The following is a 57,671-nucleotide window of genomic DNA, read 5'->3' as shown; positions in this document are numbered from 1 at the left end:
AATATTGGGTCCGAGTCTTGCCTGTAGTCAGGTTATTGTGATAAAGTTTGTCATTGAGATCAACACCGAGAAGCAAGCTAGTCATGACATTGCAGGCAATAAAGAGCATGCCGATGTTGTAGGTGACGGCATATATGGCAAAAAAGATACCGTTGTCGGAACTGACGGCTGTGGAAGTGAAAATGGCGAGGAGAATTCCAAAGATGCAGAAAGCCTGCACTCCCCAGAATCCTACGGAGCGGAAGATACGGTAGTAATCCGCCTTGATACTATTAAACATGAGTGTTTCCTCCTTCTTGGTTGATTAAGTCTGTAAAGTATTTTTCTAAGTCTTTGTGGGCGTAGTAGATTTCCCCGATTGGGATGTCGGCTAGGACTAATTCCTTGGCAATCTTGCGAATTTCTTGTACTTGGCCGGAAATATGCAGCTCATCTTCCTTCTTGGTCGGCTTGATTTGGTAGCCGAGCTTGTCTTGCACTAAATGAGCAGCTTGCTGGATATTATCCGTTTTGAGGATGATATAGTCGCCGCTTTCTCGGTCAAATTCTTCCTTAGACAGCTCCTTGATGAAATGCCCTTGATTGATAAAGCCAAAACGAGTTGCGACTAGATAAAGCTCGGACAGGATATGGCTGGAAATGATGATGGTGATGCCCAGTTCTTGATTGAGGCGTTTGACCATTTCTCTAAATTCCTGAATCCCAACTGGGTCTAAGCCATTGATGGGCTCGTCCAGAATGAGCAAATCGGGGCGCCCCAAAATAGCAATGGCAATGCCTAACCGCTGTCTCATCCCCAGAGAGAAATTGCGGAATTTCTTCTTTCCAGTATAGGTCAGGCCGACATATTGTAGGGTTTTTTTGATGACTTTGTCAGCATTTGGAATGCCCCGGTCGGTACAGTAGTAGCGCAGATTTTCATAGGCCGACATGTGGGCATGTGCTACAGGGGTTTCGATGACAGATCCAGTATGGCTGAGGGCTTTGGTCCATTCTTGTTGGCTCTGAGAGCCCAGGACAGACACGGTTCCTCCGCTAGGATAGATGACTTGAGTGATAATTTTGATCAGCGTGGTCTTACCAGCGCCGTTTTTACCAATGAGACCGTAGATCTCTCCTTTCTTGATGGAAAGACTGACATCTTTCAGAGCATATTGATCCCCGTATTTTTTAGTAAGTCCTTTCACTTCTAAAACATTTTGCATGCTGTTTCTCCTTTAATTCCTTTGTTTATAGTTTTAGTATACAAACTAATTATCAAATATTTCTCAAGTCTTTTTAAAGTATTTCTAAAGAAATACGAAATGAAAAAATTAAAAGGAACCAGTTAAGAACCAGCTCCTTTTTTTACTATAAATCTTTTTTGTGGAAAGTATAGAGACTTGCTACGGTGAAGACGGTTCCAAAGACCAAGGCGATGAGAATAATTCTCAAGGTTACACCGTTGCTTTGAAGCGTATCAAAGTCAAAGCTCATGGTGAAATACTGCAGCCATAAAGATTTGGGGTATAATTGCGCAAGAGCTCCAGTTAAAGATGCGCAGAAAAGGTAACCTCCCAGAGCAGCAATCATAGATTTACTCAGATAAAGAATAAAGGAAATAATGGCTGTCCAAGCCATGACAGTCAGGCACTGCACAAAGAATAGAAGAATAAACTGAAGCAGGAAGATAGTGGATAAATCGCCAATACCGTTTAGAATGGCCGCTAGGATAAAGTTGATGCTATAAAAGAGAGCTAGCTGCAAGAAGGTTACGCAGACCATGACTAGGGCTTTAGAGACGAAGAAACTGGTACGGGAAACGCCACTGGTTAAAGTATTCTTGTAAAGCTGCTTGTTCAGATCTGTCCCGATGACGATCATAGAGAGGATAATGATGATAAATGTATTATTGCCGATTGCGCTGGAGCCAGCTTGTATCAGCTGGACGGCATTGAATTTGCTAAAGACTGCGCTCAAGGTCGTCAGTAAAAAGATGAATTCGGTAATCCAAACAGCCTTGGAACGAAAGAAACGGTAAAAATCTGCTTGAAAAGTATGTAACATGTTTTTTTCTCCTTACTGGACTAAATCTGTAAAGTATTTTTCTAAATCTTTGTGAGCTGCATAGATAGCATTGACATGAATGTTGGATAAGACCAACTCCCTGTTGATGTCATTTAGTTCCTGCTCTTGGGCGACAATGTGCAACTCGTCAGATTTATCAGCTTCTTTGAGCTGATAGTGGAGCTTGCCTTGGATGAAATTGGCAGCCTGGTCTTTATCGCTAGTCTTGAGGACGATATAATCTTCGCTGGCTCGGTCAAAGTCATCTTTGGTGAATTCTGCGACGAGTCGTCCTTGGTCAATCACGCCAAACTTGGTGGCTACCAGATAAAGCTCAGACAAGATGTGGCTGGAAATGATAAAAGTGATTCCCAACTCTTGGTTGAGTCGCTGAATCATCAGGCGAAATTCCTTGATGCCAAGCGGATCTAAGCCGTTGATGGGCTCATCTAAAATCATGAGTTCAGGCTTGTTTATAAGGGCGATTGCGATCCCCAAGCGCTGCTTCATTCCTAGCGAAAAGTTGCGGAATTTCTTTTTACCAGTATTGCTCAATCCGACATAGGCCAAGGTTTCCTTGATGAGTTGGTCGGGCTGGGCAATCTGGTGGACCTTGCAGTAGTAGTTGAGATTTTGATAAGCAGTCATTTGATTGTAAGCGACCGGTGTTTCGATGACGGTTCCTATCTTGCGTAGGGCTTCATTCCATTCCTTAGAGTTCTGCGAACCAAAGACAGACACGGTTCCGCTGTTGGCATGAATGAGCCGGCTAATGGTCTTGAGAAGAGTGGTTTTGCCAGCTCCGTTCTTGCCAATCAGTCCATAGATGTCACCTTTCTGGATCGAAAGACTGACATGATCAAGCGCATATTGTTGGCCATATTGTTTGGTAACTTGCTTTACTTCTAAAACAGTTTGCATAGCATATTCTCGCTTTCTTAGGTTTAACTATAGTATACAAACCAAATTTCAAATATTTCTCAAGTCTTTTTAAAGTATTTCTAAAGAAATACGAAATGCAAAAACAAACAAAAAGAGCTAGTCAGGGACTAACTCTGTATATTTATAAGTCTCGATGTTGGAAGGCCTGATAGCCACCCCAAAGGGATCCGGCAAGGATCAAGAATGTGAAGAAATCAGAATTTAGTTGAGGGAAAAGAGCGTGGAGGCTAGCCTGAAGCATTATCAGGACGAAAAAAATTAGATAGCTGGCTAGAGTGGAGTAGGTCAGGTAGAGTAAGCAGGCAAAGGCAGAACTACAGGCCATGATAAAGACAAAGGCACGAAAGAAGGATAGTGAAAAATTCTCAAAGAAATCCTTTGGCATGATCCCAGGCCCATGAAAGATACTTCCCAAGATAAAAGCTGTGACAAATACGGTAGCTAATTGAATAAGACTAGTAGTTGTAAGGGTAGCAGTTTTAAATAGATAAAAATCTTTTCGCGAAAGGCCACTAGCCAATGTATTCTTGTAGAGTTTTTTGGTTAGGTCTCGCCCCAATAAAGAAGTAGTGAGGACAAGAACTGCAATCATGACAAAAGGGAGGAAATCGTGAGCGACTTGATTGAGAGCTTGAAATCCTGTCCATCCTTGACGGACTATTTCATCTTGTTCAGAAGGTGTAGAGACATATAAGCTAAAGCTAGCTTCTCCAAAAGAGCTAACGAAGATGAGGAGGAAGAGCAGACCCTCTGTTATCCAAAAAAGTTTGGAACGGATGAGCTGGAAGAGTTCCGCCTGAATGGTGTGTAACATGGAATTTCCTCCTATTGTTTAAAATACTACTAGCATCTTATAAATTTTTTGTTTTAAAAATCTTCAGTCCCCCAATGAGAAAGAGGAGGGAGACAGCTGATGTTGTAAGGATAGCCTTGATGATAGTTCCTCCATCAGCTGCCATAGCAGTGTTGAAACGTAGAGTGAGATAGGGGAGCCATTCATTATCAGGATAAAAGATAAGAGGGATAGATAGCAGGGCTCCACCAATAAAATAGGTTAAAAAGCTAGATACGATAGAGTGACTGGCATAGAGGACCAAAGAGATGATGCTAATCCAAGAGATAGTGCTGAGAAATTGAACGAAAAGAGCAGCGCCCAGATGAGGCAAAAAAGAGCTAGGGGCAGTTCCGATTCCGTTGGACAGACTAGCAGTCACAAAGGAGATAGCTTGAATAAAGAGAAGGTGTAGAAGTGCGATGCTAACGCAGACAAAGAATTTAGAAAGATAATAGCTGAGTTTTGAAATGCCGTAGCTGAGGCAGTTTTTGTAGAGCTTTCGTGATAGATCCACTCCAAGGACCATACTGATGATAATAATGGTGAAAAAGAGCAGACTGTCTGTATTGCCTGCAAAATAGTCCAAAGCCTGAAGGCCGGTTAGTTTTCCTAGAGATTGACTAGCAGCCGCATTTCTGGAGATATTTGCTCCAAAATGAATATTTGCTTGAAGGAAGGTTGCTGAGAAAATCACACAGAATAATAAAAACTCAGTAATCCAAAAGCCTTTTGAGCGCATGAGCCGGTAAAAATCGGCACGAATGAAGTCGATCATAATGAGCCTCCCTTTGTTATTCAACTAAATCCGTAAAGAAGTTTTCCAGATTTTGGCGAGCATAGTAGATTTCTTGCACAGGTAGACCTGCAGCTACAAGTTCTTCTACAATCTTGCTGATTTGGTGCGAATGAGTGAAAATATGAATCTCGTCAGAAGCATTGACCACCTTAATACGATAATTGAGCTGGTCATGAATAAGCCGGCTGGCTTCTTCTAATTTGGAAGTTTTAAGAACAATATAGTCTTCGCTTTGCTCTTCAAACTCAGACTTAGAAATTTCGCGAATCAATCGACCTTGTTCGATGATGCCGAACTTTGTTCCCACTAAATAGAGTTCAGATAAGATGTGGCTGGAGATGATAAAGGTCATCCTCAATTCTTCGTTGAGCCGTTGGACCATCTGACGGAATTCTTTAATACCGACTGGGTCTAAACCGTTGATCGGTTCGTCTAGAATCATCAAATCTGGCTTAGATAGCAAGGCGATAGCAATACCCAAACGTTGCTTCATACCGAGTGAAAAATCTCTGAATTTCTTCTTGCCAGTATCTGTTAAGTTCACGTATTCCAAGGTTTCTTGGATAACCTTGTCAGCATGGGGGATATGGCGGAGTTTGCAGTAGTAGTTGAGATTTTCGTAGGCTGTCAAGTGGTTGTGAGCAACTGGCGTTTCGATGACAGATCCGACCCGCTTGAGGCCTTGCGTCCATTCTTTTTGATTTTGAGAACTAAAAAGAGAAACACTGCCACTATCTGCCTCTAGTAACTGAGCGATAATCTTAATGAGGGTCGTTTTTCCGGCTCCATTTTTCCCGATAAGACCGTAAATGTCACCTTTTTTGATGGTCAGACTCACGTCGGTCAGGGCATATTGTTGGCCGAATTTCTTGCTTATTTGCTGTAAAACCAAAATATTTTCCATGATAAGTTCTCCTTGTATAGATAGGGAGAGGAAGCTCTCTTTTCACTATCCAGTATAGTACCAATCTTTCAAATAATTCTCAAGCATTTCTAAAATATTTCTAAAGTTTTTTAGCAAAAAAATTCCTGCAAATAGCAGAAATTTTTCAGGTATATCTAGCTTATGTAAGTCCTTGATTGATCATAGAAGACTTTTTGATACAAGGCTTTAATGCTTACTTTCACATTGGTGGCTTGCGGTCCAATTCCAGCTCATACAGTCCTCTAACTGCGTTGCAAGCATAGATTTTATCGGCTTTAGCTAGATCAGACAGAGTCAGAATCTTTTCAATAGCTTGCCCCTCGTCCAGTAGTTGCTGGCGGTAGATGCCCTTGAGAAGACCCAGTTCTGCAGGAGGCGTGTAGAGTTTGCCGTCTAGCTCCAGTAGTAGATTGCCAATAGAGGTTTCCAGCAACTGGCCTTGTGCATTGTAGTAAATCTGTTCTTGCTGTTCCAAGGTCAGATGTGGCCGATGGCTGGTTTTAAAATAGGTGAAAGGCTGAGCTAGATTGGCTGTCTGCTCGACCAGTTTTGCCTTTCTGAAAGTCTCTGTTAGTGGCAGTAGAGGGGCCGTTTCTAGCCCAATGCTACCGTCTTTTTTTAGAGCTATACGCAGCCTATAATCCTGCCCTTTATCCAGCTGAGCGCAGCTTTCTTCTAGCTCTTGCCCTAGCTTACTTTGGTCAAAAGGATAGGCGAAGTAGCTAGCTGCTTCTGCCAGTCTTTGCAGGTGCTGGTCTTGCAGGGTCAGCTTTCCATCTGTCACTTTTCCAGTAGAAATCAGGTAGAATCGCGGATTCTTTCGATAGAGAACGGCGGATTTTTGCTGGGTTTCGATGTATTCAGATTTCCAGGTGCTGTCCCAAGTGATGCCACCGCCAACGCCGTAGATAGCTTTTCTTCCCTCTAGCTGAATGGTGCGGATGGCAACGTTAAAAATCCGTCTCTGGTCTGGTAGGCAGATGCCGACTGTACCGCAGTAAACCCCGCGAGCAGCTTTTTCTGTCGCCTTGATGATAGCCATGGTCGAAATCTTAGGAGCGCCTGTAATGGATCCGCAAGGAAAGAGCGCCTTGAAAAGCTCTGCCAGCCCGACTCTCTCCTGCAGCTGACTTTTGATGGTAGAGGTCATCTGCCAGACCGTAGAGTATTGCTCGACGCTGCAGAGATGCTCAACCCGCTCGCTACCTGTCTGAGAAATGCGGTTCATGTCATTGCGCAGCAAATCGACAATCATCATATTTTCTGCTCGGTTTTTGGCATCTTGAGCTAACCATGCAGCCTGCTCTCTATCCTGCTCTAAGGTCAGTCCCCGATTGGTGGTCCCTTTCATAGGGCGAGTGGTCAGTTGACCTCGGTACTCCTCGAAAAAGAGCTCGGGACTGATGGACAAGATGGCGGTCTCATCATGCTCTACATAGGCATTGTAGGCCGCATTTTGCTCAACGACCAGTCTGTTATAAATAGCCAAGCTGTCCTCATGATTGAGCTCTGCACACAGCTGCACCGTGTAGTTGACCTGATAGGTATCGCCCTGGCGGATATGATGATGGATAGTCTCGATAGCTTTCCGGTATTCTTGCTCAGAAGTCAGCCCCTGCCAAGCCTCTGGCATTTCCACTTCCTCATAGGTCAAGGGAATGGAAGCCTGCTCGCCCTTATCGTGGATAGTAAAGTAGAGGAGGTATTCCTTCTGGAGTGGAGCGGAATGAACTTGGAACTTTTCCTCGAAGGCTGGAGCTGCTTCATAGCTGACATAACCTACAGCATAGTATCCTTTCTCCTGCCAGCCCTGAATCTCTGTCAAAATTTCCTCCACTTGGTCAAGGCGACGAGTCTTTAGCTCCCTGATAGGATTTGTGAAAATCAGGCGTTGTCCCAACTGCTTAAAATCAATAATCGTTTTCTTGTGCATAAAGTTATTTTATCACAAGATAATTTGAATGAAAACGGTTTTATCTGGTAGAGCATCAATTCTTTCAAGAAAGTTGACAGATTAGAAAGTGGTTAGGTATACTATTTTAAAAAAAGAAAAAATGAGATTATTATGAAATCGAATAAATTGTTATTGGTAAATGGAATTACCAGTATCTTAGGAGGTCTCTTAATCCTTTACGCTTCTTCTGAGAGATGGGACTGGAAAATAGTTGATTTAGTTCCCAAATTGGTCGAAAACTATGGCTGGGGTGGCTTGGTAGTATTAATCAGCCTGCTGTTTTTGGCGCTTTCTATTGTCGGAATGGCTCATTATAGCGAAGACTCAAGAGTCAATAAGACCAGCCATAAGCTTCTCTTTTGTGCCTCTATTGTTGGATTTATCCCTTTTTTGGGTAACTTCGCTGACCTTTTATCTATAGGAGGAGGAGCTCTATACCTTTTAGATTTGCCGAGGTTTAAGAGTGATGACAAGGCTGAGTAAGCTGTGTCGCGTCCACTTTTTCTCATTCAAATAGCTTAGAAAATGATGGTAAAAGGTAAAATAAGAAAAACCAGCGAGAAAATCGCTGGTTTTTCTATTTTGAATTATAGTTTTTACTTATATCAAACAATAATTTCAATCAATGTCAGTTGGAAAATAAGGTTTTATAGTGACATAAAAAATCAAGGTATAGTTTTAGACTATATCAAAATTAGGGAAATTCCAATTATACAGGGGGTGGATTTTCTGATAAGATAAAATCAAGAAAAATTTTGGAGGACACATATGTCAACAACTATCATTGGTTTCCCACGTTTGGGTGAATTCCGCGAATTGAAATTTACAACTGAAAAATACTTTAGAAAAGAAATCTCAGCAGACGAACTCTTGGCTGCAGCTAAAGAGCTCCGTGCTAAGCATTGGAATATTGTTAAGGAAAAAGGGATTTCTGAGATTCCATCAAATGATTTTTCTCATTATGATAATGTGTTGGATGCAGCTTTTCTCTTTAACGTGGTGCCGTCATCTGTGCAAGGCTTGGAATTGACTGACTTGGAGCGTTATTTTGCCTTGGCTCGTGGCTATCAGGGCGAAAAAGGGGATGTCCGTGCTCTTCCGATGAAGAAATGGTTCAACACCAACTACCACTATATCGTTCCTAAATTTGAAAAAGAAACTCAAGTAAAACTTGCAGGCCACAAGATTTTTGATGAATTTGCAGAAGCTAAAGAGTTGGGCTTAGTAACCCGTCCAGTAGTGGTGGGGCCATTCACCCTCCTGCAAGTATCTGACTTTGAAGATGGTGTGGCACCGGCTGACTTTGTAGATGCCTTGGTGGCAGCCTATCAAGAAGTCTTTACAAAATTAGCAGAGCAGGGCGCAAAGCGTATCCAGCTGGATGAGCCAAGTTTGGTCAAAGATTTGTCTGCAGAAGAAAAAGCTCTCTTCTTGGATCTTTATAAGAAGCTTTTGGCAGACAAGAAAGGCTTGGAAGTCTTGATACAAACCTACTTTGGTGACGTTCGTGACGTCTACGCTGACCTTGTCAACTTGCCAGTAGATGCGATTGGTTTGGACTTTGTCGAAGGTAAGAAAACTCTTGAACTTGTTAAAGGTGGCTTCCCAGCTGACAAGACTCTTTATGCAGGTATTGTTAATGGTAAGAACATCTGGCGCAACAACTACGAAAAGAGCTTGGCTGTTCTTGAGCAAATCCCAGCTGAAAACATTGTCTTGACTAGCTCATGCTCACTTCTTCATGTGCCATTTACAACAGCTAACGAAGACTTTGAGCCAGCTATCTTGAATCACTTTGCCTTTGCAGTTGAAAAATTGGAAGAACTTCGTGACTTGGATGCTATCCGCAATGGTCAAGGTGCAGAGGCTCTTGCTGCTAACAAAGAACTCTTTGCGACGGAGCGTGTGGGTGAAAATACAGAGCTTCGTGCGCGCATCGCTGGTTTGACAGATGCAGACTACACTCGTTTGCCAGCCTTTGCAGAACGTGAAGCTATCCAAGAAGAAGCCTTTAAACTTCCAGCCCTTCCAACAACAACCATCGGTTCATTCCCTCAAACTAAGGAAGTCCGTGCCAAACGTTTGGCTTACCGTAAAGGTGAATTGTCTCAAGAAGAGTACGATGCTTTCCTTGCTGAAACTATCGACGAATGGATCAAATGGCAAGAAGAAGTTGGATTTGACGTGCTTGTACACGGTGAGTTCGAGCGTAACGACATGGTTGAGTACTTCGGTCAAAACTTGTCAGGTTACCTCTTCTCTAAGAATGGTTGGGTACAATCTTACGGTATGCGTGGGGTGAAACCACCAATCATCTGGGGTGACGTCACTCGTCTCAACCCAATCACTGTTAAATGGTCTAGCTACGCACAAAGCCGTACTGATAAACCTGTTAAAGGTATGTTGACTGGACCTGTTACCATCCTTAACTGGTCATTCCCACGTGAAGACATCTCTATCAAGGATTCTACTCTTCAAATCGCTCTTGCTATCAAGGATGAAGTTCTTGACCTTGAAGCTGCAGGCGTGAAGATTATCCAAATCGACGAGGCTGCTCTTCGTGAGAAATTGCCACTCCGTCGTAGCGACTGGTATGAAGACTACCTTGACTGGGCAATCCCTGCCTTCCGCTTGGTACACTCTACAGTAGCGCCAGACACTCAAATCCACACTCACATGTGTTACTCAGAATTTACAGATATCATCCCAGCTATCGACAACATGGATGCGGACGTTATTTCCTTTGAAGCAAGCCGTTCAAACCTTGAAATCTTGGATGAACTCAAAGCGAAGAACTTCCAAACAGAAGTAGGACCTGGTGTTTACGATATCCACTCACCACGTGTGCCGAACGAAGGGGAAATTGACCACACCATCGAAGCGATCCTTGCTAAAGTACCAAGCAAGAAAGTTTGGATCAACCCTGACTGTGGTTTGAAAACACGTGGTATTCCAGAAACCAAAGCTAGCTTGGTTCGTTTAGTAGAAGCAGCCAAAGCAGCTAGACAACACTTGAAATAATCCTCCTCTGACAAAATCGTTTATTTTTATGGAGGGCAAACCGAAAATTTAAACCGGAGCTGACAATCCTGCAGAAATTGTTCCTGTAGGATTGTTCTCAGCTTAGCGGTATATCACTGAAAGGAACTTTTTATTTTATGGTTCGTCACCACACACCTAGTCTCTCATTTGAAGTATTTCCTCCCAATCCAGCAGTAGGCAATGAAAAAATAATCCAAGCTCTTCGGGAAATGCAGGATATTGCACCTCACTATATTAGTGTGACTGCTAGCAATAATAAATTTAATATAGAGGAGACAACGGTACGTTTGGCTGACTTCATCTATAATGATTTGAAGATTCCTACCATCGCTCACCTTCCAGCAGTCTATCTAACCAAGGAAATGGTCTCAGATACACTCCAGGCTTTGGACAAGGTTGGGGTGCATAAGATTTTAGCTCTAAGAGGGGATATTTTCCCTGATGTAGCACCCAAGGATGATTTTAAGTACGCGACTGACTTGATTGAATACATCAAAGAAGAAGCACCGCACTTTGATATTGTTGGTGCCTGCTACCCGGAGGGACACCCTGACTCGCCAAACCAAATCTCGGATATTCAAAATCTCAAGAAGAAAGTGGATGCAGGCTGTTCTAGCCTTGTAACTCAGCTTTTCTTTGATAATGAGCGTTTCTATGATTTCCAAGACAAGTGTACCTTGGCAGGGATTGATATTCCCATTCATGCAGGGATTATGCCAATTCTTAACCGTAATCAAGCGCTTCGTCTCTTGAAAACGTGTGAGAATATCCATCTTCCACGTAAATTTAAGGCCATCTTAGACAAGTATGAGCATGACCCTGAGTCACTCAGAGCAGCAGGACTTGCCTATGCAGTGGATCAGATTGTGGACTTGGTAACTCAGGATGTTGCTGGTGTTCATCTATATACAATGAACAATGCAACAACTGCCCATCATATTTACCAGGCTACACATACTTTTTTCTCTTAATATTACCCCCCTATCCCTTATTCTTCTCAGACTGATTGATATTTAGCATGGTCTGGAAGAGAGGGGATTTTTTGGTCTCTGTAAGTCTTTATTTGAATCTGTTCTTGATTGTATTTTGTATTGGGGTATGAAATTGTTTACATTTCTTACAAATCAGCTGAAACAGATTATTTTAGTTAAAGTTAATTTAATTGTTTCATATTCCAAAAAGTATGGTAGAATGGTAACATAGGAGTTTTAAATCTTATTGATTAACTTCTTTTATATCACACCTATACTTCTACTAGATACAACCTCCTGACCCAATAAAGTATGGAAGTGAAAGAGGGAAAATTAAACAGCTAAATGTTTTATTTTTTGCACTTTTCAGGGGTTATCTTGGGAGAGACCAGGTGTAGATTCATGTTTAGGGACTTAGCTATGGCTAATCAACCCAAATAGAAAGGCGAGGAAACATGACAACAGATTATAATTCTAAGGCTTATTTAGAAAAAGTTGATGCTTGGTGGCGTGCTGCTAACTATATTTCGGCAGCTCAAATGTACCTAAAAGACAATCCGCTTTTGAAACGCGATGTGGTAGCTAATGATCTAAAAGCTCACCCAATCGGACACTGGGGAACTGTTCCAGGGCAAAACTTCATCTACGCTCATTTGAACCGGACGATTAATAAATATGACCTAGATATGTTCTACATTGAAGGACCTGGTCACGGTGGTCAGGTAATGGTTTCAAACTCATACCTCGACGGCTCATATACAGAGTTAAATCCAAATATTCCTCAAAACGAAGAAGGCTTCAAACATTTGTGCAAGATCTTCTCATTCCCAGGGGGTATCGCTTCTCACGCGGCACCTGAAACACCAGGTTCTATCCATGAAGGTGGAGAACTCGGTTATGCCCTATCTCATGCAGCAGGAGCTATCTTGGATAATCCAGATGTGATTGCAGCAACTGTTATCGGTGATGGTGAAGGGGAAACTGGTCCATTGATGGCAGGTTGGTTGTCAAATACTTTTATCAACCCTGTTAATGACGGTGCTATTCTTCCAATTTTCTATCTTAACGGTGGTAAAATTCACAACCCAACTATCTTTGAACGTAAAACAGACGAAGAATTGACCTTGTTCTTTGAAGGTTTAGGTTGGAAACCTATTTTTGCTGACGTAACAGCTATTTCAGAAAATCATGAAGCTGCTCATGCTCTTTTTGCGGCTAAATTGGACGAAGCAATCGAAGAAATTAAGAAAGTCCAAGCTGAAGCTCGTAAAGGATCAGCTGAAGAAGCAACTCAAGCTATTTTCCCAGTATTGGTTGCCCGCATTCCAAAAGGATGGACTGGTCCTAAGTCATGGGAAGGTACTCCAATCGAAGGTGGTTTCCGTGCTCACCAAGTGCCAATTCCAGTAGATGCTCACCATATGGAGCATGTTGATGCCCTTCTTGATTGGTTGAAATCTTACCGTCCAGAAGAATTGTTTGATGAGTCTGGAAAAGTCTTGCCAGAAATCGCTGCGATTGCACCGAAAGGTGACCGTCGTATGGCTATGAACCCAATCACTAATGCCGGTGTAATCAAGCCAATGGACACTGCTGATTGGAAGAAACACGTCCTTAAGTTTGAAACTCCAGGCGAGATTGTAGCACAAGACATGATTGAGTTTGGTAAGTACGCTGCTGACTTGGTAGATGCTAACCCAGATAACTTCCGTATCTTTGGTCCAGACGAAACAAAATCAAACCGTCTGCAAGAAGTCTTTACTCGTACTAGCCGTCAATGGTTGGGCCGTATGAGACCTGAATACGATGAAGCTTTGAGCCCAGCGGGTCGTGTTATTGACTCACAATTGTCAGAGCATCAGGCTGAAGGTATGTTAGAAGGTTACGTCTTGACAGGTCGTCATGGCTTCTTCGCTTCTTACGAATCATTCCTTCGTGTAGTAGATTCAATGGTGACACAACACTTCAAATGGTTGCGTAAATGTAAGACTCATACTACATGGCGTAAGAACTACCCAGCCTTGAACTTGATTGCAACTTCAACAGTATTCCAACAAGACCATAATGGTTATACTCACCAAGATCCAGGTATCTTGACTCACTTGGCAGAGAAAACTCCAGAGTATATCCGCGAATACTTGCCTGCAGATACAAACAGCTTATTGGCTGTTATGGATAAAGCCTTCAAGGCAGAAGACAAGGTTAACTTGATTGTTACTTCAAAACACCCACGTCCGCAATTCTACTCAGCTGAAGAAGCAGAAGAATTGGTACGTGAAGGTTACAAGGTTATTGACTGGGCTTCAACTGTGTCTAACAATGAAGAGCCTGATGTTGTCTTTGCAGCAGCAGGAACTGAGCCAAACTTAGAAGCTCTTGCTGCGGTATCTATTCTCCACAAGGCCTTCCCAGAGCTTAAGATTCGCTTTGTTAACGTGGTTGATATCTTGAAATTACGCCATCCATCTGTAGATGCGCGTGGACTTTCAGACGAAGAATTCGACCAAGTCTTCACAACAGATAAGCCAGTTATCTTTGCATTCCATGGCTATGAAGGAATGATTCGTGACATCTTCTTTAACCGTCACAACCACAACCTTCGTGTTCACGGTTACCGTGAAAATGGAGATATCACTACTCCGTTTGATATGCGTGTTATGTCAGAATTGGATCGCTTCCACTTGGCTCAAGATGCAGCAAAAGCAGCACTTGGTGAAGATGCAGCTGTCTTCTCTGCTAAAATGGACGAGACTGTGGCTTACCACAATGCTTACATCCGTGAAAACGGTGATGATATCCCAGAGGTTCAAAACTGGAAATGGGAAAACATTAATAAATAATCTTTAAAAGGCTAGGAATTTTTTCCGGCCTTTTTTGTGTATTTGAGAAGCTAATTATTTAAATAAATCATAGAATAGTATCAGAATCTCTGATTATTTCATAGGAAAAGGCTTTCAAATAAGTATATAATAGAAGAAAACTAAATAACTTCACTAAAACAAGTTAATTTAGAGTGAGAAATATACAAATTTTATGTCAAAAATGAGAAGGAAGGGGCTTTATGACGAGAAAAATCATCTTTTTGGATGTGGATGGGACCCTCATCGACTATGATAATCATATACCGGAGTCTGCTGTACTTGCCATTCGCAAGGCACGGGAAAAGGGACATTTGGTTTATGTGTGTACAGGTCGCAGCAAGGCTGAGATGCCGCCGGAAATTTGGGATATTGGCTTTGATGGCATGATTGGGGGCAACGGTTCTTATGTAGAGCATAAGGGTCAGGTTATTCTGCACCAGCTGATTCCTCAAGAGGTTGCTAAGAGGCTAGTGGACTGGCTTCAGGAGCGGGGGCTAGAGTTTTACCTGGAGAGTAATAATGGCCTCTTTGCCAGCAGGGACTTCCGCGAAGCAGCACGACCAGTGCTTCAGACCTACGTCCTTGGAAAAGGTGCTAAGCCAGAAGAAGTCGTAAATATGGAGGCTGAAGAAGCCCTTCACGGCCTGGTCTATGGAGGAGAGCTCTACCGAGACGACCTGAATAAAGTCAGCTTTATCCTCAAGAGCTACCAAGACCATATGGACTCTAAGTCAGCTTTTCCTGAGCTCAAGGCGGGTACTTGGGGAGGCAAGGGGGAGCATGCACTCTTTGGTGACTTAGGAGTCAAAGATATTACCAAGGCGCATGCCATTGAGGTTCTATTACAACATCTTCATGCTGACAGGGCGGATACTCTGGCTTTTGGCGATGCCAAGGTTGATATTCCTATGCTGGACTATTGTCAGGTCGGCGTTGCTATGGGAAATGGCGGAGCAGAAATCAAGGCCATGGCCGATCTGGTGACAGACTCTGTCAGTCAAGACGGTCTCTACAAGGCCTTTGAAAAGTTAGAACTCATCTAAAGGAGATATGGATGATAGCAAAAACTCTTTATCTGATGCGGCACGGCCAGACGCTTTTTAATCTGCGCCACAAGGTGCAGGGCTGGTGTGATGCTCCTCTGACCGATTTTGGTATTTATCAGGCCAAGGTGGCAGGGAAATATTTTAAGGATGCGGGTATTACTTTTGACGATGCTTATAGCTCTACTCAAGAGCGAGCCTGTGATACCTTGGAATTGGTAACGGATGGTAAGATCCCTTATAAGCGTGTCAAGGGACTCAAGGAGTGGAACTTTGGCACCTTTGAAGGGGAAAGTGAAGACCTCAATCCGCCCCTGCCTTATGGAGATTTCTTTGTAACCTATGGCGGTGAATCACAGGATCAGGTGCAGGAGCGTATGGTAGCGACCATTCTTCAGCTCATGCAAGAGACGGATGGTCAGTCTGTGCTCATGGTCTCCCATGGCGGATCTATGGCTAATTTTGCCAGAGCTTGGCAGAAAAACTGGCGTCTGAATGATTTGGGTCACATGACCAACTGCGGTATCTTGAAGTTTACTTTTGAAGATGACCAATTTTACCTAGAAGAGGCCATTGGCCACGATTTTAGCGATTGGGAGGGAAAATGAAAGATTTATATTTGATGCGGCACGGCCAGACTTTTTTCAACCAAGAAGGCTTGGTGCAAGGAGTTTGCGATTCTCCTTTGACAGAACTAGGGCAAGATCAAGCTCGGCAGGTAGGAGCTTATTTGCAAGGGCGGGGCATTCGTTTTGGCCATCTCTATTCCTCCACCCAGGAGCGAACTTCTGATACCTTAGAACTTGTCTCCGACAGGACCGACTATACTCGCCTCAAGGGCATTATAGAATGGAACTTTGGTCTTTTTGAGGCTCAGCCCGAACGCCTGCAGCCGAAATTTCGACCAGGAGCTACCTCTTTTGAAGACCTCTTCGTCCCTTATGGCGGAGAAGGCGTGGACCAAGTTGGTGAGCGCATGCTGGTCACTCTGACTGAGGTTATGGAGCAGGCAGGAGCAGAGCCAGTCTTAGCTGTTAGCCACGGCGGTGCCATGTGGGCCTTTTATCTCAAGATTGCAGCCCAAGCTCTGGATCCCAAGGTGCGCTTTGGCAACTGCGCCATCTGCCATTACCATTATGAGCAGGGACACTTTAAGCTGGCAGAAGTTATTGACCCACTGACAGGTAGTGTGTATGAGTGTGAAACTTCTCTTTGACTATAAAAAGAGAGAATAAGTACGGAAAAAGATCAGACTCAAGTTCCTTTTCTAGATATGAAATACAGTTCTTAGAAATAATATTCTAAGGACTTTTTATTTATCTCTCATCGAAAAGTGTTAAATGAAAATGAGAGTTAGATTATTTTCATATTGTAAACAGTCTCTTTAGTCCCATTTTTGAAATTGGCTTGTAGTTGATCTAGATTTTATCTAATGGATTTGTAAAGTGAAATGAGAGGAAAATAGCGAGAAATTCCTTATTTATGAGGGTGTTAGGAGGATTTCTGAACTAATTTCTATAATTTTTCTAAGAGTAATTGTCAGAAATATTAATATTATATTACGCTTATATATTTCTACTAATTTTCATTGACTTTAAAACATAGAAAGACTACAATGAAGCCGGGCAAGCGCTTACAATATATATAGGAGGTCCAATTATGAGAAACGACAGACAGCAACGCTTCTCTTTTCGCAAATATTCAGTTGGCTTAGTATCCGTGGTAGTCGGATGCCTTTTTTATAGCCCAACTGTCTTGGCCCAAGAATCAGGAGTAAATCCGCAGCTGGAGCCACCAGCAATTGTCGAACAGAGTTCCGAACTTGTGCAGCGAGAAGATTCGAAGTCGGAACAGCCAGAGTTAGCACCTTCAGAGGCAGATACAAGGAGTCAGGAGTTGCCTCGCTCTGAAACGCAGAGTGAAACAACAAAGACAGATGATGAAGGAGAAAAGACTCAGGTTGTTGATTCTGTCGCAAATGAAAATGGACAAGAAAATAAAGCATCGGAGGAAAAGTCAGGTAAGGAATTATCACCTAATCAAAATAAGGTAGATTCAGAGACTCCAAAGAAGGAAGTGCCACTGGACCCTAAAAAGAATGATTCAGAAGTAAGAAAAAATAATGCAAATGTTGAATCAGATATTACGAATAAAGTAGATGAGGAGGCCCGTGTTCAAGCTGTAGTTCGTCTGGCAGGAGAAAAAAAGGAGACACCAGTAGGAGCTACACAAATTGAAGCTCGTATGCATGAAAATCAACCAATCAAAGCTGCGGTCTTAAAGGAATTGGACGAAAAAGGAATCCAATATAAGAAATTAGCAGATTTTGATCTGATTTTTAACGGTTTTGTTTTAGAAACAAGCTATAAGGAAGCTTTGAAGATTCGTCAGGTAGCCAGAGTTGAAAAAGTTGACATCACACCTCTTTCAACTGCCAACACTCCTCAAGATCTTCCTAAGAAACAAAATACCTTGTTGCCAACCAAGGTTAGTGATGAAAATGAACTAATCAATCTCCAACCATTATGGGATAAGGGGATAAAAGGACAAGGACGTATCGTCGCAGTTCTTGACACTGGTCTTGATTACGAGCATAACTTCTTTAGTTTGACAGACAAAAGCAAGGCCAAATACCAGAATAAAGAGCAAATGGAAGCTGCTATGAAAAAAGCAGGAATTACCTATGGTAAATGGTATAACGATAAGGTGGTTTATGCTTATAACTATTCTGATATGAATGATGAGATCAAAGAGGACGATCCTCGCTCACACGGAACTCACGTAGCCGGTTCAGCAGTTGGAAATGCGACTAAACCAGCTCCGACTGGAGAACTGCTTAAAGGGGTGGCTCCTGAAGCGCAACTGATGTTTATGCGGGTCTTTTCAGATAAGAAAGGAATGACTGAGCAGGGCTTTATCGTTGCAAAAGCTGTGGAAGATGCTGTTAAGCTTGGAGCAGATACAATCAATATGAGTTTCGGCGGTATTAGTGGCTCAGAAGCGGATACCAATCCTCTTACTCGACAAGCCTTTGAATTTGCTAGAAAGTCAGGTGTTGTCATAAATGCTGCAGCAGGAAATTATGCTGTGAATGGATATTGGCAAGCCAAACCAAAAGCAGATGCTCCTGATACTGGAACAATTGACGAACCAGCCATTGAGAATGGTGTTTTAGCAATCGGAGCCTTTAATAATAAGATTGACCATGTGACAAAGATTCGCTTAGAAATCCCTGCCTTAAAAGATAAGAAAGAATTCCAGAATGGTCTTGTTGATTTACCGGTCTATCGACTCATTTTCCCTGTTGAAGGTCCGCAGTCTTATGTCCATGTTGAAAAAGGTGGTGAAGAAGCTTACCGGACAGCTTCTGTCAAAGGAAAAATTGCTTTAGTTGAGAGTGGTGGCGATGTTACGGATGAAGATAAGGTAAACTCCCTTCGTCAAGCTGGTGCCAAAGGGGTTTTGGTTTATCAAAATGAGGAACAAGGAGACCAGCTACAAAATCTTCCAATGGGCTATTGGGGTTCCTTCTATCCTGTCAGCGTGCTAGGACATAGTTTAGGTAAAGAATTAGCTGCGCATGCTGGTGAGTATAAGCTGACTTTCCATCAAGAGGTCAAAAAGGTTCCTTATAGTGAAGCCGATAAGATGCTCTACTTTACAGGTTGGGGACTGTCAACAGAAGGAAAACTGAAGCCGGATGTAACCTTGCCAGGTGGTATGATTTATTCTGCTATTCCGAACGGTTCTTATGACATGGATGGCGGGACTAGTATGGCAACTCCTCATGCTGCTGGGGCAACAGCCTTGATTAAGCAAGCATTAGAAGAAAGATTCCCGCAATATAGTCCAGAGCAAATTCATACCTTGCTTCGTCAACTGGTTATGAGTACAGCTAAACCTCACAAGGACAAGGAAAGCAATACCTATTCTTCAGTCCGCCAACAAGGTTCTGGACTGATGGATGCTGCGGGAGCTGCTTTTGGCAATCTATATGTAACTGGAAAAGGGACGGATAGTAGTCTGACACTTGGAAATGTTAAAGATAGCTTTACCTTCGAGGTGACTGTTCATAACTTGTCTAATCAAGCCCAAGAACTCAGCTACCATACTGTTGTTAATACAGATCAGGTTGAAAATGGTCGGATTACGCTTCAAATGCGTCAGCTACTGGACCAAAAAGGTGATAAGACTGTCCTTGTACCTCCAATGGGTAGTGTGACCATTCCGATTAAGGTTAATACGAGCGCCTATACCAAAGAATTATCCCAACAAATGAAGAATGGTTATTTCCTAGAAGGTTTCGTCTTCTTCAAGGATGCTAAGACGCAAAAAGATTTAGTCAGTCTTCCATATATCGGTTTTAAAGGACATTACCAAGACCTACCTGGTATCGAAAAGCCAGTTTATGAATTTACTGGTAAGGAAAAACCTTTCTATTACTATCAAGATGAGAAAGCGGAAAATCCAATCAAGGATCCAGGAAATCATTTTACTGCTTTAGTCAGCTCTATTCGTAGAGATGGCAAGAAAGAGCAGGTTGTTCTTGGTGAAACAGACGGTAAATACGATGGTAACGCCTTGGTATTTTCTCCAAATGGAGATGGGCATTTTGATACGGTTAAACTAAATGCGGTCGTTTTGAGAAATGTTGATAATATCCATTTAGCAGTCTACAAGGCAGATGATACGAAACGTGAACATCCGATTTTTGAACAAGGAAACGAAAGTGAGAAAAAAACCGATTACGGCTGGAGAATTAACGACAGAAGTAGAATTCTTTATGCTAGTCGTTGGACGGGGAAAGACCAAAATAATCAGGTCGTTCCGGATGGGGAATACCAATACGTTCTTACCTACCGTCCAAGTACTCCTGGAGCAAAACCTCAAGAAATCGTTTTGAAGGTCAAGGTCGATAATCAAGTTCCTCAATTAGCATCAACCAAAGATCTCTATGATCCAAAAACGCGTATCTTTAGACCGGGAACCATTATCGAGGAAGGAAGTGGTCTGGCAGGTAAATACCTATCCTACGAAAAAGATGGGCAAACCATTGAAATCAGCCCGAATCAAGATGGTTCATATTTGATCCCAGAAGGGGTTGATCCAGCAACTGTTCGTTTTTATATTTGGGATAAGGCTTATAATACCAATACTTTAACCCTTGATGGTCAGAACGCTTATAAGTCGGCTGAGAAGGAATCAGGAAAATCAAGAGGAAAAAGAAGTTCTGAGGACGGTCAAGCAGAAGCAACAGATGGAAGGCTGGAAGTTCGTGTTGTTGATGAAGAGGGAAATCCAACCTCTCAATATCCTGAGATGATGCGCTACCAAGTATTCGACAGTAAGGGCAATCGAATTGATAAAGAGTTTAATACTTATTATGAAAGTGAGTTGCCAAGGTTGCCATTTGGTAGCTATACTGTCAAAGTAGTTGCACAAGATGAAAACTATTCATGGGTATCTCCTACAACTGTAACAGTTGAGTTGACGAAAGAACATCCTGAAGGCCTAGTCAACTTTGTTTACCATTACAAATCTAAGAATCGATTTAACGTAGTCTTTGATAAGGATTTACCATCTGGAACTAGAGTATTTGCTATTCGTAAGGATAACGGAGAACAGCATGAATTAGAACAAACTCTCTATGAACCAAAGACTTTTGAAAAGATTTTATTAAATGGAGATTATCAGATTCATATTGAACTGCCAAAAGGTTATCGTGCGGTAGAAAATGATGTTTTCTATTCAGTAGGAGAAAAAATCAATCGCTTCTTAACAACATTTGTAGAAGTTGCAGAAGACAATCCGGTTAATCCGAATCCAACACCGAATCCAATCCCAAATCCAGTACCAGATCCAAAACCAGATCCACTCATTCCGGATAAGACATCCGATCCTGGTAAAGGAAAAGAAGTGGATAAAGAAGATCAGCTAATTGTGAAAAAAGCAGACTTGCGTCCTATGTATGTCAAGCCAAGTGAAAAGAAGGAAGAGGACATACGAGAAGTCTCTGACTTGGATTCAAAAGAAAACTTGCCAAAGACCGGACAAGCTGGGGACAATATCAGTCTATTGGGAATATTCTTGTCACTTTGCACCTTCGTACTCATTCGTAAAAAGGGAAAAGAAGGTCAGGATTGATCACTTGAAGTTTCGTTAATAATTAAATAACAGCTGGAAGTAATCAGGTTTGTTACTTCCAGCTTAAAAATAAAGGAGTTTTGTATGGAGTTTCACCGAAAACAACGTTTTTCAATTCGAAAGTATGCTATAGGGGTAGCATCTGTATTGATTGGACTGGCTCTTGTTGGACCAATGGTTGCGGCAGATACAGTAACCTCTGAAGAGCAAGCTATTACAGCGTCTGCAGTGGATACTGCACAGACGACGGAAGAAAATCATCCTGTCAAAGAGGAAGAAGTAAGAAAACCGGAAGAACCGTCTCTTCCTTCTACTCATGACTCGGGTCAAACAGAAGGTATTCAGCCATCTGATAAGGGTAATGAGCCTGTAAAAGAAAGTGGCAATGAGCCCGATAAGGTAAGCACTGAAAAAGAGACAGGAAGTAATATCACTCCTGAACCTGAGAAGAAAAGTGAAAATGATCATAAGCAACCTATCCTTGAGACCACAAAGAAAGTCACTCAGGAAAATATAGAAGAAAAGTCTCATAAAGAAGTAGCTGAAGCTCCAAAAAATGAACTGGATGAAGCGACTCCTGTAGAAGCTCTTGTTCGCCTAAAGGAAGAAAAAACACCTGGTGAAAGTCCTCTTACATCTGCTGCAGAAAAGGCTAGACGGATTGAGAAGACAAATCGGGAACACGAGGAATTTTTAAAAGAATTAGAAAGACAGTCCATTCGCTTTAAGAAACTATATGATATTAATCTTTTGTTTAGTGGACTTGCTTTAGAAACGACTTACGGAGATGCGAAGAAAATTCGAGGTTTGGCGCGTGTCGATGCTGTGGACTATGCTCCTCTTCGGCGGACCAGAGTGGAAGAGTCGCAACCAGCTGTCGCTTCCCCAACTTCAAGTCCTGTCAAAGTTAGCGAAGAAAACAGTTTAATCAATTTACAACCTCTCTGGGATAAAGGGATTAAAGGTCAGGGTCAGGTTGTAGCAGTGATTGATTCAGGAGTTGATCCTGCCCACGACGCTTTTCGGCTGACGGACATCAGCAGGGCAAAATTCAAAAGTGAAGCTGATATCGAAGCAGCCAAGAAAAAGGCTGGTATTACCTATGGTAAGTGGTACAACAACAAAGTCGTCTATGTTCATAACTATAGTGATATGGATGACAATGTAAAAGAAGAAGATCCGATTTCACATGGTGCCCATGTAGCTGGAACTGCTGTAGGAAATGCTTCTAAACCATCTCCAAACGGAGAAATTTTCCGAGGGGTAGCTCCAGAAGCTCAGCTTATGTTTTTGCGCGTCTTTTCAGATACGAAAGGTGGACAAGTCCAAAACTTTATTTATACTAAGGCTGTGGAAGACGCTGTGAAGCTTGGGGCTGATACCATTAATATGAGTTTAGGAACTGCCTCAGGCTCCATCTATGATGTTGGAGAAATTACCCGCCAAGCTTTCGATGAAGCTCGCAAGGCAGGCGTGACCATTACTGTTGCTTCTACCAATATGGCGACCAATGGTTTTTGGCATAGTAAGCCACTTGCTACAACACCTGATTACGGGATGACAGGGACACCGTCAGTCAATCCAAATGTTATTTCTGTTGCCTCAATCAATAGCTTGACTAAACATGTTTCAACGGAAGCAAGCTTAACCGTTAAGGAGCTAGTCGGTTCTACGGAATTTCCTGATGGTAAAATTCCAATGCATTCTTTTGTTGAACGAGATGGTTTCCGGACGACCATTCCACAAAATTATATCCATGTTGAAAATGGTGGGCTGGAAAACTATCAAGGAGATCAGATTAATGGCCGATTGGTTTTGACTGAAAGAGGGGGTCAGATCTCAGATGTTGAAAAAGTCAAACAGCTGAAAGCAGCTGGAGCGACTGGAGTGGTCTTCTATCAGACGAAAGAGCAAGGAGAAAGGCCTACTCCATTTGATCTAGAAGGTTTAGGGGAGCGTTTTCCTGTTGGGGTAATCGGCCACCGTGCCGGAGAACTTTTGTCCCAGCACGCTAGTGATTACCAACTGAACATTGCCAACAAATTTAAGCGTGTACCGTATGAAGCAGCTAAACAGATGTCAGACTTTTCATCTTGGGGCTTATCAGTTGATGGTGACTTGAAGCCAGATGTGACATTGCCAGGTGGAATGATTTACTCATCTGTTAATAACGGTGAATACTATATGGACAGAGGGACAAGTATGGCATCTCCCCATGCTGCTGGAGCAACAGCTTTAGTCAAACAGTCTTTGAAAGAGCGCTTCCCTCATCTGACACCTGAACAACTTCAAATCCTCGTCAAGCAGATGACAATGAGTACAGCAGTTCCCCATGTGGATGAAGAAACAAAGGCTTATTCTTCTGTCCGTCAGCAGGGGGCTGGAGTCATGGATGTGACAGCCGCTGCCCTAGGTGATTTATATGTCACTGCAAAAGGTGAAAAGAGTAGCTTGACCTTGGGAAATGTGAAGGATACTTTCGAGTTTGATGTGACAGTTCATAATTTATCTGATCAGGAAAAGACGGTCACCTACGAAACAACTCTTCAAACAGATCAAGTTGAAGATGGGAAATTTACGCTCCACCCACGTCTTTTAGAGACCCTGACAGGTAAAGAAACTGTCACTGTTCCAGCTCATGGTCAACGGACCATTCGTGTCTCAGTTGATGCCAGCAAATATCAACCCGAGCTGAGCAAACAAATGCCAAATGGTTATTTTCTAGAAGGATTTTTCCTTGTTAAAGATGCTAAGAGTAACCAGCATTTAGTCAGCCTCCCTTATGTAGGTTTCCGAGGAGAATACCAAAATCTCCGGGGGATTGAAAAGCCGATTTATGAATATACTGGCTCTGACAAACCTTTCTATTACTATAAGGACAAAACAGACTATCCAGATGGCAAGATTCCGGATGTGGAAGAGCGACATCCAGATAATCATTTTACATCCTTGATCAGCTATGTGTACGAAAACGGCGAATCTGTAGCTAAAACACTGGGACAGGATGGCGAAAAGTTTGATGGGGATCAACTTTACTTTTCACCAAATAACGATTCTAGTTTTGATAGTGTAAAGGTAAAAGCTGTTATGCTCCGCAATGTCGAAAATGTGCATCTGACAGTCTACAAGAAAGAAGACACAGAGAGAAAACAACCCATTTATGAGATCGGAAATGAAGTTCATAGAAAAACGCACTGGAGCTACCGAAGCGGAAACAGAAGTGAAGAATTCTATGAAATTTCTTGGGAAGGTTTGGATAATGATGGGAATCGGCTTCCAGATGGAGAGTATCAATTTGTCATTTCCTACCGTCCATCAGCCTCTGGTGCTAAGAAGCAGGAGTTGAATTTCAAAGTTAAAATTGATAATACGGCTCCAAGTATAGAGACGGGTAGCGCCCACTATGATCCTAAGACCAGAGTTTTCCGTCCTGGAAAGATTATCGAAACAGGAAGTGGAGTCGCAGGTACTTATCTGTCATATACTAAAGATGGAGAAACGCATGCCTTGACTCCAGAAGAAGATGGAAGTTATGTCATTCCTGAGGGAGTGGATCTTTCAACGATTCGTTATTCAGTTTGGGATAAGGTATACAATACAGCTGAACTAGACTTGCAAGGAAATAAAGTAGAGACTAGCGAAGACCTAACAGCTCAGGCGTCGTCGGTCGCTGAAGAGCCAACGTCAAGTCCAGAAAACAAAGAGACTCCTGACAAGGGGACCTTGGAGCTTGTCTTTACGGACAGTAGCGGAGAGGTAATCAATTATTATCCGTCAATCGTGCGTTACCAAGTCTTTGATGATCAGGGGCGTGTTGTAACTGGTGAGTTTAATTCGTCCTATAATGGTGGCAGCTTCCCAGAGCTTCCATTTGGCACTTATACAGTCAAGATTACCCTTTCTGATTACCATTATGATTGGGGAGCTGAGCTAGTGAAAAAAGTGACAGTTTCTCCTAAAGATCCTCATCCAAAAGTCACCTTTGCTTCGCGCTACTTATCTGAGAATAAGTTGACAATAGGGTTTGACAAGCCAGTGCCAGAAGGAACTATTGTGAAGACCATTGATGAGAAAGGGGTTATCCGTACTCTTGCTCATAGTATTTATGATCTTCTTAGCTTTGAAAGCATGCTGATGAATGGAAACTATCGTATTCATGTTGAGCTTCCAGCAGGATATCGTGCAACTGAAAATGACTTTATCTATGAAGTCACAAATAAGATTAATCGTTATGTTTTATCCTATCTGAAGGAGATGGTGATTCCGACGCCTGATCCAGATCAAGATAGTGGAATAATTGTAAAACCAGATAGGAAACCAGGAGTCCCAGCTCCTACAAATCCGGATAGTCGTCCTACTTTTGAAACAAATAAAGCGAGTGAAAAAGTTGCAACAGCTATGCCACTAACGATTAACTATAAAACAGCTTCTAGTAAGCAAGAAGAATCTGGTGTCCTTCCTAAGACAGGACAAGAGGACCAAACCTCTCTAGCACTCAGTCTTTTTGGAATAACTTCACTCTCATTAGCAGGAATGCTCATTCACAAAAAGCGAGAAGAAAGCGAATAATCTATAGGAGAATTAAAAATATTTTAAGTTAGCTTACCTACATAAGAAACAACCGGAGTCATTTTAGACTCCGGTTGTTTTTGTTATATATTTAATCAATAAGATTATTTTCTTCTGTCCAGACGCTTCTAGTAAATAATATTGAGAGTACAGCTAATACAAGAAAGGCGATGCTAGTATAGATATAGGGCTGATCCAGCGTCGTGGAACGTCCAGATAGATTAACAATACCTCGGAAAAGGATGCCGGCAGTGAGGGTAGCGACTGCAGAGTTCCAGAGATTGAGGCTGAGTCTTGAGAGGTTGGGAATGATCTTGAGTAGGATTAATAAGAGGATGCCTCCAACTAAAGGAACTGCATAGAGATAGTGCATATAGGTAGAGGTTTCACCAAAGCTAAAAGACTCATATATATGGCTAAAGGCAAAGAAGAAGATACTTAAGAGAGTATAGACAAGAGCTGTCTTCTTGAAACGTTTTTTGCTTGGATTAGTAACCGATGTAGACAATGTCGCTCACCGTCCTTTCTGAAATATTTCCATTGGTCGTTGGTTTGTTGATCACCTGACCATTGAAGTAGAGTGTAGAAGATCCTCCACCGTCAAGGTTATAAGCAGTCTTGACGCCATAAGATTTCATAACTTCAGCTAACTCATAGAGGGATAGTCCCTGACTTTCTGAGGTTCGGCCATCTGATACAACAATGATATAGTGGTTTTCGTCGATAATACCGATGGCTGTACGTGGGTTGGAAGCCATGGATTGACCAACCTCAGAATTGGTATCAACGACAATCTCACCGTTTTCTACCAAGGATGGACCAAAGGCTAGGAGGTTAACAACTCCGTCTTTCACCAGTTGATCGGCAGATATTTCATCCTCATAAATGATCTTAAAGGAGCCGTCCTTGTAAATCGCCAAATCACCATTGTTGGAGTCTTCTCGGACGGTATCACGGTAGACAACCCCGTTGCGGATAACATAGCCAGTGGAATTAGCCCCGTAGTAGTCACCATTGACAGCTAAAATAGCATTGTTGTTGGCAGCAGTGACTGATGTTTTGGCTGTGACATTGGTTCCATAAGTATTTTGAGCCAAAGCAGTTTTTAGATATTCAGCAGAGCTGACAGTTATGTCAGCAATATAAACCTGGGTATTGCTCACTGTTTTTTCTGTCAGTGTAATGGAGATATTGTCGTCACTATAGCTAGTATCAGACGTGCTGACATTGGTTGCCGTTGTACTGGCGCTACTACTTGTAGTATTGGCTTTAACAGTTGTGATGGACTCTGATAAGACAAAGGTTTTGAGCATGGAGTAGCTGAAGGATGCAGTCAACAATAAGCCAAAAACACTAGCATAGACGTAAGATTTTTTAAATAATTTCATGATACGGTGTGGGTCCTTTCTTTAAAAATAAACTTCTTTTGGATAAGCCAAGAGAGAGAAAATAGCAGAATGCCGACCAAGATCTTAACGAGTAGAAGGTTGATCCCAAAGACAGCGTAGAAGAGTCTGATTAGAAGGGTGTCTAATATAAACAAAGCTAGAGCCAGGCCAAAGTAGCCACTTCCTGTTTTTGCAATGCTATCTTCATTTTTAAAGACGAGTTTTTTATTGGTTGAGTAATTAAAATGGAGCTGGTGACGCGAGCGATCCCATTGGCTAGGAGAATACGCAGAGTTGTCGGAACAGCTACCAGAAAGAGTAGGGCAACAGCGTAGACTAGATAGTCCACAATGAAGCTACTTAGTGAGGATAGAGCAAACTTAAACATATCCTTGTAAATCATTAAGCCATCTTGAATGGGTCTGAAATGGGAAGTTTTATTATCATTGATGTAGACGGTCTCGATCGGAACTTCCACGATTGGATAAGTTTTGCAGGCTTGCAGGAGCATATTCATTTCGTATTCATAGCGTTGACCTTCAATGGAGAGCATAAATGGAAGCATATTGCTGGTAAAGGCACGAAGGCCAGTCTGGGTATCCGAAACAGCAACGCCGGTTTGTTGTTTAAAGAGTAGACGGGTCAGACTATTTCCGAATCTACTTCGTAGAGGGACCTTTCCGGTAAATGATCGTGCCCCTAAGATTAATTTTTGAGGTTGCTCATGGGCAGCGTTGGCAACACGCAGGATGTCCCAGAGCTTATGCTGTCCATCTGCATCTGCTGTGACAATGACACCGTAGTGACCTTGAGAATGAATATAGCGAAAAGCTGTTTTCAGAGCTTGTCCCTTGCCTTGGTTGAGAGAATGATGCAGGACCGTAGCGTACGTTGCTGCTTGCTCAAAGACACGTTTGCATGAGGCAGAACTGCCATCATTGATTACGATCACTTCAAAGTCACTCTTTTCACGAACCTTTTTAATTAAGCGAATGAGATTGTAATCTGGCTCATAAGCTGGAATAACGAGATAATCCATAAGCTGTACCTCTTTCTTAGATGTTTAATAGATAAGATACAGAACAGTATAAAGACGGCTCCTTAAAGCTAACTGATATCAGTTTTCTTTAAGCTTGGCTTAATATTTGTTTAAGGAAAAATGGTCGACAGATAAGAAAAAAGAGGGAGGCCAGACTGCTTGTTTAAACAGTTAGTCTGGTCTCACCTCGTTAAGAGACAGAAGAAAATTTTGCACTTCTGATCAATTATTCTAAGATTAACATGCCTTCTTTAATGGCAAATGGGTCTGTCTCGTTGATCCGATCGTAGAACATGATACCGTTGATATGGTCAATTTCATGTTGGACAACGATAGCCTTGTAGCCCTTGAGTTTTACCCGATGCTTCTCACCATCTTTATCGAAGTAATCTACAGTGACCCGCGCATGTCGTACTACATAGCCAGGGACGTCGCGGTCGACTGATAGGCAACCCTCTCCATCAGCCAAAGCCGCATCTTGTACAGAATGGGCCACGATTTTAGGGTTGTACATGACTTCTTTTAAAGCATAAGCTTCTTGGGGTGGATTGCCGTTTTCATCCTCAGGGTTAGGTAAGAGAACCGCGATGATCCGTCGGGAAATATCAAGCTGCGGAGCAGCTAGTCCCACACCGCCACGCAATCCAAGTTTTTCAGCCATGACTGGATCTTGTGAGTTATGTAAGAACTGCATCATTTTTTCACCCAAAAGAATATCTTCGTCCGCTAAGGGAAAGGAAACTTCCTCAGCAACAGCGCGTAGGGTTGGATTTCCCTCGCGAATAATATCCTTCATATCAATCAAATGAGCTGGTTTAATAAGTTTTTCAATAACAGACATCTTCACTTTCCTCGTTCTTTCTATAAGATACTATATCACAAAACAGACTAGAAATAAAGAAGACGACTTGATGATGAATTTTTCTAAATAAACGGATTGCGTCTTTGTGCAAAAAACTGTATGATACTAATAGTGTGTTATTGAAGGGAAAGAAAATGAAAAGAACAATGGAAAAAATCAGTATCCTGAGTCTATCTTTGGTACTGACAACCTCTTTTTCAATCTCCAGTGCCTTGCCGGCCATGTTTGATTTTTATAAGGACTACCCAGCTGATAAGGTTGAGCTTTTGGTGTCCCTGCCCTCTATAGGGATTATGGTCATGCTCTTGTTGAATGGACTGATTGAGCGTTTCTTATCTGAGAGGATCATGATTGTGACTGGCTTGCTGATTATGTCTGCTTGCGCCTTTGTTCCCATTTTGAATCCATCCTATAATCTAGTCTTTCTTTCCCGTTTAATTTTTGGCTTGGGGACAGGCTTGATCAATGCCAAGGCTATTTCAATTATTAGCGAGCGTTACCAAGGTCATGAGCGCATACAGCTCTTAGGCTACAGAGGATCAGCAGAAGTAGTGGGGACAGCCCTTCTGACTCTAGCAGTCGGCCAACTTTTGCGCTTTGGCTGGACAGCAACCTTCCTTGTTTATACCTTCTGCTTTTTGGTTTTGGGACTTTTTCTCATCTTTGTTCCTTATGAAAAAGGGGAAGTTCATCAACATAAGCAGGCCAAGAAAGAAAAAATGACAGCTGGTCAGTTCCGCTTTACCTTATTATCAGCTTTGGTGGCTGGGGTAATTGTACTCAGTAATACAGCCATCAACTTGCGCGTACCTAGTCTAGTGTTGTACCATCAAATTGGGACAGCACAAACGGCCAGCTTGATTTTGAGTGGTATGCAGTTAATTGGAATTGTGGCTGGTGTTAGCTTTGCTCCGATGGTCGGGATTTTTAAGGACCGTTTACTGACGATTATTGGAATTTGTTTTGGCTTAAGCTTGATTTTGATTGGTCTTTCCAGCAATATATGGCTGTTAGCTTTTAGTGCCCTTTTTGCAGGCTTTACCTACAGTATAACTCTGACGACCGTTTTTCATACAGTGTCAGAAAAGATCCCCCCTCATCTAATCAATCAGGCTGTTTCAATTACTGTTTTAGGTTGCAGTGGTGGTGCCTCTGTGACGACATTTATCCTTTCCTTGATTGGTCATCTATCTCAAGCTCCGCTTTTCATTTTCTCCGTCCTAGGGGGTGTCATGATGATCATAGCAATGCTAAGTTACAATATCACAAAGGAATAATATGCGCCTAGATAAATTTTTGGTAGAAAATGGTCTTGGTTCACGAAGCCAAGTGAAGGAACTCTTGAAAAAAGGTTTAGTTTTGGTCAATGGCAGAGCGGAAAAATCTCCCAAGACTCAGATTAACGAGACGGCAGATGAGGTTGTTGTTTCTGGCCAAAAGTTGACCTATGAAAAGTTTGTTTACTATCTTCTTAACAAACCCAAGGGATATATCTCAGCAACAGAGGACGAACGACATAAAACAGTTCTGGATTTATTGGATGAGACTGCTCTCCAAAAAGAAGTCTTTCCTGTTGGTCGCTTGGATATTGACACTCATGGTCTACTCCTTCTGACCAATAACGGTAAGCTAGCTCATGCCATGCTATCACCCAAAAAACACGTAGAGAAAATCTATCGAGCTCAAGTAGTTGGCTTGATGAATCAATCAGATGTGGAGCAGTTTGCTAGAGGGATAGAGTTGAAAGACTTTACCTGTCAACCAGCTCAACTCAAGATTGTAGAGCTAGATGAAGAAAAAGAGACCTCTCTCGTAGAAATTACCCTAGCTGAAGGTAAGTTTCACCAAGTCAAGCGCATGGTGGCTGCCTGTGGAAAAGAAGTTACGGATCTTCAGCGCCTCTCGATGGGACCCCTGCAATTGGATCCTGAGCTTGCCCTCGGAGAATGACGTCGTTTAACGGAGGAAGAGCTAAAATCTTTGGAGAGATTTCAGCTAGAGTTATAATGAGTTTAATTTTATAATATTGTCGCACCTTCGAGGTTGGAATGAAAATCTGACTTCGAGGGTGCTTTTGATTTTTGCAAAATTTTTGCAAAATAGTGGGAAGTTTCCAATTATTTGAAGATAAGAATTTTCTGTAAGATTAAGTCTGGATTTGAAACGGGTGAATAGTATTCATTGATAACCTTTTGTGGTATAATAAGAGTGAATCTTTGAGCCCTTCTAATGTTTTTTTATGTTGCATTATGATCCTCGGAGATGTTTTTTTGTATATAGCGAATGTTTGATCTGATTCTTAAATTTATAAAGTCATTGTTCTTTCTGTATTTTATGTAAATTACGGGGTGATATACTTGATATTTTTGCCAAAAAATTATATGATTTTAAACTGAGTGTGAAATAATACGATATATGAAAGTATTTTCGACCTAATTTTGTTCTTAAGGCGAACAAAGGATATAAAAAAAGGAGAGAAATGTGAAGACTTTACTATTCGGAAACACAGGTTACATAACTAAAGAGTTCATTGAGGAGGCTTTCCCCAATAGCGATGTCTATATTTTTGGAAAGACCAACTTAACTGGCTTAAAGCGAGTAACAGTTTTTAAGAAGACAGAAGCAATCGGAATCGCTGAAATCTTAGAAAATTATCGCTTCGATCAGATTTTGTATCTTTCAAATTTCTTGACCTATAAAAATCAACAGATTGGGGAATTGGAAAGACTACAGGATTTCTTAAAGAACACTTCTAAATTGACCTGGTCTAAGATTATCTATCTGACCGGACCAGAAATTATCAATCTGCCTCAGGATTTAGAAAAAGCAGCAGAAAATCTTTGCTTGCATTGGGCTCATACCTACAGTGGTTCTCTCAAGATTATTAGAAGTCCTTATGTTTATTCTGCAACTCAGCCAGAGGACTATTTCTACGGTTTAATGTCTAATATCCGACGCAATCAGCCAATTCGTTTCGATGAGCAGCCCGATGAAGTGGCAAACTTTATTAATTCAGAAGACTTAGCAGAACTTGTTTATAAAGTATTTAATAGTTGGACAGATGAGATTGAAGTTCTAACAATTCCTAGTCCGTTTCAGGATACTTTCCAGCAGTTGGCGACCAAGTTACAAAATTTAGAGCTCTCGCACAGTACGATTGGTTTCCAATCATCCAATAAGCTATCGCCTCTCTACCAAACAATGGACAAGAATAATCTGCGTGGTCGGTATGGTTGGTTTATCCATTATTCTATTTTGGATGATTTATCAGATCTTTATTGCCAATTTGCTTCTGAAAGTAAGCCTTTAAGACGGCTTGAATTTCGCGGTTTGAAGAAAAATATCTATAGACTGCGGGGTCATAATGATTTTCAAAAAACAGCAGAGATTTTACTGGCCTTTCTCTTGTCAGAAGTCCTCAGCTTTATCGTTGCAAGATTTAATCAGCTAGGAATGATTGATGTGCGCCTCTTATTTGTAACCTTAATTAGTACTATTTTTGGAACAGTATATGGCGTCTTTGCTGGTGTTTTATCTGTTTTAGGCTTATTTGTAACAAGCATAGCAGCAGGTAATAAGTGGCAATCAATTGTATATAACACTGATAGATGGCTCCCGTTTGCCGCTTATATCTTCGTGGCTCTTATTTGTGGTATTATCCAGATGAAATACCAAGATGAGAAGGAATTGCTGGAAAAAGAAAATCAGTTATTGAACGAGCAAAATGACTTTTTGACTCTTTCATATGAAGATGCCGCTCATGATCGAGATGCACTAGTTCAAAAAGTAGTGAGCAGTAGCAATGGCAATAGTCAACTATATGCTGTTCACAAACGTTTAAATAAGAAAACAGTTGAAGAAGTGATTGCTGAAGCTGAAAAAATCATTGGAGAAGAATTTTCAACTGATGAAGTTCATTTTTATCCTTTATCTCCTTTTTCTAGCTTTAAGATAGAGCTCTATCCTCAGTTGAAAGAAGGTTTGGAAAAAGAAGCGGTTTGGATTAACAAAAAAATGCTTCCAGACTATCCTGTTTTTGCAGTAGAAATGAAAAGTGCTTCTGGGCTTCATTATCTGATATGGGTCGACGAAGTTTCTTATGATCAATTGACTTTCTCAAAACTTCATTTCCTACAGATGGTAAGTGAACTGACAGCGTCTATGGTAGACAAGGCCGGTTATTATCAAGTCTTCTCTAGCATGAATAAAGATTCTGGCCTGACCACGCATAGCAGTCCCGGCGAAATGAGGCAAGGAAACTAAAATGGAATGGATGATTACTAGTTTTTGTGTCTTTTTAGACCTAGCTTTATGCCTGCATTCGTTTATCTTATTAAAAACAAAACGGATGCAGTTGCCTCTCTTTTACATAGTCTTCCCTATTGCTCTACCCTTTTTAGGTTATATCTTGCTTTGGGGCTTGAATCGTTCTATTCAAAAGGATGAATCTGACCTTTCGCTGGTTCAAGGCGATTTCGAAGAATGGTTTGACGTAGATGACACACAGAAAATGAGTAGGGTTGAAAGTGCCTATGATCACGTTGAAGAGATTATTCCTCTAGAAGAAGCTCTTGTCTTGCAAGACAAAGAAGTTTCTCGGTGGATGTTGATGGAAATAGTCAGTCGGGCTCCAGCTAAGTTTATTGACTTATTGTTCCTGGCTCGTCAAGATGAGGATACGGAGGTTGTGCATTATGCAACGACCTTGATTGCGGAAATATCTCGACAATATGATATCCGTCTACAGACACTGGATAAAAAGCACCAGGAAAATCCATCGGATTACCGGACTCTAGCAGAATACTGTGCAGTTTTAGCAGCATACCTGCAAAAGAATCTGGTGACTAAGCGGATGGAAGAGGTCTTGCGGAAAGATTATTCCCATCTCTTAGAAAAGAAACTTCAACAAAAAGAGCAACTTTCTGATTATGTGAAATTGATAGAGAATGAACTCTTGTTGAAGCGATATGAAAGTGTTGAAAAATACTTGAATACTATTTCTCAAAAATGGCCTCAACAAGAAGAGATTTATATGCTCTATCTCAGATATTATTTTGAAACGAGACAGGGAGAAAGGTTAGAAGAATTGGTAGAAGCTATCAAAAATGGTTCTATTTATATTTCTAAAGCGAATCGAGAGCGCCTAGCTTTCTGGCAATCGTAGGTTTTTAAGATGACAAAGAAAAAAAGAAAAATCTTATATTCAAAAGAATCCATTATTGTAATTGTAATCTTTCTTTTGTTATCTGCAGTTTTGTGGATTCAAAAGAGTGGCGAACAATATACAGTTAATCCTGAAAAAAACATTTATCTTAAAAATGCCCCTTCGTCTAATGCTGTATTTGACAGCTTAGCTCAGGATAATCTGGTTCTTTATGATGAAAACAATGATACAAGTCGAAGGGCAAAAGAGCAATTTACTCAGATTCTCAAAGATATGAGAATGGGGTACCGCTTGGTTGATATTTCAAAAGAGACGATTCCTAGTTTTTCTGATTATAAAAAAGTCGTTGTGCTTCTGAGCGATTTGGAAGGCTTGGGAGACAAGGCGCTTGAGATGGTGGATTGGGTTGAGCAAGGAGGAAATGTTCTCTTTGCTGTAACCCTCTCCAAGGACAGCAAACTAACAGAAATCGAACAAAAATTAGGCGTTTCAAGTTCTAGTTTTGAAAATGCTTATGTTAAGAAAATTTATATTGATAAAGACTTTATGATTGGTGGTGGGAAAAGCTATGCCATCGACGGCGCTTTCCATTCTGCTTGGTCAGTTACACTATCATCTGATGCCAAAGTTCATGCCTGGACAGATGATGAGGCAAAAACTCCTTTGGTCTGGGAAAAAAAACATGGTCAAGGGAAGTTTGTAGTTGATAATTTTGGTATTTATGAAAGGGCAGTACGTGGCCTCTATGCAGCTTCCTATAGCTTGATGACGTCCGCGACAGCTTATCCAGTTATTAATGGGACAACTTTTTACCTAGATGACTTCCCATCTCCAGTCCCTGCAGGAGATGCGACTTATATTAAACGTGACTATAATATGAGCATCTCGGACTTTTATACCAATATCTGGTGGCCTGATTTGCTGAAGCTGGCTGAAACTTACGGAATTAAGTATACAGGTGGGGTTATCGAAAATTATGAGGATGACACATCAGGAAATGTTCATAGCCAAAAAGACGTAGACCGATTTAAATATTTTGGTAAGTCACTTTTGGCTAATGGAGGAGAGATCAGTTACCATGGTTATAATCACCAGCCTTTAACGCCTAAAGGAGTTGATTATGGTGATGAATTCCCAACCTATAAAACTTGGAAAGATAAGAAAGCTATGGCTTCTGCAATCAGTGAACTGCTCCGCTTTACGAAAGAACTCTTTCCAAAGGGGGAAAAGTCGATTTATATCCCGCCTTCAAACGTTCTATCTAAAGAAGGAAGGGAAGTTCTACGAGAAAAATTCCCAGAAATCAAGAGTATTGCTAGTAATTATTTCCCAGGCAAATTCACCTATTCACAGGAATTTGAAGTGGCAGATGATGGCATGATTGAACAACCCCGGATTGTTTCGGGTGCTTCATGGGATGCCTATTCAAAATTGACCGTATTTTCTGAGTTAAACATGCACTATGTCACTACTCATTTCCTTCATCCTGACGATGTCATGGATGAAGATCGAGGTGCGAAACTAGGCTGGTCCAAACTCTATAAAGATTTCCAAAATGAAATTGAGAGCCTATATAAAGTTGTTCCAAATATTCGACGCCTGACGGGTTCTGAAATGGCTGGAGCAGTCCAACGCTATGCCATCTTAACCATTAATCAGAATCGAACAGATACAGGCCTAGAGCTAGAACTTGGAAACTTCCATAATCAAGCTTACGTAATGATTCGATTAAACGAGGGCGAGCCTGGAAAAGTCAAGGGTGGCAAACTAGAACATTTAACAGGTAATCTCTACCTGCTGGAAGCAACATCAACCAAAGTATCTATTGAGGTCAAATAAACATAGAAGAGAAAAGAAAAATGAGAATTTGTTTGGTTTTAGAAGGTTCTTATCCCTATGTTCACGGAGGTGTATCTACTTGGATGCATCAGTATATCACCGAGATGAAAGAACACGAGTTTATCGTGTGGGTGATAGGGGCGAACGAGGAAAAGAAAGGCCAATTCGTCTACGAATTTCCTCCTAATGTAGTAGAAGTTCGAGAGGTTTTCCTAGATAGTCTAGCTGGATCAGAAGTAGGGAATAAGGAATCTGGAGATTTAACAGATGCAGAATACGAAGCCCTAAAACAATTAGTTTTTTGCGCAAAACCAGATTGGTCTTTGATTTTTAACTTGCTTCAAGATGGAAAAATCCAGCGGGATAGCTTCTTAGCTAGCGAAGAATTTTTCCAAATGATCCAGCAATTGTGTACGGAAAGATACGCCATGCAGCCAATGTCGGATGTGTTTCATACCATCCGCTCCATGCTTTTTCCGCTTTTGACCCTTTTATCTAGTGATATTCCGATTGCAGATGCATATCATGCAATTTCGACAGGATATGGTGGCATCTTGGCCACACTAGCGAGCGTTCGGACAAAGAAACCCCTTCTTTTGACTGAGCACGGGATTTATACACGGGAGCGTGAGGAAGAGATCATCCGAGCAGATTGGATTTTGCCGTCCATGCGAAAACAATGGATTGATTTTTTCTATACTCTTTCAGATGCTGTCTATTCAAAAGCAGACTGTATTACCAGCCTATTTTCAAAAGCTAGAGAAATTCAGATAGAAATGGGTTGTGATCCAGAAAAGTGTCGAGTCATTTCAAATGGAATTGATTACGAAGCTTTTTCAACAATTCCTCATGAGGGGGATGGCTTTATCAACATTGGTGCAGCGGTCCGAATGGCTCCAATAAAGGATATTAAAACCATGATTTATGCCTTTTATGAAGTGTCTGCCCAAATGCCTAATGTGCGTCTCTATGTTATGGGAGGTGTAGATGATAAAGCGTATGCTAATGAATGTTATGATCTAGTTCGAAAATTGAAGCTAGATAACCTGATTTTTACCGGCCGGGTTGACATCAAAGAATACCTCAAAAGAATGGATTTTATGATTTTAACCAGTATTTCTGAGGGACAACCTCTTTCTGTCCTAGAAGCAATGGCAGCTGGAAAAGCGTGTGTAACGACAGACGTTGGTTGCTGCAGAGAATTGCTGGAGGGAAGAGAAGACGATAATTTGGGACCAGCAGGGTATTGTGTCCCCCCTACTGATCTAAGTGGCCTAGCTGATGCTATGCTACGGATGGCTTCTGTGGAAGAAGAAAGGCTGGTGATGGGGAAAACTGCTAAAAAACGAGCCGAGCTATATTACCAATATGATCAAATGATTGACCAATATAGACAAATGTATAAGGAGTATGTGAAGTAATGGCAGGATTGGGATTTGAACTAAGAAAGGTATATAATAAGGGAAGCTTCCTGGCCAAGCAAAAAGCATATGGCTATGCAGGCATTATTTATGTTGGACCGATGATTCTTGGGATTTTACTGATTCTTGCAGTTGTTTATCTCAGTGTTTTTGGTCGTTTTGGCAACAGCGAACGCGACCATCTGTTGGGGTTGATTTCCTACTCAATCTTAGCTTCCTTAGCCATTACCAATATTTTTTCTATGGTTGTGACCCGCTATGTCTCCGATATGCTCTATGAAGAAAAGTTTGAAAGGGTTCTGCCCTCATACTTTTCTTCTGGTGCCATGATGTTGGGGCTTGGCTTTGTGTCTTACGGCTTGTTCTTATTCTTATCAGGCATTCCCTTGCTGGAGATTGTTTTAAATTTGCTACTGTTTAGTGAATTATGCTTGATTTGGCATGCTGTCAATTACCTAACAGCTGTTAAAGACTATCGCAGTATCTTAAAAACATTTGCAATGGCGATCCTGATTACGCTTGGAGCAGGATTCCTCGCTTTATCCTTGTCGATCCCTTATGGTTTGCTTCTGAGTACCTGTATCGCTTATGCATATATCCTAATTCAAATGATTCGCATAATGTATCGGTATTTTCCGAAAAGCTATGAGGCCAATTTCGAGTTTCTGATCTGGTTTGATGAATATTTCAATCTTTTTAAGGTTGGAATCTATCTTTTTATTGGGCTCTTTGCCCATATTGTGATTAACTGGTTCGGACCATTGAGCAAAGGGATTGGAGGGCTTTTTCGTACGGCTCCTGTCTATGATGTGTCAGCTATGTTAGCCTATCTCGTAACCTTGGTGTCAACAGTGAGCTTTGTGGTTTCGGTAGAAGTTGTATTTTATCCGAAATTTAGGAAATATTACCAGCTGTACGATGGGGTCGGAAGTGTTGATAAAATCAACCAGACGGAAGTGGATATGCTTCGGACTCTCCGAAATGAATTGAAATATTTATCTTGGAAGCAACTCTTAGCAACCTTGCTAGCGATGTTTGTGGGGATAGTTTTGTTGGGGGTTCTACCCCTAGGCTTTAATAGTCAGATGAAAGGCTATTTTCAGACCCTTTGTTTGGGCTACGGGCTTTATGCTGTAGGAAATGTTAACTTACTCTTACTTCTTTATTTTGTAGACTATGAGGGTGCTAAGGATTGTGCCAAGTGGTTTGCAGGAATTTCAGTTATCTTTAGTATTCTGACTCAGTTTATGGATACATCTTTTATCGGTTATGGCTTTTTATTAGCTTCATTAATACTTTACTTAACAACAAGTGCTCGTTTGACTGAATATACCAAAGATCTTCCTTATCGTGTTTTAGGAAGTCAGGATGTCGTTTCACGTGAAGAAGTAGGATTCTTTACTAAGCTGTATAATACGTTGGAAGCGAGGAGAAATGATGAATAATAAGTGGGGTAAATTTCTACTAGTCTTTGGATTGATGTCCCTCGCCTTTATTCTTTTAGCAGTTTTTGATAACACAGGAAATACTGGAAAAGACAAAGTGACCCAAAAGGTGAAGAAGGAAAAGGTGCAAAATATTAATGACTTGCATCTTTATGACAAAGAAACCTTGTATAACCAAGGGGATCCGGATGTGATTACCATGTATTTGACTGTTAGACGGGGGAATACAGTCGAAAACACCAATCATTCTTGGAGTGAAGTCAACCAATATTCAGCTTATGACTATGAAAAAATGGGTGTGAAACGCTATCAAGTCGAAGGTCTCCTTCAAGTGGGCAATGAAAAAGGACCTGAGTCAGGACAGTTCGGTTTTGGAGAAGAAGTTCCCAATGCTACGGTTCAGATCCGTGGGCAGAGCTCTAGTAGAGCCAGTCAAAAGAATTATAAGGTTGAGATAAAAAGGAGCAAGGGAAGATGGGAAGGCCAACGGACTATTAACCTGAATAAGCATCCCTATGACTATCTGCGTTTCCGTAATAAGCTAGCTTTTAAGCTAATAGAAGGAATTCCGCAAATTGTAGGACTACGTACCCAATTTATCCATCTCTATGTCAAAGATGAGACAGGAGAAGAATCGAAGGGGTTTGAAGATTACGGCATCTACACGCAAGTTGAACAGTTAAATAAGACGGCTCTTGAAGCTCATGATCTTGACCAAAGCGGTCACCTTTATAAGATTAATAATTTCGAATTCTACAGAGAGCCTGATGCTATTCGAAAAGAAGATGATCCTAAATTTGATAAGAAAAAATTCGAGTCTCGTTTAGAGGTTAAAGGAGACAAGGACCATACCAAGCTTATTGACATGTTGGATAAACTAAACGATGAGTCAGTCTCAAGTGATGAGTTCCTAGAAAAATATTTTGATGCGCAAAATGTCCAGTACTGGATGGCCTTTCAGATTTTGATGGGCAATATTGACAGTCAAAACCGGAACATGTTCCTCTACAGTCCAAAGAATGGGACACGCTGGTATATCTTACCTTGGGACTTGGACGATTCCCTACACAAAAGTGAGTATGCAATTCGTAAGCCAGATGCATTGGGAGAAAATAGTTGGCAATACGGTGTCAGCAACTACTGGGGAAATCACTTGTTCCAACGCTTGCTCAAATCAGAAAGATTCAGAACTGGTTTGGAAAGAACAGTTGATGAGTTATATAAAAATCAGCTGAAACCAGAAAATATTGGCGATTTGAGTAAGAATTATGCTAAAATAGTAAAACCATATCTGTCTCGTATGCCAGATTTGGGTCATTTGTATTTTAATGAGGACCAGTATAATCAGGTCTTGGATGCTCTACCAAAAGAAGTAGAAGAAAATTATCATGATTATAAGAAGAGTCTGCAATCGCCTCAGCCATTCTACATTGACCAACCTAAAGTAGAAGGAAAGAAACTAGTCTTAAGATGGCTACCATCTTATGATTTTAATAATCAAGAGATTACCTATCACGTAGAACTTGCCAAGGATCCAAGCTTCAAAGAGAAAATACTAGATAAGAAGGGGATCAAGGAGCTCAGCATTAAGACAGACCGTTTACCTAAGGGGCAATACTTTATCCGAATTTTCGCTACAAATGAAACAGGTAATTCACAAGCGGCCTTTGACTACTATCGGACAGACACTACCAAACAATTTGGTGTCTCAGGCTTCTATGTAATGGAAGATGGGGGAATCAAGGTTGACACTTATGAAAACAGATAAAAAGGAGCAGTTTCGCCATGAAGCGAAATATCTCATCGGTTTAAAAGAAAAAGCCTTACTGACCCAACGGTTTGAGTCTATTCTAAATTTGGATAGACATGCTCAAAACGGAGGGTACACCATTCGCAGTCTTTATTTTGATGATTACTGGAATAGTAGTTATGAGGAAAAGGCTGCAGGGATTTTGATGCGAAAGAAATATCGAATTAGAATTTATAATTTTAGCGATCGTAGCATCAAGTTGGAAAGAAAGAAAAAGTTTGAAAATTATATCTATAAGGAAGCAGCACCTTTAACACGAGAAGAGGTGGAAAAAATTATTGAAGGCGACTATGGGTTTCTACTCCATAGTCCCCACCCTCTTTGTCGGGAATTTTATTTTGAATGTGTGACAAATGTTATGCGTCCCCGTGTAATTGTTGACTACGAGCGGGAACCGTGGGTTTACGATGCAGGGACAGTACGCTTGACCTTTGATTCAAATGTTCGAGCAGCTGTTGGTAGCTATGATATATTTGACCAGAACTTACCGACTATACCAGTTCTTCCGGAAGGCAAGTTGGTTTTTGAGGTGAAATATACAGAGATGCAACCGCAGATTATCAAAGATATTATTCCCCCCGGGGCTTCAGAGTTTATCGCGGTATCAAAATACGTTCTTTGCTATGAAAAGACAAGATATTTGCATGATTTTGAGTACTGGTTTGACACAGATTATTAGGAGAGATAGGAGAAAAGAATGAGTGTTCAAGATATGATTAAAAAATCAATATTAAAATCTGAGAATTTTACTTCCCAAAATGCTGTAAAAATTCTTGCCACTCTTTTATTAGCAATCGCATTAGGAGCTTTTATTTACTTTGTTTATCAGCGATTTTTCACTGGAGTAGTCTATTCAAGAAGTTTTGCCATGACCTTGATTGGGATGTCGATCTTAACAGCCATGGTTACTTTGGCAATTAGTACCAACGTTGTTATCTCTTTGGGGATGGTCGGTGCCCTTTCCATTGTGCGCTACCGGACGGCTGTAAAAGATCCCATGGACCTGCTATATTTGTTCTGGGCCATCACCACAGGAATCACAGTTGGAGCAGGTATGTATATCTTAGCCATTGTGACAGCTGTTGTTATTTTTGCAATGCTACTCATTTTTAGTCGGATGCAGCACCAAGGTAGGGTCTTCATTCTCATTATTCATTACCAAGGAGATGAAACAGGAGACCGCATCATCCAATCTTTTGGTAAGATCAAGTACTTTGTGAAATCCAAGACCCTTAGAGGAGATGCTGTTGAAATGGCAGTTGAAGTCCTCTGCAAAAAAGACGATTTCACATTTGTAGAACGCATTCGGAATATTGAACAGGTTTCAGACGTGACTCTTATCCAATATAACGGTGAGTATCACGGATAGCATGATTGGAAATGGAATGAATAAAAAGTTGCGATACAGTTTAATTATTTTAGTAGTAGCCACGATTTTTGGTAGTTTTTTCTTAACTTCCTTGAATAATAAAAAACAAGTAAACCGTACTTTTACCTACTCTGAAGAGGCAATTCCAAATCCCTTGATGGGCTATGCACCATCCGCAGAGGAATCGGAGCTTTCTGACGATGTTCAACTGGTATATATGGATGTCACTTGGAAAGAATTAGAAGCCCAAAAGGGTGTATATGATTGGGAAAAGATAGAAGAAAACAACCAGATGGAACGCTGGAAAAAGGAAGGAAAGTATATTGTTCTACGCTTTGTCTTAGACTATCCTTCCGGTACTTCTCATGAAGATATTCCTTCTTGGCTCATAAAAGAAATGTCTGATCCAGGGGACCACTATGAGTCTGACTATGGAAAAGGCTTTTCTCCTAATTATTCAGATAAAACCTTGATTTCTTATTATCAAAAAGCTGTTGCTGCTATGGGAGAGCGCTGGGCTAAAAGTGGGCAAATTGCCTTTATTCAGCTTGGGGTTCTCGGCCATTGGGGAGAATGGCACGTCAATGATGAGGTAAACATCAGAAAATTACCAGAAGCAGCAGTCCGTGAAAAATTTATCACTCCATGGACTCAAGCTTTTCCCAAAGCCAATATTTTAATGCGTCGTCCTTTTGTGGCTGCGAAGAAGCATGGCTTCGGCCTTTATAATGATATGGTAGGAGAGAAAGAAAGCACTAAGGTTTGGCTGGATTGGATAAAATCTGGTGGCGACTATGACCAGGAAGAAGCGAAGGATGGCCTTGTAGCGATGCCTGACGCCTGGCAAACTGCACCGATTGGTGGTGAGTTTACTAGTGCAGTGAGCATGAAAAACATTCTCAAGAATAATTTAGAACAAACGATTAAAGAAGTTCAACAATCGCATACAAGCTTCTTGGGACCTAAGATTGCTGAGGTACTTGATGAGAAGGATGATACGGGCTATAACGAAGTCTTGAAAAACATGGGTTATAGATTCTGGGTTCCTTCAGCGTCCTTGAAGTCACAAGGTGATGAAACCAAGCTTACTCTTACTTTAGCAAACAAAGGAGTGGCTCCTTTTTATCGGAATTGGGACACTAAGATTTATGTTCTTGATAAATCAGGGGAGATTGTAGAAACTAAGAAACTTTCTCTTGATTTGACCAAGCTTCTGCCAGATAAAGAGGAAGAGCTTGAAGTCTCACTTTCAACTTCTAATCTGATGAGTAAGGATAAGGGCTATAAGGTTGCTATAGGAATTATCTCTCCTTTAACAAACCAGCCATCTATTCGTTTTGCAAATGAAGGTCAAGAAGACCAGACTGTTCTGACTCTATATGATGCTGCAACTGATGAATAAAAAAAGAAGTGCTCTGCCTATTGTAGCACTTCTTTTTTAGCTAATTTCCGGGAACTATGTGACTAAGGTTGATTAATCAATGACCAAGACGATTTAAAGTAGGATGATTTGACAAAGCTGGTCCTTCTTGGTAGAATAAGAATGTCGTAAAGACAAATAACTTCTTCTTGGTTGCAGGCCATGCCAAACCTGCCACTCGGATGAAGCGTAAAGAAAAGGAGTATATCATGGCAATCTCAAAAGAGAAAAAAAATGAAATCATTGCACAATATGCGCGTCACGAAGGTGATACAGGTTCAGTAGAGGTTCAAGTTGCTGTCCTTACTTGGGAAATCAACCACCTTAACGAACACATCAAACAACACAAAAAAGACCACGCTACTTACCGTGGATTGATGAAGAAAATCGGTCGCCGTCGTAACTTGCTTGCATACTTGCGTAAAAACGACGTTAACCGTTACCGTGAGTTGATCAACTCTCTAGGACTTCGTCGTTAATTCAAGATACAAAGGCCGTCAAAAGCACAAAGCAAAAATAGGAAAATTGACGAAGAAACTTCAGTTTCGAGGAGATTATATCTTTTTTGCCAAGTGCTTAGGCCGTGTTCAATTGAGCACATCTTGATAATGAAGCTACTCTAAATTGGGTAGCTTTTTTCATGGATTTTAACCCGAGCTCAAATTGGCTCTCTGACTTCAGGGAGCTTTTTCTGTTCCGTCACCTTACCTTGATATACTCAAGTATTATCTTCGGTTACGGTTCCTAGCACTGTAAGGTAAAATAAACCAGAATGATCTCCCTTCGGGGAGATTTTTTATTTTCACTAGGATTTTAGCCCGAGCTCAAAACAGTTTTCTGGGTTTCGGAGCACGATTATTCGCCTTTCCCCTTAATTCGTTTTAAGATGTTCAAATGTCGTTTCCTAGTCTAATTCTTCTAATTTTTCCAAATAAAAAGTTCTTCCATAATTTTAGAAGAACTTTTTTTATCAGCAAATTTACTCTTTCAAGAATTTTTGGATGGCAGGAGCGGCAGTGATAGCAAATCTTTCGTCGATGCCATGCTCCCCACCTTCTACAGTGACTAGCTCTGCATTTGGAATCGTCTGACTGGCTTCAACCGCATACTGGTAGGGAACGACTGCATCATCAGTGCCATGGATAATCAGAGTCGGAGCTGTAATTTTGGACAGCTCAGATTGGATGTCAATACCTAAAGCATCAATTAGATAAATCTTCCCTAGAGTAACATTGTGGTTTGTCAGGTTATCGGGAAGTTGGTCGAAGTCAGGACTCCCTAGCTCATGATAGGTCTCCTTGGCATCGTCAAAAAGAACGAATGCTGGAAAGATAAGCAGGAGCTTGTGCACACGATCTGGATAAGAAGCTGCGTAGAGACTAGCAACAACCCCACCTTGACTAGCACCGAATAAGCTCATTTTACTCTTATCTACAAAGGCCTCAGAACTCAGCTTTTCCATGACTTGGGTCAAGTCTGTGAGTTCGGTCTTGACCGACATATTCAGCATATCCTGCCCGCCACTTTTAGAACGACGGCTGCCTCCGTAGAAATCAAAACTGTAAACCAGATAACCTTGCTTTGCCAACAGCTGGCTGTACATTTCATATTGCTCAAGGGTGTTGTTTAATCCATGTGCAATAACAATAGTCGGTAATTTTTTACTCTTGTAGTCACGAGGAGCAGTAATCTTTCCGTATAGCTGCTTGTCGTCGTATGAAACACTATAGTCTTCAGACACGATATCTTCTGTCGGAGTCGGTTGCTTGTCACTCTTCTCACTAGAAGCTGTTTGTGTACTTTCGCGCTTAGGAGGAGTATGAATTGGTTTGGTTTGGGACAAGTAGAAGAAAAGTACAAGTCTGGTTAAGCCCAAGGTTGCTAAGAAAGCCCAAATATACTTCATAGTTCTCTCCTTTCAGTATTTGTAGTATTATAGCGGAAATGAAGTTATTTTACAAGGAGAGAGAGTTCTTGTTTTTGACTTTTCTAGATTTCATGCAAGAAAATCCAATTTAGTCATCTCGGCGAGATTCCGATAATCTTGAATTTTTTAGAAAATCTTGCTAGACTGTAGCTACTAAGATAAAAACACAGTTCTGGTTGGTAGTCCAGACGCAAAAAGTCTATTTTTGTCAGTAACCTTCCTCCTTGGTTGTCCATTCTTAGGGATTTTTAAAGGAGGTGCTGTCATGGATAAGATTTCAATGACGCTGACAGTCTATTTTGAAGAGGGATTTTGGCACGGTCTTTTCGAGCGGGAACATGCTCAGTCTTATAGAGTTTGCCGAGTCACCTTTGGCGCAGAGCCAAGTATGCAGGAGCTGTTGGATTTTCTAAACCGTTATTATCATCGATTGCAGTTTAGTCCTAGCATCAGGGTGAAGGAGAAGGCTAAGTCCATCAGTCCCAAACGCTTGCAGAGACAGGCTAAAAAGGAGCAGATGGCTTCACGGTCTTCAAAGTCCCAGGAAGCGCTGAAGCTGCAATTTGAAGAGCAAAAGAAAATCGCTCAAGTCAAGCGCAAGCAGCAGAAAGAACTGGCTAAGCAAAGGAAATTCGAACTCAAACAGCAAAAACGATTGGAAAAACACAAGGGGCATTGATCATGCTTTTTCTTATTTACATAAAAAGTCTTCCGATGGGAGGCTTTTTCATTTGCTAGGCAATCAGTGAGTAACTTTAAAAGTGAATGAATTTCTCTGAGTCGTTTCATTTGACAGATGTAATAAAGATGGTTACAATATAATCGTAAAATAAAAAATTACAAGAGTAATTTGAAAAAGGAGAAGTTATGATTGAAATTACTTATTTGGATGCTGTCAAGCAAGAACGCAAGATGACCTTTGAGTCCTATCAAGCATTTGAACAGTCTCAGCAGGCCTGCTTGATTGGGGTTGCGGATTATTATCCAGTTCAGAAACTGACCTATAATGGCCATGATTTGGATTATCATGGGACTTATGGCGATGTATTCTTTTTCCTGATGAAGCAGGATTTGACAAAGTTTGATTAAAAGGAGATAAAAATAATGGTAAAAGCAATTACAGATGCAACATTTGAGCAAGAAACAAAGAATGGCTTAGTTTTAGTTGATTTTTGGGCGACATGGTGTGGACCTTGTCGAATGCAAGGGCCAGTGCTAGATAGACTGTCGGAAGAATTTTCAGAAGATAAACTTAAAATTGTCAAAATAGATGTGGATGAAAATCCACTGACAGCTCGATCCTTTGGAATTATGTCTATTCCAACACTTCTATTTAAAAAGGATGGCCAAGTGGTTAAACAAGTTGCAGGTGTTCATACTGCAGAACAAATCAAGGCTATCGTTGCTGAATTGAGTTAAAATCAATACACTCCTGTGAGTAAAATGGGAGTGTATTTTAATTTTTAAAGAAAAAGCCCTGTTCCTCAAGATAAGGAGCAAGGCTCTTTTTATTTTCGATTATTCTTCTGTTCCAAGAAGGGTTTTGGCAACTACAGCTGCAAGAAGGCCACCAACAATTGGTGCCAAGATGAAGATCCAAACTTGTTGCAAGGCTACACCACCTACAAGAAGAGCTGGAGCCAAGCTACGAGCTGGATTAACTGAGAGGCCAGTGATATTGAGACCAACCAAGATCATCACTACCAAAGTCAAAGCAATTACAAGACCAGCGATAGAGCTGTTCCCTTTGCTTGAAGAAGTTACAGTCATGATAACCAAGACAAACAAGAAGGTTGCAATGACTTCAAATAAGAAGCCACCAAAGACGGTTACACCATTTGCCAAGGCATTTTCACCTAGGCTGGCAGTTGGCATACCTGAGTTAGCCAAGAGGAAGTATACTGTCGCTGAAGCAATAAAAGCCCCAAGAACTTGTGCAAGGATGTAGTTGACAAGATCCTTAGACGATAAACGCTTGTTTGCAAACATAGCAATAGATACTGCAGGATTGAGGTGAGCTCCGGAAATCGTACCGATAGAGTAAGCAGCAGCAACGATTGACAAACCAAAGGCAAGGGCAATTCCAAGATGACCAAGGCCCTCTACACCATTACCAAAAACAACTGCGCCTGTTCCTACAAACACAAGCATGAATGTACCGATTAATTCAGCAAAAAACTTTTTCATTTTCTGTCTCCTTTTTCTAAAACTAAGCACTAGTCTATCAAAAGAAGTAATCGGATTCAAGAAAAGTGACTTGAAAATTTTTTGAAAATCATAAAACGACTAGCTTATCCTTAGTATTGAAAAGATTGAATAGATTTTCTCAACTCGTTTTGAGAAGGACCCTTTGCTTTATTTAGTGCTATCATTTTAATAGACAAGATTTGAAATTTAAAAATGGACAAAACACAACACTGCTTGACTTTAGAGCAAACAAGTGACTTTATGTTTAGCGATTAAAAAGAAGCTAAGTTTCAAACAAGAAGGGAATAGAAACTATATTTTTTATAATATTTTAGAATTTATTTATATAAAAAGTCATTAAGATAAGTTTTGTCATGGTATACTAGATGGTAGGTAAGAATCATTATTAGAAAAGGAGAATAGTATGAGAAAGAAGATAAGAATTTATTTCTTAGTAAGTTTAATAACTTTAGCAGTTGCTCTTGTTGGATGTTCGTCTAAATCGACTGATACTGCTAAAAATGCATTATATCACAAGACAGATGTGACTGGACCTGCTGCATCATTTGATTGGAATGCAAAAGTTGGCCCTGTTTCCTATGAGAAAACGTATGTTGAAACAAATAGTGGAAAGGAAGTCACTACAACCTTAGATGGTGTTAAAAAGGCGGCTGACGATCTTGAAAAGAAGAAAAAGGAGATTACCAATCCCAAGGTACAAGTGGCTTTGAAATTAGTAGATGCTGTTTTTGTTAATCAAAAGAATTTCGATTTGGTTTTAAAAGCAAGAGGTGCTAGCAATCAAGAAGAATTTTTTGATAAGTTATGGAATGATGTCATAGCTCCTGTATTGTCTGAACGTTATGCAACTTTTTCAAAGGATACAGTTTTTAAGTATAAGGGAGAAAGTTACCCACTCAAGGTATACGCGCCAATGTTTTTCAAGGTAAACACTAATGCCTTGGGAAAAGCTGGAGCATACACTCTTGAAGATTACAAAGTAGAAGGCGATATGGTCTATTTGAAATTTAAGGCTCCATCTGTGGATGTCTATCAGTACGAGGTTAAGGCATCTTATCATCAGGATAATCAAGAATTCTTCCAAGGCTTGATAGATGAACACAATAAGGTTGTTGAAACCAACTATTCTAAAGGATTGATTATTCGATTTGTCTACCAGTTAGCTGCTCTAGATTTTAAAGCAGATAACTATGTGAATTTACAGGGAATGGATTATTATGACACTAGTACTCATTATTTGGCAATTAAGGTTGATAGTAAAGGAAATGCTAAGATAGATAAAGAAAATATCGCTAATCTTTTACAAATCAATATGAAACCAGCGAATGAAGCTAATAAAGGTAAATTCGAATAACCTGCTACCAGAGTCCTGAATGGACTCTTCGAATCCGCATACTCCAACCTCCTGCTAGTTGGACATTGAGTAGATGGAATTTTTCTAAATTGCACAAAAAATCACCTGAAACAGGTGATTTTTTGTGTAGTCTTGTTTTAGATGATGAATACTCTTAAATCTATCATAGGTAAAAGCTTTTATTTTCCAACCTCTTCGCTGTAGGAAATAATCTGATCATCTGTATCCGACAATAATTAGATGATGTCGCGAAGTGGTTAAGCGTATACATATTGCCTGATGGATATTGAGCAGATCTAATATTACCATGCCAACCCTGCATTTGCTATTTCCTTTTTTGAAGCGTATTGACCGTTGGGACGATGCCATCTGCCTCTATAATCTTTAAAATATCCACCGGCAGCTACTGATTCTTGCTGTTCTACTATCTGATTTTCTGTAGCTTGTCTTTCTGCAGCTTGGCGTGCTTGTTCAGCTTCTGCAGCTTGTTGGGCCCTAATATTAATCGCATTTTGGACAAGTCCAATACGATATATCAATTTAGACTTTATATTTTCATCAGCAACACGCTCAACTGCAGCTTGAGCTGGAGCAACGTAGTCTTGAACTTGATTGTTTTCCAGTTGTTGAACAGTTGCCTCTGCTTGCTCTACAATTTGTTTGGCTTCCGCCTCTCTTCTTTCTTGTTCTTCGCGAGCCTTCCTCTCTTCTTCTTGTTTTTTTCTTTCCTCTTCTTCTCGTAGTTTTCTTTCTTCTTCAGTCTTTTTCTCTTTTTCTTGTTGTTCTTTTTCTTTTTTCTCTTTCTCTTTCTCTAATTTTTCTTTTTCCGCTTTCTCTACACTATTTTTATCCTCTTTTTGAACGAAGCCTATCTGTTTATCGGTGTTTTCTTGGGAAACCTCATTCTCTGTTGAGCAAGCTCCAAGCAGTAGTGCAGTCAAAGCTGTTAAAAATAACCATTTTTTCATAATTTTTCTCCCTTCGGATATATATCCAAGGACATCATATCACAAAAAGGAAGCGTTTTCAATGGATATTTTTGTAAAAATTTAAAATATAGATTTTTTTAAAATTTTCTAAAGGGATTCAAAAATCAGACCCAGATGATTCATCTGAGTCTGATTCTAAAGATATGTACTTATTCCCCCAACTCCTCGCTGTAAGCAATAATCTGATCAACTGTATCTGACAAGAATTGAATGGTGTCACGGAGTGGTTTGTCTGTCGAAATATCTGCTCCGATAATCATAGCCGACTCAAGCGGAGTCTTGCTACCGCCAGATTTGAGTAGCTCAAGCCAGTCACGAGCACCATTTTCGTCATTTTTTAGGTGTAGGTAGCCGGCAGTAGAGATAACCAAGCCTGCGGAGTAAGTGTAGCTGTAAAGCCCCATGTAGTAGTGGGCTTGGCGCATCCAAGTCAGGGCAGCGTCGTCGTCAATCTCAACGGCATCGCCCCAGAATTCTGTCAAGACTTCTTTCATGATAGCGTTGAGTTTGCTTGCGCCGAAGGTTCCGCCTTCTTCAATCAAAGTATAGACCTTGCGTTGGAAGGCAGCTTCCAGCAAGTGAGTAATGAAGTTATGGAAGTAGGTATCTGTCAGACGGTGAGCCAGGGCAAATCGTTTCTGGCGAGGATTATCAAACTGACGTTCCAGATAATCACTGAGCAGGAGCTCATTAAAGGTAGACGGTGCTTCCACATAGTAGGTGGACATGTGGGCGTTGAAATAGCTTTGGTGATTGTCAGAGAAGATAAACTGACCGGAGTGGCCTATTTCGTGAATCAGTGTATAGACGTCACTCATGCGGCCAGTCCAGCTCATGAGGACATAAGGGTGAACCCGATAAGGATCAGCAGCATAGCCTCCAGAGTCTTTTCCCGCATTTGCCGCAAAGTCGACCCAGCGTTCTTCCTTATAGCGGGCAACTTCTTGACAATACTCTTGTCCGAGTGGCTCGACTGATTTCATGACGAGGTCATAGGCATCATCAATGCTGACTTCGGGATTGAGCTCGCTGTCCAAGTCCAGCTTCCAGTCGGCAAAGGTCATTTTTTTAAGTCCGTTTACCTTAGCGACATGCTTGAGGTATTTTTGAGCTACTGGGGCAAATTCGCTCATGATCAAGTCAATCTGCCGGTCAAACATAGAGCGATCAACTTCTTGCTCTGCCAGTAAGTAGTCAAAGACAGAGTCATAGCCCTTCATGTCAGCCAGTAGTTTTTCAGACTTGACCTGAGCCAGATAGGCAGCTGCAGCAGCATTTTGGTGCTTACGAAGACCTTCAGAGAAAGAGCGGAAAGACTTTTCGCGGATTTCTGCGTTTTCATGGTTTTGATAGAAATTCTCATAGGTGACAAAGCTATTTTTGTAAACTTTGCCGTCTACTTCAAAGTCATTCATGGCAAAGTCGCCGGCCCGCATCTTGGTGTAAATATCCTGTGGACTGTAAAAGACTTCACCTAGATTGGTCAAGGCTTTTTCAACATCCGCTCCCAGATAGTGGGATTTTTTGATTTTAGCCTGGCGAATAGCTGAAGTCAGATGGGGCTCTTGGCCTAGTTTCTCCAAGACAGCCTCGTCTGCACCGACCAGGGCGTCGTCAAAGAAGCTGAGTGCGACATTGGCCTCGGTCTCAAACTCCATAGCTGCTTGGGCAATCTGTGCAAAGCTCTCGTCACCATAGTCAGTGGTCTGTGGCATAAAACCGTAGTTACCGATATGGCTGATTTGGATATAAATCTGCTCTAACTCAGCAAAAGCCCGCTCAAAATCTTCGAAAGTGCTGAGCTTGCCTTGGTAATCACGGACAAATTTTTTGATGTCCTCTCTGGCCTTTTCGATGGCCCGCAGGAAGTCCTCTTGGTCTTGGTAAAGGGCTGTTAGGTCCCAGAGTTCATTTTCTGGAAATTCAGAACGATGTTTTTGTTCCATAGTCTACTCCTTTTGTCGTATATAGAAATAGTATAGCAAAAAATCCCCCAAAATGTCTTTGGGGGAGAAGGATAAAAGTTAAAGTTTCTTTGAGGCAATCTTTTTAAAAAGCAGTAGATAAGACAAGAATACGAAGATAACCAGGCTTAATAGCAGGGTGAAGACGTTTTGAGTTCCTTTTGTCATATTGGGAGCTTGATTGGCGATGACGGCCGTAACTGCAGTACCTATAGCGCCCGCAAAGGTCTGGGCTAGCTGAAAGAGCGCGGTCGTATCTGCAGTCTTTCCTTTATCAACTTGAGTCGTGGCTAGAGCTAGTGTGTTATTAAAAGCCATGTTTCGCCCCAAGGTAAAGCAAATATAAATCGCAATAACAGCTGTTAAGGTGAGTTCTTTTGTAAAGATAAGGAGCAAGAATACAGCCAGGAAAAGAAGTGAATTTCCTGTAAAAAGGGTTGGTTTCGGACCATTTCTATCATAGAGTTTGCCAAAGAGAGGAGATAGGAAGGCTCCGAGCATGGTTCCTGGAAGCAGCGCAAAGCCTGCTTGAGCGGTTGAAATGTCTTTTTCTATGACTAGGAAGTTGGGAATCAGAAAATTAGCCGATAGGTTGATAAATTGAAAAATGAAGAAGGGTAAAATAGCCAATAAGACCGTTGGTTGCTTTAAGATACGAATATCTAAGAAAGGATGTTCAATCTTTAAACTCCGATAGATGAAGCAAGCTAGTGGCACTATGCAGAGAACAAGATAGAGCCAATCGATATGTCCTTCTTCTAAGCTGGAAATGGCTACAATGGCAAAGACGAGTGAGCTTGCTAAGAGGAGAAATGAGAGAAGATCAAAGGCGCGTTTCCTAGACTTCTCGGAATTTCTTAAAAAGAAAAAGGCAAGAATAAAGGAAATGATTGGGACAGGAAGAATAAAGGTATAAATCATATGCCAGTCAAAACGACTAATCATAAAACCACCGTAAGTCGGCCCAATTGCTGGTGCTAGGCTGACCACCATCCCAGACAAGCCCATATAGGTTCCAATTTTTTGCTTAGGAACACGCTCAACAATCAAGTTAAAGAGCAAAGGAATGGCTAATCCAGTAGCTCCTCCTTGCAGGACTCTCCCTATCATCAAGATGGGAAAGCTTGGAGCCAACATGGCAATCAGAGTTCCCAAGCAAAAGTTGGCCAAAGCAGTAAAGAGGATAGTTCTCTCTTTCCAATTGTGGGCTAAGGTTGCTCCTAAAGTAATCGTAATGGCTACTGCTAATAAATATCCTGTTGTAATCCATTGCAGTGTTCCTAATCCTAAGCCAAAGACCTTGCTTAGATGCGGGAAGGTTACATTCATACTGGTTTCAGATAAGATGCCTGCAAAGCAGACTAAGGCTGTCGCAAGGAGCGAGAAAAAATCTTTCTTTTCAACTGTTTGATGATCTTGCACGATTGTCTCCTTTATATGTTTGAAATGAGTCGCTGTATTTATTATAAAGCAAGAAGTTCTCTTTGAAAAGTGAATAGTGGCTATATCGCCATCTTGTTTGACAAATCGAAAGGGGAAAAACGAACTCTGACAGCCAACTATAATCAGCTATAGAAAAGAAAAATAGATTTTCAGTACTTTTATAGAAAAAAGCCATTTTCAGGCTTTTTCTTTTGTCTGAAATTGTGGTAAAATAAGGTCTATACGTGCTTGATACAAAGATGAGGATATAATAGGTTGCTAAGGGCATGAAATCAAAGCTAAGCTGAGTCGCTTTGAGAATCTTAAGTGAACAGGTCCTAAGTTCTTTGCGCTTATCTGAATTGAGCTCAGGTCTCATTTCTTGAGAAAAATAAATTTCCTTTGAGTTGCTTAAGGGCTTAGTATCTTGATGAACTGAACACGACCTAAAAGCTGTGTAAAAAAGATAAACTGTCTTGTCTTCATCGAAGACCTCGCCAGTTTCCTATTTTTACTTTGCTTTTGACGGTCTTAGTATCTTGATCTTTGTAGCCAAGGCGTATGAAAAAATTTGAGCATGTGCTCGGCAAGGAGTCTTTATGACAAAACAAGTTTTTAAAACCGTTTTTGCAGGTCGTGAGCTGGTAGTTGAAACCGGTCAGGTTGCAAAGCAGGCAAATGGCAGCGCCGTTGTTCGATATGGAGAAAGTACCGTTTTAACTGCGGCAACCATGTCCAAAAAGATGGCTACTGGTGACTTTTTCCCATTGCAGGTCAATTATGAAGAAAAAATGTATGCGGCTGGGAAATATCCTGGTGGCTTTAACAAGCGCGAAGGCCGTCCGTCAACAGATGCGACTTTGACTGCCCGCTTGATTGACCGTCCGATTCGTCCTATGTTTGCGGAAGGTTTCCGCAATGAAGTTCAGGTTATCAATACCGTTCTTTCTTATGACGAAGATGCTTCGCCTCAAATGGCTGCTATGTTCGGTAGCTCTCTGGCTCTTTCTATCTCAGATATTCCTTTTAACGGCCCTATCGCAGGAGTTCAGGTCGGCTATATAGATGGTGAATTTATCATCAACCCTAGCAAGGAACAAAAAGAAGTTTCGCTTTTGGAACTGACAGTGGCTGGTACCAAAGATGCTATCAACATGGTAGAATCCGGAGCTAAGGAACTGTCTGAAGATATCATGTTGGAAGCTCTTCTCAAAGGGCATGAAGCAGTCAAAGAATTGATTGCCTTCCAAGAAAAAATTGTCGCAGCAGTCGGCAAGGAAAAAGCAGAAGTAGAATTGCTGCATGTTGATGAAGAGTTGCAGGCAGAGATTGTCGCAGCCTACAACAGCGACTTGCAAAAGGCTGTGCAAGTAGAAGAAAAGCTGGCGCGTGAAGCCGCAACTCAGGCTGTCAAAGACCAAGTCACAGCAGTTTATGAAGAAAAATATGCAGATCACGAAGAATTCGACCGTATCATGCGTGATGTGGCTGAAATCTTGGAGCAAATGGAGCATGCAGAAGTGCGTCGTTTGATTACCGAAGATAAGGTCCGTCCTGACGGTCGTAAGGTTGATGAAATCCGTCCGCTGGATGCAGAAGTGGATTATCTGCCGCGCGTGCATGGTTCTGGTCTCTTTACTCGCGGGCAAACCCAGGCCTTGTCTGTCCTGACTCTGGCGCCAATGGGCGAAACGCAAATTGTTGACGGCTTGGATCCAGAATACAAGAAACGATTCATGCACCATTATAATTTCCCGCAATACTCTGTCGGGGAGACAGGCCGTTATGGGGCTCCTGGTCGTCGTGAAATTGGACACGGTGCTCTTGGGGAACGTGCCTTGGAGCAAGTCTTGCCTAGCTTGGAAGAGTTTCCTTACGCTATCCGTCTGGTAGCAGAAGTCTTGGAATCAAACGGTTCTTCCTCCCAAGCCTCTATCTGTGCGGGCACTTTAGCTCTGATGGCCGGTGGTGTGCCGATTAAGGCTCCGGTTGCTGGTATTGCCATGGGATTGATTTCAGATGGCAGCAACTACACGGTTCTGACGGACATCCAAGGTTTGGAAGACCATTTTGGTGATATGGACTTTAAGGTGGCTGGTACTCGTGAAGGTATTACAGCTCTCCAAATGGACATCAAGATTGAAGGAATTACAGCGGAGATCCTGACAGAAGCTCTGGCTCAGGCAAAGAAAGCCCGCTTTGAAATTCTGGACTTGATTGAAGCGACAATTCCAGCTCCACGTCCTGAGTTGGCTCCAACTGCTCCGAAAATCGACACCATCAAGATTGATGTGGACAAGATCAAGATTGTCATCGGAAAAGGTGGGGAAACCATTGATAAGATTATCGCTGAGACCGGTGTTAAGATTGACATTGATGAAGAAGGAAATGTATCCATTTACTCCAGCGATCAAGACGCCATCAATCGTGCCAAGGAAATCATTGCCGGCTTGGTCCGCGAAGCAAAAGTGGATGAAGTCTACCATGCCAAGGTTGTTCGGATTGAGAAATTCGGTGCCTTTGTCAATCTCTTTGACAAGACAGATGCCCTGGTTCACATCTCAGAGCTAGCTTGGACTCGGACCAATAATGTCGAAGATGTCGTACAAATCGGTGATGAAGTGGATGTCAAGGTTATCAAGATTGATGCCAAAGGCCGGGTAGATGCTTCCATGAAGGCTCTTTTGCCACGTCCGCCTAAACCTGAAAAATCAGACAAGCACCATGATAAGCATCATGGTAAGGGGCATCCTCATAAGAAACATGAAGAAGCACCTCATACTCAAACAGAAGAATAAAAGACAAACAAGGAGTAGTAGGGCTCAGTTGCGTTGCAATTCTTGGGCCAGCTCCCTTGTTTTTTACATCATGAAAGGAGAAGAAGATGGGATGGTGGAAAGAAACCATTGATATTGTAAAAGAAAATGATCCAGCAGCTCGAAATTCTCTGGAAGTCCTCTTGACTTATCCAGGTATTAAAGCTTTGGCAGCTCATCGTCTTTCTCATTTTTTGTGGAAGCATGGTTTTAAGTTATTAGCAAGGATGCACAGTCAATTCTGGCGCTTTTGGACCCAGATAGAGATTCACCCTGGAGCCCAGATTGAATCAGGTGTCTTTATTGACCACGGCAGTGGTCTAGTGATTGGAGAGACAGCTGTTGTGGAGAAGGGTGCTATGCTTTATCACGGTGTTACCTTAGGTGGTACAGGAAAAGATACGGGCAAACGTCATCCGACTGTCCGAAAAGGGGCGTTGATTTCGGCCCACGCTCAGGTGATTGGCCCTATTGAAATAGGTGAGAAAGCCAAAGTTGGGGCGGGTGCAGTAGTTGTATCTGATGTGCCTAGTGATGTGACAGTGGTCGGAGTTCCAGCTAAAATTGTCCGTGTCCACGGCGAGAAGGATGAGCCGACTATCCATGAAGTAGAAGAAAAACGAGAATATTATTTAGACAAACTAGAGCATGCCCGTGAGGCCAGCCACCATTCGTCAAGTCTCTAGGAAAGGGTAGCAAAGTTATCGAGGTGAAGTATGACAGGAGGTAAGAACTATGTCAGATTTATCAGATGCAATTTTGAACCAGGCAGTTCTTGAGTTGCAAGAACACTTGGATGGTCTTGCTAAGGAGCGCTTTATTAAACTGCCACCTAGCCACCAGCGAGAATGGGCTCATTATATCAGTGAAGCCAAAAAAGATGAGACCAAACTGCGCCGTCTAAATAAAATGAAGGCGGATTTGCTGGAGCCTTAAAGAAAGAGAAGTTATGCTATTAGAGGAATTTGAAGATGTAGCAGCAGTCATTGAGCCAACTGAAAAGCCAGTCCGTGACAAGGGTGAAGTGTGTGAAACCATCATCCTGTCCTTTAATGGCGAAATTCTGAAACGTTTGATTGAGTCAGAAGATGTCTATCAGGGAGGCT

At 41.4% G+C, this 57,671-nt stretch carries 45 protein-coding genes and 1 pseudogene (2 of these 46 only partly in view); 29 read left to right on the top strand and 17 right to left on the bottom strand.

Going from position 1 to position 57,671, the window contains the following annotated elements; genetic code table 11:
- The 8 genes from O3640_RS01595 to pabB all read right to left on the bottom strand — a co-directional run.
- A protein-coding gene (locus O3640_RS01595; protein ID WP_125396830.1) for a lantibiotic ABC transporter permease crosses the window boundary here: on the bottom strand, window positions 1-280 show its 5' portion. The gene continues 443 nt to the left of window position 1, outside the view; 280 of the gene's 723 nt are visible here — the first part of the coding sequence; its start codon is at window positions 278-280; its stop codon lies off the left edge, out of view.
- Entirely contained in the window at window positions 273-1,205 is a 933-nt protein-coding gene (locus O3640_RS01590; protein ID WP_125396831.1) for an ABC transporter ATP-binding protein, read from the bottom strand. Before O3640_RS01590 ends, O3640_RS01595 begins: the two co-directional genes overlap by 8 nt.
- A 145-nt stretch (window positions 1,206-1,350) precedes the next feature.
- Entirely contained in the window at window positions 1,351-2,046 is a 696-nt protein-coding gene (locus O3640_RS01585; RefSeq protein WP_195321496.1) for a lantibiotic ABC transporter permease, read from the bottom strand.
- 12 nt (window positions 2,047-2,058) lie between these two features.
- Window positions 2,059-2,967, bottom strand: a complete 909-nt coding sequence (locus O3640_RS01580; RefSeq protein WP_195321497.1) for an ABC transporter ATP-binding protein — start codon at window positions 2,965-2,967, stop codon at window positions 2,059-2,061.
- Window positions 2,968-3,109: 142 nt separating this feature from the next.
- A complete protein-coding gene (locus O3640_RS01575) occupies window positions 3,110-3,802 on the bottom strand; it encodes an ABC transporter permease (RefSeq protein WP_125396833.1) in 693 nt (230 codons plus the stop codon).
- A 37-nt stretch (window positions 3,803-3,839) separates the two neighbouring features.
- Entirely contained in the window at window positions 3,840-4,598 is a 759-nt protein-coding gene (locus O3640_RS01570) for an ABC transporter permease (RefSeq protein ID WP_125396834.1), read from the bottom strand.
- Window positions 4,599-4,614: 16 nt separating this feature from the next.
- Window positions 4,615-5,523: an ATP-binding cassette domain-containing protein gene (locus O3640_RS01565; RefSeq protein ID WP_125396835.1), complete on the bottom strand. Its 909-nt coding sequence runs from the start codon at window positions 5,521-5,523 to the stop codon at window positions 4,615-4,617.
- 220 nt (window positions 5,524-5,743) lie between these two features.
- Window positions 5,744-7,477: an aminodeoxychorismate synthase component I gene (gene pabB, locus O3640_RS01560; RefSeq protein ID WP_371586521.1), complete on the bottom strand. Its 1,734-nt coding sequence runs from the start codon at window positions 7,475-7,477 to the stop codon at window positions 5,744-5,746.
- Window positions 7,478-7,609: 132 nt separating this feature from the next.
- On the opposite strand from pabB, the gene O3640_RS01555 reads away from it, so the two are divergent.
- The 9 genes from O3640_RS01555 to O3640_RS01515 all read left to right on the top strand — a co-directional run bounded on the left by O3640_RS01555 (window position 7,610) and on the right by O3640_RS01515 (window position 26,128).
- The gene (locus tag O3640_RS01555) at window positions 7,610-7,981 is read left to right on the top strand and encodes an insulin activator factor (protein ID WP_195321499.1); all 372 of its coding nucleotides are present in this window, start codon (window positions 7,610-7,612) and stop codon (window positions 7,979-7,981) included.
- Window positions 7,982-8,266: 285 nt separating this feature from the next.
- Window positions 8,267-10,519: a 5-methyltetrahydropteroyltriglutamate--homocysteine S-methyltransferase gene (gene metE, locus O3640_RS01550; RefSeq protein WP_227221248.1), complete on the top strand. Its 2,253-nt coding sequence runs from the start codon at window positions 8,267-8,269 to the stop codon at window positions 10,517-10,519.
- Between the two features lie 137 nt (window positions 10,520-10,656).
- Window positions 10,657-11,511, top strand: a complete 855-nt coding sequence (metF, locus tag O3640_RS01545) for a methylenetetrahydrofolate reductase [NAD(P)H] (protein WP_048777364.1) — start codon at window positions 10,657-10,659, stop codon at window positions 11,509-11,511.
- Between the two features lie 455 nt (window positions 11,512-11,966).
- Window positions 11,967-14,351, top strand: a complete 2,385-nt coding sequence (locus O3640_RS01540) for a phosphoketolase (protein WP_195321502.1) — start codon at window positions 11,967-11,969, stop codon at window positions 14,349-14,351.
- A 221-nt stretch (window positions 14,352-14,572) separates the two neighbouring features.
- Entirely contained in the window at window positions 14,573-15,415 is an 843-nt protein-coding gene (locus O3640_RS01535) for an HAD family hydrolase (protein ID WP_371586518.1), read from the top strand.
- A gap of 11 nt (window positions 15,416-15,426) precedes the next feature.
- Window positions 15,427-16,023: a histidine phosphatase family protein gene (locus O3640_RS01530; RefSeq protein WP_195321506.1), complete on the top strand. Its 597-nt coding sequence runs from the start codon at window positions 15,427-15,429 to the stop codon at window positions 16,021-16,023.
- On the top strand, window positions 16,020-16,631 hold the full coding sequence (locus O3640_RS01525; RefSeq protein WP_371586516.1) for a histidine phosphatase family protein: 612 nt from the start codon (window positions 16,020-16,022) through the stop codon (window positions 16,629-16,631). The genes O3640_RS01530 and O3640_RS01525 overlap by 4 nt, the downstream gene beginning before the upstream one ends.
- A gap of 443 nt (window positions 16,632-17,074) precedes the next feature.
- Entirely contained in the window at window positions 17,075-21,559 is a 4,485-nt protein-coding gene (locus tag O3640_RS01520) for an SGO_0316/SGO_0317 family LPXTG-anchored serine peptidase (protein ID WP_195321510.1), read from the top strand.
- A gap of 84 nt (window positions 21,560-21,643) precedes the next feature.
- Window positions 21,644-26,128, top strand: coding sequence for an SGO_0316/SGO_0317 family LPXTG-anchored serine peptidase (locus O3640_RS01515; RefSeq protein WP_195321512.1), 4,485 nt, complete (start codon window positions 21,644-21,646; stop codon window positions 26,126-26,128).
- 91 nt (window positions 26,129-26,219) lie between these two features.
- Here the strand turns inward: O3640_RS01515 and O3640_RS01510 are convergent, their stop codons facing one another.
- From O3640_RS01510 to def, 4 genes and pseudogenes are all read right to left on the bottom strand, one after another.
- A complete protein-coding gene (locus O3640_RS01510) occupies window positions 26,220-26,636 on the bottom strand; it encodes a hypothetical protein (protein WP_268709793.1) in 417 nt (138 codons plus the stop codon).
- Window positions 26,617-27,516 carry a phosphodiester glycosidase family protein gene (locus O3640_RS01505; RefSeq protein WP_268709794.1) on the bottom strand — a complete coding sequence of 300 codons (900 nt, stop codon included), beginning with the start codon at window positions 27,514-27,516 and terminating at the stop codon, window positions 26,617-26,619. Before O3640_RS01505 ends, O3640_RS01510 begins: the two co-directional genes overlap by 20 nt.
- Window positions 27,513-28,555: pseudogene (locus O3640_RS01500) on the bottom strand (glycosyltransferase). Before O3640_RS01500 ends, O3640_RS01505 begins: the two are co-directional and overlap by 4 nt.
- 226 nt (window positions 28,556-28,781) lie before the next feature.
- Entirely contained in the window at window positions 28,782-29,396 is a 615-nt protein-coding gene (def, locus tag O3640_RS01495; RefSeq protein WP_045505510.1) for a peptide deformylase, read from the bottom strand.
- 155 nt (window positions 29,397-29,551) lie between these two features.
- On the opposite strand from def, the gene O3640_RS01490 reads away from it, so the two are divergent.
- The 12 genes from O3640_RS01490 to rpsO all read left to right on the top strand — a co-directional run bounded on the left by O3640_RS01490 (window position 29,552) and on the right by rpsO (window position 44,364).
- Window positions 29,552-30,694 carry an MFS transporter gene (locus tag O3640_RS01490; RefSeq protein WP_227955243.1) on the top strand — a complete coding sequence of 381 codons (1,143 nt, stop codon included), beginning with the start codon at window positions 29,552-29,554 and terminating at the stop codon, window positions 30,692-30,694.
- Window position 30,695: 1 nt separating this feature from the next.
- On the top strand, window positions 30,696-31,367 hold the full coding sequence (locus tag O3640_RS01485; protein WP_227955244.1) for a pseudouridine synthase: 672 nt from the start codon (window positions 30,696-30,698) through the stop codon (window positions 31,365-31,367).
- A 531-nt stretch (window positions 31,368-31,898) separates the two neighbouring features.
- Complete coding sequence (locus O3640_RS01480) at window positions 31,899-33,680, top strand: hypothetical protein (protein ID WP_227955247.1); 1,782 nt, start codon at window positions 31,899-31,901, stop codon at window positions 33,678-33,680.
- A 1-nt stretch (window position 33,681) separates the two neighbouring features.
- Window positions 33,682-34,581, top strand: a complete 900-nt coding sequence (locus O3640_RS01475) for a hypothetical protein (RefSeq protein ID WP_008808344.1) — start codon at window positions 33,682-33,684, stop codon at window positions 34,579-34,581.
- A gap of 9 nt (window positions 34,582-34,590) precedes the next feature.
- Window positions 34,591-36,420, top strand: coding sequence for a DUF2194 domain-containing protein (locus O3640_RS01470; protein WP_061596154.1), 1,830 nt, complete (start codon window positions 34,591-34,593; stop codon window positions 36,418-36,420).
- A 20-nt stretch (window positions 36,421-36,440) separates the two neighbouring features.
- A complete protein-coding gene (gene pelF / locus O3640_RS01465; RefSeq protein ID WP_061596153.1) occupies window positions 36,441-37,841 on the top strand; it encodes a GT4 family glycosyltransferase PelF in 1,401 nt (466 codons plus the stop codon).
- Window positions 37,841-39,286 (top strand): exopolysaccharide Pel transporter PelG, encoded by a 1,446-nt coding sequence (gene pelG, locus O3640_RS01460; RefSeq protein WP_195321516.1) that lies wholly within the window; start codon window positions 37,841-37,843, stop codon window positions 39,284-39,286. The genes pelF and pelG overlap by 1 nt, the downstream gene beginning before the upstream one ends.
- The gene (locus O3640_RS01455; RefSeq protein WP_048777349.1) at window positions 39,279-41,054 is read left to right on the top strand and encodes a CotH kinase family protein; all 1,776 of its coding nucleotides are present in this window, start codon (window positions 39,279-39,281) and stop codon (window positions 41,052-41,054) included. Before pelG ends, O3640_RS01455 begins: the two co-directional genes overlap by 8 nt.
- Window positions 41,041-41,775: a polyphosphate polymerase domain-containing protein gene (locus tag O3640_RS01450; protein ID WP_185758161.1), complete on the top strand. Its 735-nt coding sequence runs from the start codon at window positions 41,041-41,043 to the stop codon at window positions 41,773-41,775. The genes O3640_RS01455 and O3640_RS01450 overlap by 14 nt, the downstream gene beginning before the upstream one ends.
- Window positions 41,776-41,793: 18 nt before the next feature.
- A complete protein-coding gene (locus O3640_RS01445; RefSeq protein ID WP_045505526.1) occupies window positions 41,794-42,465 on the top strand; it encodes a DUF4956 domain-containing protein in 672 nt (223 codons plus the stop codon).
- A 16-nt stretch (window positions 42,466-42,481) separates the two neighbouring features.
- Window positions 42,482-43,867, top strand: coding sequence for a DUF4832 domain-containing protein (locus tag O3640_RS01440; RefSeq protein WP_105165084.1), 1,386 nt, complete (start codon window positions 42,482-42,484; stop codon window positions 43,865-43,867).
- A 227-nt stretch (window positions 43,868-44,094) separates the two neighbouring features.
- Window positions 44,095-44,364: a 30S ribosomal protein S15 gene (gene rpsO, locus O3640_RS01435; protein ID WP_001018251.1), complete on the top strand. Its 270-nt coding sequence runs from the start codon at window positions 44,095-44,097 to the stop codon at window positions 44,362-44,364.
- Window positions 44,365-44,864: 500 nt separating this feature from the next.
- On the opposite strand, the gene O3640_RS01430 is transcribed toward rpsO, so the two are convergent.
- Window positions 44,865-45,791, bottom strand: coding sequence for an alpha/beta hydrolase family protein (locus O3640_RS01430; RefSeq protein ID WP_371586510.1), 927 nt, complete (start codon window positions 45,789-45,791; stop codon window positions 44,865-44,867).
- 286 nt (window positions 45,792-46,077) lie between these two features.
- Between O3640_RS01430 and O3640_RS01425 the strand changes: the two genes are divergently transcribed.
- The 3 genes from O3640_RS01425 to trxA all read left to right on the top strand — a co-directional run bounded on the left by O3640_RS01425 (window position 46,078) and on the right by trxA (window position 47,231).
- Window positions 46,078-46,491, top strand: coding sequence for a YjdF family protein (locus O3640_RS01425; RefSeq protein WP_008808354.1), 414 nt, complete (start codon window positions 46,078-46,080; stop codon window positions 46,489-46,491).
- Window positions 46,492-46,679: 188 nt separating this feature from the next.
- Window positions 46,680-46,901 carry a DUF4649 family protein gene (locus tag O3640_RS01420; protein WP_008808355.1) on the top strand — a complete coding sequence of 74 codons (222 nt, stop codon included), beginning with the start codon at window positions 46,680-46,682 and terminating at the stop codon, window positions 46,899-46,901.
- Window positions 46,902-46,916: 15 nt separating this feature from the next.
- Window positions 46,917-47,231, top strand: coding sequence for a thioredoxin (trxA, locus tag O3640_RS01415; protein ID WP_048777345.1), 315 nt, complete (start codon window positions 46,917-46,919; stop codon window positions 47,229-47,231).
- A gap of 99 nt (window positions 47,232-47,330) precedes the next feature.
- Here the strand turns inward: trxA and O3640_RS01410 are convergent, their stop codons facing one another.
- The gene (locus tag O3640_RS01410) at window positions 47,331-47,999 is read right to left on the bottom strand and encodes an MIP/aquaporin family protein (protein ID WP_061584614.1); all 669 of its coding nucleotides are present in this window, start codon (window positions 47,997-47,999) and stop codon (window positions 47,331-47,333) included.
- Between the two features lie 424 nt (window positions 48,000-48,423).
- On the opposite strand from O3640_RS01410, the gene O3640_RS01405 reads away from it, so the two are divergent.
- The gene (locus tag O3640_RS01405) at window positions 48,424-49,374 is read left to right on the top strand and encodes a hypothetical protein (RefSeq protein ID WP_195322064.1); all 951 of its coding nucleotides are present in this window, start codon (window positions 48,424-48,426) and stop codon (window positions 49,372-49,374) included.
- A 302-nt stretch (window positions 49,375-49,676) separates the two neighbouring features.
- On the opposite strand, the gene O3640_RS01400 is transcribed toward O3640_RS01405, so the two are convergent.
- From O3640_RS01400 to O3640_RS01390, 3 genes are all read right to left on the bottom strand, one after another.
- Window positions 49,677-50,342: a hypothetical protein gene (locus tag O3640_RS01400; protein WP_195322063.1), complete on the bottom strand. Its 666-nt coding sequence runs from the start codon at window positions 50,340-50,342 to the stop codon at window positions 49,677-49,679.
- A 170-nt stretch (window positions 50,343-50,512) separates the two neighbouring features.
- The gene (pepF, locus tag O3640_RS01395) at window positions 50,513-52,309 is read right to left on the bottom strand and encodes an oligoendopeptidase F (protein WP_195321881.1); all 1,797 of its coding nucleotides are present in this window, start codon (window positions 52,307-52,309) and stop codon (window positions 50,513-50,515) included.
- 78 nt (window positions 52,310-52,387) lie between these two features.
- Window positions 52,388-53,749: an MFS transporter gene (locus O3640_RS01390; protein WP_195321882.1), complete on the bottom strand. Its 1,362-nt coding sequence runs from the start codon at window positions 53,747-53,749 to the stop codon at window positions 52,388-52,390.
- Between the two features lie 599 nt (window positions 53,750-54,348).
- Between O3640_RS01390 and pnp the strand changes: the two genes are divergently transcribed.
- The 4 genes from pnp to O3640_RS01370 form a co-directional block, all read left to right on the top strand.
- Entirely contained in the window at window positions 54,349-56,547 is a 2,199-nt protein-coding gene (gene pnp, locus O3640_RS01385; RefSeq protein WP_268723034.1) for a polyribonucleotide nucleotidyltransferase, read from the top strand.
- 86 nt (window positions 56,548-56,633) lie between these two features.
- Entirely contained in the window at window positions 56,634-57,251 is a 618-nt protein-coding gene (gene cysE / locus O3640_RS01380; RefSeq protein WP_045772814.1) for a serine O-acetyltransferase, read from the top strand.
- A 49-nt stretch (window positions 57,252-57,300) separates the two neighbouring features.
- Complete coding sequence (locus O3640_RS01375; RefSeq protein ID WP_008808365.1) at window positions 57,301-57,501, top strand: YdeI/OmpD-associated family protein; 201 nt, start codon at window positions 57,301-57,303, stop codon at window positions 57,499-57,501.
- Window positions 57,502-57,514: 13 nt separating this feature from the next.
- Window positions 57,515-57,671: the start of a nucleoside phosphorylase gene (locus O3640_RS01370; RefSeq protein WP_125369306.1), read on the top strand. The gene runs 608 nt beyond the window's last position; the window shows 157 of its 765 coding nt (coding positions 1-157); it begins with the start codon at window positions 57,515-57,517; its stop codon lies beyond the right edge, outside the window.

Source organism: Streptococcus sp. 27098_8_75 (assembly GCF_041432475.1).
In the GTDB taxonomy this organism is placed as follows: Bacteria; Bacillota; Bacilli; order Lactobacillales; family Streptococcaceae; genus Streptococcus; species Streptococcus gordonii.
The sequence above is the reverse complement of the archived record's forward strand: the minus strand, read 5'-3'. Positions and strand labels throughout refer to the sequence as shown.

Bases quoted from the DNA above. Each gene is read 5' to 3' on its own strand.
- O3640_RS01590 (WP_125396831.1), bottom strand. From the start codon at position 1,205: ATGCAAAATGTTTTAGAAGTGAAAGGACTTACTAAAAAATACGGGGAT.
- O3640_RS01585 (WP_195321496.1), bottom strand. From the start codon at position 2,046: ATGTTACATACTTTTCAAGCAGATTTTTACCGTTTCTTTCGTTCCAAG.
- O3640_RS01580 (WP_195321497.1), bottom strand. From the start codon at position 2,967: ATGCAAACTGTTTTAGAAGTAAAGCAAGTTACCAAACAATATGGCCAA.
- O3640_RS01575 (WP_125396833.1), bottom strand. From the start codon at position 3,802: ATGTTACACACCATTCAGGCGGAACTCTTCCAGCTCATCCGTTCCAAA.
- O3640_RS01570 (WP_125396834.1), bottom strand. From the start codon at position 4,598: ATGATCGACTTCATTCGTGCCGATTTTTACCGGCTCATGCGCTCAAAA.
- O3640_RS01565 (WP_125396835.1), bottom strand. From the start codon at position 5,523: ATGGAAAATATTTTGGTTTTACAGCAAATAAGCAAGAAATTCGGCCAA.
- pabB (WP_371586521.1), bottom strand. From the start codon at position 7,477: ATGCACAAGAAAACGATTATTGATTTTAAGCAGTTGGGACAACGCCTG.
- O3640_RS01555 (WP_195321499.1), top strand. From the start codon at position 7,610: ATGAAATCGAATAAATTGTTATTGGTAAATGGAATTACCAGTATCTTA.
- metE (WP_227221248.1), top strand. From the start codon at position 8,267: ATGTCAACAACTATCATTGGTTTCCCACGTTTGGGTGAATTCCGCGAA.
- metF (WP_048777364.1), top strand. From the start codon at position 10,657: ATGGTTCGTCACCACACACCTAGTCTCTCATTTGAAGTATTTCCTCCC.
- O3640_RS01540 (WP_195321502.1), top strand. From the start codon at position 11,967: ATGACAACAGATTATAATTCTAAGGCTTATTTAGAAAAAGTTGATGCT.
- O3640_RS01535 (WP_371586518.1), top strand. From the start codon at position 14,573: ATGACGAGAAAAATCATCTTTTTGGATGTGGATGGGACCCTCATCGAC.
- O3640_RS01530 (WP_195321506.1), top strand. From the start codon at position 15,427: ATGATAGCAAAAACTCTTTATCTGATGCGGCACGGCCAGACGCTTTTT.
- O3640_RS01525 (WP_371586516.1), top strand. From the start codon at position 16,020: ATGAAAGATTTATATTTGATGCGGCACGGCCAGACTTTTTTCAACCAA.
- O3640_RS01520 (WP_195321510.1), top strand. From the start codon at position 17,075: ATGAGAAACGACAGACAGCAACGCTTCTCTTTTCGCAAATATTCAGTT.
- O3640_RS01515 (WP_195321512.1), top strand. From the start codon at position 21,644: ATGGAGTTTCACCGAAAACAACGTTTTTCAATTCGAAAGTATGCTATA.
- O3640_RS01505 (WP_268709794.1), bottom strand. From the start codon at position 27,516: ATGAAATTATTTAAAAAATCTTACGTCTATGCTAGTGTTTTTGGCTTA.
- def (WP_045505510.1), bottom strand. From the start codon at position 29,396: ATGTCTGTTATTGAAAAACTTATTAAACCAGCTCATTTGATTGATATG.
- O3640_RS01490 (WP_227955243.1), top strand. From the start codon at position 29,552: ATGAAAAGAACAATGGAAAAAATCAGTATCCTGAGTCTATCTTTGGTA.
- O3640_RS01485 (WP_227955244.1), top strand. From the start codon at position 30,696: ATGCGCCTAGATAAATTTTTGGTAGAAAATGGTCTTGGTTCACGAAGC.
- O3640_RS01475 (WP_008808344.1), top strand. From the start codon at position 33,682: ATGGAATGGATGATTACTAGTTTTTGTGTCTTTTTAGACCTAGCTTTA.
- O3640_RS01470 (WP_061596154.1), top strand. From the start codon at position 34,591: ATGACAAAGAAAAAAAGAAAAATCTTATATTCAAAAGAATCCATTATT.
- pelF (WP_061596153.1), top strand. From the start codon at position 36,441: ATGAGAATTTGTTTGGTTTTAGAAGGTTCTTATCCCTATGTTCACGGA.
- pelG (WP_195321516.1), top strand. From the start codon at position 37,841: ATGGCAGGATTGGGATTTGAACTAAGAAAGGTATATAATAAGGGAAGC.
- O3640_RS01455 (WP_048777349.1), top strand. From the start codon at position 39,279: ATGAATAATAAGTGGGGTAAATTTCTACTAGTCTTTGGATTGATGTCC.
- O3640_RS01450 (WP_185758161.1), top strand. From the start codon at position 41,041: ATGAAAACAGATAAAAAGGAGCAGTTTCGCCATGAAGCGAAATATCTC.
- O3640_RS01445 (WP_045505526.1), top strand. From the start codon at position 41,794: ATGAGTGTTCAAGATATGATTAAAAAATCAATATTAAAATCTGAGAAT.
- O3640_RS01440 (WP_105165084.1), top strand. From the start codon at position 42,482: ATGAATAAAAAGTTGCGATACAGTTTAATTATTTTAGTAGTAGCCACG.
- rpsO (WP_001018251.1), top strand. From the start codon at position 44,095: ATGGCAATCTCAAAAGAGAAAAAAAATGAAATCATTGCACAATATGCG.
- O3640_RS01430 (WP_371586510.1), bottom strand. From the start codon at position 45,791: ATGAAGTATATTTGGGCTTTCTTAGCAACCTTGGGCTTAACCAGACTT.
- O3640_RS01425 (WP_008808354.1), top strand. From the start codon at position 46,078: ATGGATAAGATTTCAATGACGCTGACAGTCTATTTTGAAGAGGGATTT.
- O3640_RS01420 (WP_008808355.1), top strand. From the start codon at position 46,680: ATGATTGAAATTACTTATTTGGATGCTGTCAAGCAAGAACGCAAGATG.
- trxA (WP_048777345.1), top strand. From the start codon at position 46,917: ATGGTAAAAGCAATTACAGATGCAACATTTGAGCAAGAAACAAAGAAT.
- O3640_RS01410 (WP_061584614.1), bottom strand. From the start codon at position 47,999: ATGAAAAAGTTTTTTGCTGAATTAATCGGTACATTCATGCTTGTGTTT.
- O3640_RS01405 (WP_195322064.1), top strand. From the start codon at position 48,424: ATGAGAAAGAAGATAAGAATTTATTTCTTAGTAAGTTTAATAACTTTA.
- O3640_RS01400 (WP_195322063.1), bottom strand. From the start codon at position 50,342: ATGAAAAAATGGTTATTTTTAACAGCTTTGACTGCACTACTGCTTGGA.
- pepF (WP_195321881.1), bottom strand. From the start codon at position 52,309: ATGGAACAAAAACATCGTTCTGAATTTCCAGAAAATGAACTCTGGGAC.
- pnp (WP_268723034.1), top strand. From the start codon at position 54,349: ATGACAAAACAAGTTTTTAAAACCGTTTTTGCAGGTCGTGAGCTGGTA.
- cysE (WP_045772814.1), top strand. From the start codon at position 56,634: ATGGGATGGTGGAAAGAAACCATTGATATTGTAAAAGAAAATGATCCA.
- O3640_RS01375 (WP_008808365.1), top strand. From the start codon at position 57,301: ATGTCAGATTTATCAGATGCAATTTTGAACCAGGCAGTTCTTGAGTTG.